This window comes from Acinetobacter minutum, assembly GCF_035916735.1.
In the GTDB taxonomy this organism is placed as follows: domain Bacteria; phylum Pseudomonadota; class Gammaproteobacteria; order Pseudomonadales; family Moraxellaceae; genus Acinetobacter.
Window position 1 is genome coordinate 1 of record NZ_JAQIHG010000015.1, and the last position, 53040, is coordinate 53040.

At 42.9% G+C, this 53040-nt stretch carries 49 protein-coding genes, 1 tRNA gene and 2 pseudogenes; 29 read left to right on the forward strand and 23 right to left on the reverse strand.

What is annotated here, in order from left to right; genetic code table 11:
- The first annotated feature begins 419 nt into the window (after nt 1–419).
- Together PAE54_RS07755 and PAE54_RS07760 are read left to right on the forward strand one after the other, a co-directional pair.
- Entirely contained in the window at nt 420–1607 is a 1188-nt protein-coding gene (locus PAE54_RS07755; RefSeq protein ID WP_273778651.1) for an ammonium transporter, read from the forward strand.
- An 864-nt stretch (nt 1608–2471) separates the two neighbouring features.
- Nucleotides 2472–3155, forward strand: coding sequence for a phosphatase PAP2 family protein (locus PAE54_RS07760; protein ID WP_273778650.1), 684 nt, complete (start codon nt 2472–2474; stop codon nt 3153–3155).
- Here PAE54_RS07760 and PAE54_RS07765 read toward each other — a convergent pair.
- The 5 genes from PAE54_RS07765 to PAE54_RS07785 form a co-directional block, all read right to left on the reverse strand.
- Nucleotides 3099–4460, reverse strand: a complete 1362-nt coding sequence (locus PAE54_RS07765) for a sensor histidine kinase (RefSeq protein WP_273778649.1) — start codon at nt 4458–4460, stop codon at nt 3099–3101. The genes PAE54_RS07760 and PAE54_RS07765 overlap by 57 nt on opposite strands.
- 4 nt (nt 4461–4464) lie before the next feature.
- Entirely contained in the window at nt 4465–5151 is a 687-nt protein-coding gene (locus PAE54_RS07770; RefSeq protein ID WP_326519003.1) for a response regulator transcription factor, read from the reverse strand.
- A 3-nt stretch (nt 5152–5154) separates the two neighbouring features.
- A complete protein-coding gene (locus PAE54_RS07775; RefSeq protein ID WP_326519004.1) occupies nt 5155–6825 on the reverse strand; it encodes a phosphoethanolamine transferase in 1671 nt (556 codons plus the stop codon).
- Nucleotides 6826–6939: 114 nt separating this feature from the next.
- Nucleotides 6940–8097: a porin gene (locus tag PAE54_RS07780; RefSeq protein WP_326519005.1), complete on the reverse strand. Its 1158-nt coding sequence runs from the start codon at nt 8095–8097 to the stop codon at nt 6940–6942.
- A 107-nt stretch (nt 8098–8204) separates the two neighbouring features.
- Nucleotides 8205–9479 (reverse strand): MFS transporter, encoded by a 1275-nt coding sequence (locus PAE54_RS07785; RefSeq protein ID WP_326519006.1) that lies wholly within the window; start codon nt 9477–9479, stop codon nt 8205–8207.
- A 346-nt stretch (nt 9480–9825) separates the two neighbouring features.
- Between PAE54_RS07785 and PAE54_RS07790 the strand changes: the two genes are divergently transcribed.
- From PAE54_RS07790 to PAE54_RS07800, 3 genes are all read left to right on the forward strand, one after another.
- Nucleotides 9826–10740 (forward strand): patatin-like phospholipase family protein, encoded by a 915-nt coding sequence (locus PAE54_RS07790; protein WP_326519007.1) that lies wholly within the window; start codon nt 9826–9828, stop codon nt 10738–10740.
- A 100-nt stretch (nt 10741–10840) separates the two neighbouring features.
- Entirely contained in the window at nt 10841–11311 is a 471-nt protein-coding gene (locus PAE54_RS07795; RefSeq protein ID WP_326519008.1) for an NfeD family protein, read from the forward strand.
- An 18-nt stretch (nt 11312–11329) separates the two neighbouring features.
- Complete coding sequence (locus tag PAE54_RS07800) at nt 11330–12187, forward strand: SPFH domain-containing protein (RefSeq protein WP_326519009.1); 858 nt, start codon at nt 11330–11332, stop codon at nt 12185–12187.
- Between the two features lie 180 nt (nt 12188–12367).
- Here PAE54_RS07800 and PAE54_RS07805 read toward each other — a convergent pair whose 3' ends face one another.
- Both PAE54_RS07805 and PAE54_RS07810 read right to left on the reverse strand, forming a co-directional pair.
- Nucleotides 12368–13279, reverse strand: a complete 912-nt coding sequence (locus PAE54_RS07805) for a polyprenyl synthetase family protein (protein ID WP_273778639.1) — start codon at nt 13277–13279, stop codon at nt 12368–12370.
- A 27-nt stretch (nt 13280–13306) separates the two neighbouring features.
- Entirely contained in the window at nt 13307–13648 is a 342-nt protein-coding gene (locus PAE54_RS07810; RefSeq protein WP_273778638.1) for a zinc ribbon domain-containing protein YjdM, read from the reverse strand.
- 618 nt (nt 13649–14266) lie between these two features.
- On the opposite strand from PAE54_RS07810, the gene PAE54_RS07815 reads away from it, so the two are divergent.
- The 12 genes and pseudogenes from PAE54_RS07815 to PAE54_RS07870 all read left to right on the forward strand — a co-directional run bounded on the left by PAE54_RS07815 (nt 14267) and on the right by PAE54_RS07870 (nt 23633).
- Nucleotides 14267–15628 (forward strand): amino acid permease, encoded by a 1362-nt coding sequence (locus PAE54_RS07815; protein ID WP_326519010.1) that lies wholly within the window; start codon nt 14267–14269, stop codon nt 15626–15628.
- Nucleotides 15629–15714: 86 nt separating this feature from the next.
- Nucleotides 15715–15790, forward strand: a tRNA-Arg gene (locus PAE54_RS07820).
- A 196-nt stretch (nt 15791–15986) separates the two neighbouring features.
- Nucleotides 15987–17111 carry a tyrosine-type recombinase/integrase gene (locus PAE54_RS07825; RefSeq protein WP_326519011.1) on the forward strand — a complete coding sequence of 375 codons (1125 nt, stop codon included), beginning with the start codon at nt 15987–15989 and terminating at the stop codon, nt 17109–17111.
- A 152-nt stretch (nt 17112–17263) separates the two neighbouring features.
- Nucleotides 17264–18514, forward strand: a complete 1251-nt coding sequence (locus PAE54_RS07830) for a hypothetical protein (protein ID WP_326519012.1) — start codon at nt 17264–17266, stop codon at nt 18512–18514.
- Nucleotides 18515–18643: 129 nt separating this feature from the next.
- Entirely contained in the window at nt 18644–18931 is a 288-nt protein-coding gene (locus tag PAE54_RS07835) for a helix-turn-helix transcriptional regulator (protein WP_326519013.1), read from the forward strand.
- A 2-nt stretch (nt 18932–18933) separates the two neighbouring features.
- Complete coding sequence (locus PAE54_RS07840; protein ID WP_326519014.1) at nt 18934–19620, forward strand: KilA-N domain-containing protein; 687 nt, start codon at nt 18934–18936, stop codon at nt 19618–19620.
- Nucleotides 19617–19838 (forward strand): helix-turn-helix domain-containing protein, encoded by a 222-nt coding sequence (locus PAE54_RS07845; RefSeq protein ID WP_326519015.1) that lies wholly within the window; start codon nt 19617–19619, stop codon nt 19836–19838. Before PAE54_RS07840 ends, PAE54_RS07845 begins: the two co-directional genes overlap by 4 nt.
- 92 nt (nt 19839–19930) lie before the next feature.
- Nucleotides 19931–20200: pseudogene (locus PAE54_RS07850) on the forward strand (hypothetical protein).
- A gap of 2 nt (nt 20201–20202) precedes the next feature.
- On the forward strand, nt 20203–20508 hold the full coding sequence (locus tag PAE54_RS07855; protein ID WP_326519016.1) for a hypothetical protein: 306 nt from the start codon (nt 20203–20205) through the stop codon (nt 20506–20508).
- Entirely contained in the window at nt 20505–22640 is a 2136-nt protein-coding gene (locus PAE54_RS07860) for a YfjI family protein (RefSeq protein ID WP_326519017.1), read from the forward strand. Before PAE54_RS07855 ends, PAE54_RS07860 begins: the two co-directional genes overlap by 4 nt.
- 92 nt (nt 22641–22732) lie before the next feature.
- Nucleotides 22733–23056 (forward strand): annotated as a pseudogene (gene ssb, locus PAE54_RS07865) (single-stranded DNA-binding protein); the annotation flags it as partial.
- 109 nt (nt 23057–23165) lie between these two features.
- Nucleotides 23166–23633: a surface-adhesin E family protein gene (locus tag PAE54_RS07870; protein WP_326519018.1), complete on the forward strand. Its 468-nt coding sequence runs from the start codon at nt 23166–23168 to the stop codon at nt 23631–23633.
- Between the two features lie 750 nt (nt 23634–24383).
- On the opposite strand, the gene PAE54_RS07875 is transcribed toward PAE54_RS07870, so the two are convergent.
- Nucleotides 24384–25229, reverse strand: coding sequence for a DUF2971 domain-containing protein (locus tag PAE54_RS07875; RefSeq protein WP_326519019.1), 846 nt, complete (start codon nt 25227–25229; stop codon nt 24384–24386).
- Between the two features lie 445 nt (nt 25230–25674).
- Here PAE54_RS07875 and PAE54_RS07880 point away from each other — a divergent pair, with 445 nt between their 5' ends.
- Nucleotides 25675–26040: a hypothetical protein gene (locus PAE54_RS07880; protein WP_326519020.1), complete on the forward strand. Its 366-nt coding sequence runs from the start codon at nt 25675–25677 to the stop codon at nt 26038–26040.
- Nucleotides 26041–26381: 341 nt separating this feature from the next.
- Here PAE54_RS07880 and PAE54_RS07885 read toward each other — a convergent pair whose 3' ends face one another.
- From PAE54_RS07885 to PAE54_RS07915, 7 genes are all read right to left on the reverse strand, one after another.
- Nucleotides 26382–26816, reverse strand: a complete 435-nt coding sequence (locus PAE54_RS07885) for an IrmA family protein (protein WP_442784390.1) — start codon at nt 26814–26816, stop codon at nt 26382–26384.
- A 64-nt stretch (nt 26817–26880) separates the two neighbouring features.
- Entirely contained in the window at nt 26881–27270 is a 390-nt protein-coding gene (locus PAE54_RS07890) for a hypothetical protein (protein WP_326519021.1), read from the reverse strand.
- A gap of 101 nt (nt 27271–27371) precedes the next feature.
- A complete protein-coding gene (locus PAE54_RS07895) occupies nt 27372–29930 on the reverse strand; it encodes a hypothetical protein (protein ID WP_326519035.1) in 2559 nt (852 codons plus the stop codon).
- Between the two features lie 130 nt (nt 29931–30060).
- Nucleotides 30061–30516 (reverse strand): hypothetical protein, encoded by a 456-nt coding sequence (locus PAE54_RS07900; RefSeq protein ID WP_326519022.1) that lies wholly within the window; start codon nt 30514–30516, stop codon nt 30061–30063.
- Nucleotides 30513–30827, reverse strand: a complete 315-nt coding sequence (locus tag PAE54_RS07905; RefSeq protein WP_326519023.1) for a hypothetical protein — start codon at nt 30825–30827, stop codon at nt 30513–30515. The genes PAE54_RS07900 and PAE54_RS07905 overlap by 4 nt, the downstream gene beginning before the upstream one ends.
- A 22-nt stretch (nt 30828–30849) precedes the next feature.
- On the reverse strand, nt 30850–31353 hold the full coding sequence (locus PAE54_RS07910; protein ID WP_326519024.1) for a hypothetical protein: 504 nt from the start codon (nt 31351–31353) through the stop codon (nt 30850–30852).
- Nucleotides 31341–31853 carry a hypothetical protein gene (locus PAE54_RS07915; protein ID WP_326519025.1) on the reverse strand — a complete coding sequence of 171 codons (513 nt, stop codon included), beginning with the start codon at nt 31851–31853 and terminating at the stop codon, nt 31341–31343. Before PAE54_RS07915 ends, PAE54_RS07910 begins: the two co-directional genes overlap by 13 nt.
- Nucleotides 31854–32043: 190 nt before the next feature.
- Here PAE54_RS07915 and PAE54_RS07920 point away from each other — a divergent pair, with 190 nt between their 5' ends.
- Both PAE54_RS07920 and PAE54_RS07925 read left to right on the forward strand, forming a co-directional pair.
- Nucleotides 32044–32337, forward strand: coding sequence for a hypothetical protein (locus tag PAE54_RS07920; protein WP_326519026.1), 294 nt, complete (start codon nt 32044–32046; stop codon nt 32335–32337).
- A 727-nt stretch (nt 32338–33064) separates the two neighbouring features.
- Nucleotides 33065–34402, forward strand: a complete 1338-nt coding sequence (locus PAE54_RS07925) for an OmpP1/FadL family transporter (RefSeq protein ID WP_326519027.1) — start codon at nt 33065–33067, stop codon at nt 34400–34402.
- Nucleotides 34403–34458: 56 nt separating this feature from the next.
- Here PAE54_RS07925 and thrH read toward each other — a convergent pair whose 3' ends face one another.
- Nucleotides 34459–35076 (reverse strand): bifunctional phosphoserine phosphatase/homoserine phosphotransferase ThrH, encoded by a 618-nt coding sequence (gene thrH / locus PAE54_RS07930; protein ID WP_326519028.1) that lies wholly within the window; start codon nt 35074–35076, stop codon nt 34459–34461.
- A gap of 202 nt (nt 35077–35278) precedes the next feature.
- Between thrH and PAE54_RS07935 the strand changes: the two genes are divergently transcribed.
- Together PAE54_RS07935 and PAE54_RS07940 are read left to right on the forward strand one after the other, a co-directional pair.
- Nucleotides 35279–36013 (forward strand): phosphoadenylyl-sulfate reductase, encoded by a 735-nt coding sequence (locus tag PAE54_RS07935; protein WP_273778634.1) that lies wholly within the window; start codon nt 35279–35281, stop codon nt 36011–36013.
- Between the two features lie 172 nt (nt 36014–36185).
- Nucleotides 36186–37565, forward strand: coding sequence for a WS/DGAT/MGAT family O-acyltransferase (locus PAE54_RS07940; RefSeq protein ID WP_326519029.1), 1380 nt, complete (start codon nt 36186–36188; stop codon nt 37563–37565).
- Nucleotides 37566–37607: 42 nt separating this feature from the next.
- On the opposite strand, the gene PAE54_RS07945 is transcribed toward PAE54_RS07940, so the two are convergent.
- The 6 genes from PAE54_RS07945 to PAE54_RS07970 form a co-directional block, all read right to left on the reverse strand.
- Complete coding sequence (locus tag PAE54_RS07945; protein ID WP_273778632.1) at nt 37608–37781, reverse strand: PA1571 family protein; 174 nt, start codon at nt 37779–37781, stop codon at nt 37608–37610.
- A gap of 144 nt (nt 37782–37925) precedes the next feature.
- A complete protein-coding gene (gene rng / locus PAE54_RS07950) occupies nt 37926–39380 on the reverse strand; it encodes a ribonuclease G (protein ID WP_273778630.1) in 1455 nt (484 codons plus the stop codon).
- Between the two features lie 40 nt (nt 39381–39420).
- Nucleotides 39421–39987, reverse strand: a complete 567-nt coding sequence (locus PAE54_RS07955) for a Maf-like protein (protein WP_326519030.1) — start codon at nt 39985–39987, stop codon at nt 39421–39423.
- Nucleotides 39975–40466 (reverse strand): rod shape-determining protein MreD, encoded by a 492-nt coding sequence (gene mreD, locus PAE54_RS07960; RefSeq protein ID WP_326519031.1) that lies wholly within the window; start codon nt 40464–40466, stop codon nt 39975–39977. The genes PAE54_RS07955 and mreD overlap by 13 nt, the downstream gene beginning before the upstream one ends.
- Nucleotides 40453–41310 carry a rod shape-determining protein MreC gene (mreC, locus tag PAE54_RS07965; protein ID WP_273778627.1) on the reverse strand — a complete coding sequence of 286 codons (858 nt, stop codon included), beginning with the start codon at nt 41308–41310 and terminating at the stop codon, nt 40453–40455. The genes mreD and mreC overlap by 14 nt, the downstream gene beginning before the upstream one ends.
- Before the next feature lie 15 nt (nt 41311–41325).
- The gene (locus tag PAE54_RS07970) at nt 41326–42372 is read right to left on the reverse strand and encodes a rod shape-determining protein (protein ID WP_273778625.1); all 1047 of its coding nucleotides are present in this window, start codon (nt 42370–42372) and stop codon (nt 41326–41328) included.
- 133 nt (nt 42373–42505) lie between these two features.
- On the opposite strand from PAE54_RS07970, the gene gatC reads away from it, so the two are divergent.
- The 4 genes from gatC to PAE54_RS07990 all read left to right on the forward strand — a co-directional run bounded on the left by gatC (nt 42506) and on the right by PAE54_RS07990 (nt 46610).
- Entirely contained in the window at nt 42506–42820 is a 315-nt protein-coding gene (gene gatC, locus PAE54_RS07975; RefSeq protein ID WP_326519032.1) for an Asp-tRNA(Asn)/Glu-tRNA(Gln) amidotransferase subunit GatC, read from the forward strand.
- A 52-nt stretch (nt 42821–42872) separates the two neighbouring features.
- On the forward strand, nt 42873–44351 hold the full coding sequence (gene gatA / locus PAE54_RS07980; RefSeq protein WP_326519033.1) for an Asp-tRNA(Asn)/Glu-tRNA(Gln) amidotransferase subunit GatA: 1479 nt from the start codon (nt 42873–42875) through the stop codon (nt 44349–44351).
- Nucleotides 44351–45829 (forward strand): Asp-tRNA(Asn)/Glu-tRNA(Gln) amidotransferase subunit GatB, encoded by a 1479-nt coding sequence (gatB, locus tag PAE54_RS07985; RefSeq protein WP_273778622.1) that lies wholly within the window; start codon nt 44351–44353, stop codon nt 45827–45829. Before gatA ends, gatB begins: the two co-directional genes overlap by 1 nt.
- A gap of 79 nt (nt 45830–45908) precedes the next feature.
- The gene (locus PAE54_RS07990; protein WP_273778621.1) at nt 45909–46610 is read left to right on the forward strand and encodes a phospholipase D family protein; all 702 of its coding nucleotides are present in this window, start codon (nt 45909–45911) and stop codon (nt 46608–46610) included.
- A gap of 96 nt (nt 46611–46706) precedes the next feature.
- On the opposite strand, the gene PAE54_RS07995 is transcribed toward PAE54_RS07990, so the two are convergent.
- Nucleotides 46707–47747, reverse strand: a complete 1041-nt coding sequence (locus PAE54_RS07995; RefSeq protein ID WP_273778620.1) for a zinc-dependent alcohol dehydrogenase family protein — start codon at nt 47745–47747, stop codon at nt 46707–46709.
- Between the two features lie 561 nt (nt 47748–48308).
- On the opposite strand from PAE54_RS07995, the gene PAE54_RS08000 reads away from it, so the two are divergent.
- From PAE54_RS08000 to PAE54_RS08010, 3 genes are all read left to right on the forward strand, one after another.
- Entirely contained in the window at nt 48309–48752 is a 444-nt protein-coding gene (locus PAE54_RS08000; RefSeq protein WP_273778619.1) for a universal stress protein, read from the forward strand.
- 770 nt (nt 48753–49522) lie between these two features.
- A complete protein-coding gene (locus PAE54_RS08005; RefSeq protein WP_273778618.1) occupies nt 49523–51607 on the forward strand; it encodes a TonB-dependent receptor in 2085 nt (694 codons plus the stop codon).
- 191 nt (nt 51608–51798) lie between these two features.
- Entirely contained in the window at nt 51799–52497 is a 699-nt protein-coding gene (locus tag PAE54_RS08010) for a DUF1826 domain-containing protein (RefSeq protein ID WP_273778617.1), read from the forward strand.
- Nucleotides 52498–53040 lie beyond the last annotated feature (543 nt).

Below are 53040 nucleotides of genomic sequence, written 5' to 3' on the forward strand. Positions count from 1 at the left end.
CTGTTCTTGACTCTTGCAGTTAAAAACAGGACATTTTAAATGGTTTATCGCATAGACATTTTAATTGGTGAATAACAGCCCTCACGCTGTCTTAAAGCCTTTTCTCTGGGAAAGGCTTTATTTTTTGCACGGCAATAGCCCGCTATACAACATAATTTATGGAACAGGATAATTAAAAAAATCTATTCTCGGTACATGACTGATTCAAAACTGTACGATTCAATCCTTCCCCTGTGAAAAACCAGCACCAAAAAAGTCCATATTTTCCATATTGGTGCAGCTATTTGCTTTATATCGAGTCTTGAGGATTATTAAGAATCTTTAATCAATATTTCCCACATCAATTGCATGTATTGGTGCAAATTTCATCGTTATACTGATCACCTCCGTGACAGCAGCACTAAAACTGAACTTTGCATATGCCGAATATTGATCTTCTCTTTTTACTCTTAGGTGCCATTCTGGTTCTGGCCATGCACGCTGGCTTTGCCTTTTTGGAATTGGGAACAGTACGCCATAAAAACCAGGTCAATGCCTTAAGTAAAATTCTGGCCGATTTCTCAATCTCTGCCATCGCTTATTTCTTTATCGGTTATTACATTGCCTACGGTCAGCATTTCTTTCATAGCGGGACGACACTCGCATTAGATCATGGTTATAACCTGATGCGTTGTTTCTTTCTGCTGACTTTTGCTGCTGCAATTCCTGCCATTATCTCGGGCGGGATTGCCGAACGGGCAAAAATGCGCTCGCAGGCCATCGCGACACTATTTTTGGTTGCCTTGGTCTATCCATTCTTTGAAGGCATCATGTGGAATGGCAATTTAGGTCTGCAAAACTGGCTAAAAGACGTATTTGGTGCATCTTTTCATGATTTTGCCGGCTCCGTCGTGGTTCATGCCATGGGAGGCTGGATGGCCTTGGCTGCTGTCCTGTTATTGGGTGCACGTCATGGTCGCTATAAAAAAGATGGCCGTGTCAGTGCTCATCCACCCTCTTCCATTCCATTTTTGGCCTTGGGTTCATGGATTTTGATTGTAGGCTGGTTTGGTTTTAACGTGATGAGTGCGCAACGTCTAGATGCCATTTCTGGTCTCGTTGCGATTAATTCCTTGATGGCCATGGTCGGAGGAACTATTTCAGCCAACCTGATCGGTAAAGAAGACCCAGGCTTCCTGCACAATGGTCCATTGGCCGGCCTAGTGGCGATCTGTGCGGGTTCAGATATTGTACATCCGGTGAGTGCACTGATCATCGGTGCCGCCGCCGGGGCAATTTTCGTTAAACTCTTTACTGTGACACAGAATAAACTCAAAGTGGATGACGTACTCGGGGTTTGGCCATTACATGGTGTTTGTGGTGCCTTTGGTGGCATAGCCGTCGGTATTTTCGGCCAGAGCTGGCTCGGTGGCCTAGGAGGTGTTTCCATGATGGCGCAAATCATCGGGACACTGCTGGCGATTATTGTGGCGTTGGCTGGTGGATTCATCGTTTACGGTATCCTAAAAGCGACTATCGGTATCCGCCTGTCACAAGAAGATGAATATCGCGGTGCGGATCTGGCCATTCACAAGATTTCAGCCAACTCAGAAGAAAATATGTTTTAAATTCTATAGATACCTGGCGGCTCAATAGAGCCGCTTTTTTATTTCAATCAATTATGTAAATACAAGCTATTCCTCACCTGTAAGAATATCCGAATGAAACTACTCAGCAGTGAGCAAGGCCTGTATCCGGTCCGAGTACTTGCTAGATGAATATCATGCACTGGATCATCATCAATAAAATGATATAAATCGAGCGCAACCACAATGATGGGCAGGTATGCCAGAAAATCTCTGAACACAGATTACGGACACTACTCTGTCGTGAGCTGAGGATCAGATCCAATAGCTAAACCCTAAATTCTGCAATTCGATCTATTCAACGTCACTGCCCGTTTTTACTGCACTAGGCAGGTTTACACGATCAATATTACCGCGCTGCAAAATGCAGCAATCGCAATAATCTAAGACCAAGAGATGATCTACTGTTGCTACTTGATTCAGGCATCAGTTACTAAGGCTCTGATATTTTATGTATCAACCGTTTAACTTACGGAGATCCACTCCCCCATCCGTTGAGTAATCTGTTGGAGCTGTTTTAGATTTATTTACCGCAATCAGTAAACAAAATATTGGAACAGATGCTCACTCCAGGTATAAATATTCCACGATCGATGCATCAGCATATGCTTCAAATCAAAAAGTAGCGATTGAACTACAACTATTTAAATTTACCACGTAGTACAGCGCAAATCGCGCAATCTTCAGTCTATGCATCCTCGTGATTCTACCAAGCCAATCGTTTGCATATTCCAATTACCGCCAAGAGAAATGCCTCACAAAATCACCTCCCGTGCTGCGATCTTAAGCTGAATTTAAGTTGCAACTGTTGCAATAGCGCATGTTTTTGCCTCTGGTCGCTGAACAATGTCGCAAACCACCCGATTTTTCCTGACGCATAGCCTATTGTTAATCATCAGCTTGGTGCTGTTGCTGCTGTATGTACCGGTGGGTGGTACACTGGACTTGGCCTTTATTCAGCCCTGGATGGATCAAACGGGACATTTCTTTGCGCGTAATGACTGGTATCTGGCTGAACTGAACCATACCATCGTCAAGGACGTGATTATTGCAGCCTATGTCAGTATTTTTCTGCTTTGGCTAGCTTCCTTTAAAATGAACCGGTTGGCACAACGTCGCTGGCACTATGGTTACTTTTTCTGGCTGGTCATTCTTGGCACCAGCCTAATCGGTTTACTTAAATCACAATCTGCACATGCCTGCCCATGGAATATGACCCAAAGTACTCTGACGGGTTTTGCCTGGAATTTTAATTTGGAAAATGGCCACTGTTTCCCTGGAGGGCATGCCAGTACCGGTTTTGCCCTCATCACCGGTTACTTTGTGTTTCGCCTGCTGCAACCTGCACGTGCCTATTTTTATCTCATCGCAGCCCTGATTTTAGGATTTGCCATGGGCTGGGCGCAAATGATGCGCGGTGCGCATTTCCTGAGTCATAATTTATGGACCGGCTGGATCATTTGGACCTTGAATTTAGCTGCCTATGCGCTGTTTTACCGACGTTTTCTTCTGAACCCAGTGGGTCGGTAAGCGTACCAGCACCCATAATCCACCAAGTTCTGTGCTCCGGTCCATCTGAATACTGCCACCCAAACGCTGAATCGCCTTGTGTACGATGGACATGCCCAAACCGCTGCCCTGCTCCAGATGATGATGAATGCGATAGAAGCGTTTCATCACCTGCTCATACAATTCGGGTGAAATTCCGGGACCGCTGTCTTCAAGTAAAATATAGGCATCATCATCCTGCTGATAAATAGATAAATTAATTACTCCACCAGCCGGTGTATATTTAATTGCATTATCCAGCAGGTTAAAAATAATCGAGTGTACTGCAGTGGGCTGGCTATGCATCCGTACAGTTTCATTGCGCAACAAACCTAAATCCTGTTCCTTTTGCATCGCCAAATGCATCAGTTCTTCCACACAGCTCAACGCCACCTGATTCAGTTCGAAATCTTGAGGCTGTTCCAGTTCGACCAAAAAAGCATCCTGCTTGGCCAGCGTCAAAAGCTGACTGACCAGATGCTGCATGCGCACAAGACCCTTGCTCAGATTTTTAATTTCCGGCTGATCGGGAAACTGTTTTTGTAAAATCTGGGTTTGCAAATTTAATGCGGTAATCGGCGTACGTAATTCGTGTGCAGCGTCAGCAATAAACTGTTTTTGCTCTTGCTGGGCAATCGAAATCCGTTGCAGCAAATGGTTCATTTCTTCAATGGTGGGTAACAGTTCCGCTGGATATTCCAGATCCTGAATAGGGGTCAGATCATCTGAGTTCCGTTGTGCCAGTTCTGCTTTAAAGTCATCCAAGGGTTTTAAACTGCGCTGGATGATGTGAATCAGCCCCCATAAGGCCAATGGAATAATCAGCATATAGGGAATAAACAGGCTGGCGGCCAGCTCCCAGGCCAACATTTCCCGGACACTTTGCTGCTGGCTCACCTGTACCTGGTAATCTTGCAGCGGAATCACATAGGCCAGCCAGGTACCTGAAAAACTCTCATGTTCATAAAATCCCGCTTGAGGGACTTTTACAGGCATTAAGACTTGGTTCGGATGCTGTTGATGGGCCAACTCGCGGTAAGACCAGATATCAACAAAAAGATCTTCTTCTGAATATTTTCGGTTCGGATCAAAATCACTTTGCTGATGACGCAATTCCTCCGCGGCTACACGTTCCGCCTGAAAACGCATCTGCTTGTCCAGGATTTCATTGATTTCCTGTAAAGCGACCTTATAAGAGGACACCATCAGGATACAGCCGAGCACCACACTAAAAATACCTGTGAACCAGATCAGGCGTTTTTTCAGGGAATAGGAGCGCTGCTGCATAGAGTTAATCCGATAAATCGCTATGCCCTAAACGATACCCTAATCCACGAATGGTCCGAATAAAATCTTTGCCCAATTTTGCACGAAGATGATGAATATACACTTCAATGGTATTACTGTTGATTTCACTATCGAAATCATACAGTTTGTCTTCTAGATTGGCTTTGGAGAAAATCTTGTTGGGATAACTCAAAAAAGCCTGCAAAATAGCCCATTCCCGATTAGACAGTTCAAGCTCTTGTCCCTTGAAGGTTGCAATATGCTGCTCTACATTCAAGGTCAAATCACCACTGCGTAACAGCTGCTGCTCTTGTCGCTGTTTACGCACACCACTACGGCGCAACAGCGCTACGATTCGTGCCAATAATTCATCAAATTCATAGGGTTTGACCAGATAATCATCTGCCCCCTGATTCAAACCCTCAACACGGTTCTGTAACTGATCCCGTGCGGAAATGATCAGCACCGGCAAAGCCGGTGCCTGTTGTCTGATCTGTCGAAGTACCTGCATGCCATCCATGGTCGGCAAGCCCAAATCGAGCAAAACCAGATCAAAAGCCTTCTGGCTCAATAGCTGCAGACCCTCACGGCCATTATTCACCCACTCCACCTCAAACTGATGCAATTTCAGCAACGTAATGGTGGATTCTGCAATCATAAAATCATCTTCAATAATCAAGATTTTATTCATGTTTTAGGTTCTCGCTTGGCTAGGCGCATTACACTGCTGTAACAGGTCAAACTTCGGCTGGATTACCTTGGTTTTAATGTCCAACAAGCTTAATAAACTTGGAAACAAATTATCCTGGCTCAACGGTTGGTCTTTTTGACCGGTAATACATTGCAGCTGTGCAGCAGATTGCTGTTTCCAGCGATCCGAGAACCACATCAGCATCGGGACATGCGTCTGTTGACTTGGGGCAATCGAATACGGTGCACCATGCAGATACATGCCACTTTCACCTGTCGATTCACCATGATCCGATAAATACCAGAATCCAGTCTGATAATTGCTGGTGGTTTTTAAGGTGTCAATCACCTGACTCAATACATGATCGGTATAGACAATACTGTTGTCATAGGTATTGATCAATGCTTGCGGACTACAGCCCTGAATCGCATTGGTTTCACACGTTGGTTTAAAGTGTTGATACGCTGCCGTTGCGCGTTTGTAATAGGCTGGCCCATGGCTACCCATTTGGTGCAAAACAATTAAACGAGGAGTTTTGTCATCGGCTGGGATCTTGCCTATATAATCTTTCAGAGCATCAACCAGAATTTCATCATAACAATCCCCTGTCGCACACCATTTCTGTTTTAACTGCTCTGGAATCACATATTTTTCAACCCGATCACACGCACCCTTGCAGCCAGAGTTATTGTCCATCCAGGTCACATGGTAACCGGCACGTTGGGCGATATCGAGCAAACCTTCACGATGGCTGGCCAACTGTTCATCATAGTCTTCACGTGGCATCCCGGAGAACATACATGGGACTGAAACCGCTGTTGCTGTTCCACATGAACTAACTTTGGAGAAATTGATGACTTGCTGCTTTGAAAGTTCAGGATTGGTGTTTTTACTGTAACCATTTAGGGAAAAGCTTTCCGCACGTGCTGTTTCGCCCACGACCAATACCATTAATTTTGGCTTTTGCGCTTGGCTGACTGCGGCAACGACATGCGCATCTTCACCATAACGGACTAATGGCAAATTCTGCTTCGGTGCTTTTTTATGATAATACGACCAGCTTGATGCAAATACATTCTGTGGAGAGATCATCCCTTTCAGATCACGATGCTCACGAAAAATTGAAGCGTAATCTACATAATAAACAAACAGTAATCCCCCCATGACCAATAAGGCTGCTACACTGTTGAGGCCTTTTTTGATCCAGGTCTGGCTCAGTTTTTCCGGTTTAATCTGCACACGAGTAATCAGTACAATCGGTAACAACACAAAGGCCAATGCCCAAAACAGCAAACGCAACGACAGCAGGTCAGATACTTCGCCCGGGTCGGTTTGTAAAGTATTCTGGATTTGATCGGGCGAGATCACGACACCGAGTGTATTGACAAAATAGGCACTAAAACCACCAACAAAGACCAGCAAAATAGCAAAGAATTTGGCGGTTCTTCTCCAGTTGATTAACTGGAACAGAAAACTATGATACGCCACTAAAACGACGGCAGTCGCAGCTAGAAACAGAGTCGCTTTAATCCCCTGATAAGGCGTGAGTTGCTGAACTTGTTGTAAAAATCCAATATTCAACACCAAGGCCAGCCATATGGCCAGAATCAGGTTAAAGGTACTGAGCGAAACTGTTTTCGTTGTTGGAATAAGCCGTTTTATCATTTGAAGCATCACGATCGCAGACAAAGATTGAGAAATACACTATAGAACGGCAAACTTAAAACAGGCTTAAAGTAAAAAGGCGGTCGTTACACCGCCTTTTTTGTCACTTCAAGAAGTACTGGATTAGAATTTGATTTCCAAACCGCTGCCGACAACTGGTTGTTTGGTTTCTTGATCGGCTTGTTCCAGGGTTAAGTAACCTGCATAGCCATAAGCTTTTACCTGTTTATTGAAGGCATAATCGACACCTGCAATGACCTGTTTGGCTTCAAAATCAGCTGTTGCATCTTTGAAGCTGGTAGTGTTCTGACTGTACTGCGCTTTCACAGTCCAAGCTTTGGCATTTGCCAGGTTATATTCCGCACCTACTAACCAGCCTTGGGCATCATCTATACTTTTTACAGATTTCAACCATTTAGTATAATCTCCAAGACCTTTTTCAGTCGTTAAATCATAACTAGCATTTGCTGTTTCTTCTGCTTCTGAAGTTTGATACAAAGCTTTGAGTGCCAAGCCACCATCTAAATTGACACGGCCAATCGCCCGTACAGTATTGGCAGCAGCAAATACGGAACCTTTAGAAGAAATTTCACCATTTTCGGTATTCAAAATACCACGGCCCAAAAAGTTGCTCGGAATGGCTTTATCATAGGCCACACCTGCTACCACAACCGGGCTTTCATACACCAGTGAAGCAGACCAGGCATCTCCTAAACCACGGCCAGCCGTTTTAGCAGATCCGTTACCTTTATCAATGCCTTTATTTTCACCACTGGCCAGCAAAGCATTTAACTTAAGTGCTCCGACAGGAAGTACAATGGCAGGAGACTCATACACTACCGCATTGGAAACGCGGTTTTCACCTGTCATGATCCCGGTCACATCAGCCTTGTTTGCGACATAGTTATTAAAGGTATCAACGGCACTGGAAAGTTGTTTAAGGGGCGTATCATGTGCACCCGCTTTGAGTGTTCCAAGTTTGCTATCTTTTAAACCAACAAAACGGTTACGTGTCGTCCAGTCGGTGCTGTCGCCATCAGCACTGAGTCCCCACTCAATGGCATATACCGCACTTAAACGCGGGCTTAGCTTTTCTTCACCCTTTACACCAATAAATGAACTATTTGAACTCACTTCCCAAACATCACGATCTTTTGTCGTTGCATTATCTTCGGGTAAATAGTCAACACTTGCATCAATTTCACCATACAGCGTTGGTGCTGCAAAACCGGAGCTAGCCGCCAAGCCAAGTGTGATTGCAAGGGCAATTTTAGTTTTCATTTGATTGATCTTGTCATATATTTGCAACAAACATTACAAGATCGCCTTATAGCACAGAACCATTTTATTTCGATTTGTTTATTCGGTTTTTAGCAAAAAGTCTAATTCTATGATGTTAAATCATGCACATTTTTTGACTTTCTAGTTAAATATCGACTCCAATTCCAGACCGGATAGAGTTGCAATGTAGCCAACACAATGATCAGAATAAGTGTGTGGCTATAACTCCACAGCTCCGCCAGTCCTCCTCCCAAGCTGTATAGCAAGCCACTGATGGTCGCCATCAGAGCCACCTGAAAAGTAAAATCTGTCGCAGCCCATTGGGTACGGCAATACTGCATAATCAGGCTAAACATCACCATCAACAACATGGCAGAACATAAATCTTCAAATGCATTGATTGCATAAATCAGTGCATGGGCGACCGGATGTGATTGCTCATACTGCAATGCCAGCCAAAGATAAGCCAACAAACTCAAAACCTTGAACAGTGAAAACAGTATGAATGCCTGTACTCGACTCAACCATCTTAAGCTGTATGCAGCAATTGCAGCTCCGACCAAGGCCGCCACTGCCCCGAGCAGCGTGATATAAAGACCAATCGCAGATAGGGATAGCCCTAGATCAACCACTAGAGGTTTGAGCAAGGGTCCTGCCATGCCATCAGCCACCTTAAAGCTCAGTAATACCCAAAACCAGGCACGTAAAACGGGATCTTGCCAATAACGAAAAAAATGTTGCTTAAGTTCGATCCAGCCGGAGGAAGTCGTATGAGAAACAGAAGGTGCCAACAGTTGTAAATGTGAAGCACTTACACAAGCAATCGGTAAGGTATTGATCAAAACCAAGGTGGCGAGCCAGAAAAAACTGATCTGCCAACCCCAGTGTTCCAGGCTCCAGAGCAGTAGACCACCACCTACGATGAACCCCAAACGCGAACCGATCACCTGCAGCGCATTGCCCCAACGCTGTTGGTCTGAATCTAATAGACGAACCGTCAAACCATCTGTCGCGATATCTTGGGTCGCACCGAACAGATTCATCAGCAGCAAAAGCACAAACAATCCGATCAGATAACCAGGATGTTGCAAAGCTTGTAACGGGAAAAAAGCCAACAGTAACAAGCACAATAAGGTCAATAATTGACTCGGGAGAATCCAGCTACGATAACGGCCGAATGAACCAGAGATACGATCCACCCAAGGTGCCCAGAGAATTTTGACCGACCATGGCAACATCAACAAACCCAAACCACCAATCTGTGCCAGCGAAACCCCTTCAGAACGCAAAATCACCGGTAAAGCATGGGTCATAAAACCGACTGGCAAACCTTGTGCCCAATACAGGGAAAATAACAGCCAGTACAAATGCGATATGTGCATAAAGGTTCCGGTTGAAGTTTACGGTAATCATGCTCTCTATTCAGATGAGTGCTAAGCAAGCTGCCCGCTGAGCGGATTCAGCCCTGTTTAAACAAACTGAGATCTATGCAATCAACATAGTCAAAGTCACCCAGCTGATCCATCGATCCATGCAAGTCGTGCGCGTGATCATAGGAACAATGGTCTTAAGCATTGAAAAAGAGAAGAGGACTTACAGCTCTCCCAATCCTGTCCAGCATTTTCAACCCGACTACTTTTACAAAAAAGTCGGAAAAATTGCTAGAAAACTCAGCAACAATCTGCTGTGATGGACACAATTTATACGCTGTGATTCTCCTTTTTCTCCATGAAATTACTCTCCTTTTCCATTTTAGGCCTATTCAGTTTAACCCTGTTGGGCTGCCAACAAACACCAGAAAAACCGGCAAAACCCAGCGCTAAAGTGCGTGAACCTGTCATTGCCCTAGCGTTAGGAGGTGGCGGTGCCAAAGGTTTTGCCCATATTGGCGTGATTAAAGTGCTGGAATCCCATGGTATTAAAGCCAAAATTGTGACAGGTACCAGTGCCGGCAGCTTTGTTGGAAGTTTATATGCCAGCGGTAAAACACCCTATCAATTACAACAGCTGGCCTTACAATTTAAAGAATCGGATATCCGTGACCTGACCTTGAACCGTCAAGGGTTTGTGCTGGGACAAAAACTGCAAAATTACGTAAACCAACAGGTAGCAAACAGACCGATGGAGCAATTTCCGATTCGCTTTGCAGCCGTTGCGACCCGTCTCGACAATGGTCAAAAGACCGAGTTTATTAAAGGCAATGCGGGGCAAGCGGTTCGTGCCTCTTGCAGTATTCCAAACGTGTTTGTCCCAGCGACGATTGGCAAGCTGAAATATGTGGACGGCGGACTGGTGAGTCCGATTCCGGTGGCTACAGCCAAAGCCATGGGAGCGGATATAGTCATTGCCGTAGATATTTCGGCACGTCCGAGTGCCGACCGTCCGATGAGCATGTGGGGTCTACTCGACCAGACCATTAATATCATGGGACAGCAAAGTATTCAGCAGGAATTGCGTCAGGCCAACGTGGTAATTCAGCCCAAGGTAGGACATCTCGGCGTTATGGATTTGGCTGCAAGCAATGCCTCAATTCTTGAAGGCGAACAGGCAGCACAACTAAAAGTGCGTGAAATCCAGTCGGTAATCCAGCAATTCAAAAAGTCGCCTGCGGCCTTACGTGCACCCAATCCTGCAAAATTCTAAGCTCTGCGACAATTTTCATAGGTTTTGTCATCTGCATCTGTTACATTGATTCAGATAATCCATTGATCTATATGTAAATAACGATATTAAGAGTGGCTTTATGGAATTAATGATTGAACCCTGGCACTGGGTCTTGTTGGGTATTGTGTTGATGCTCTCCGAACTGGTCATACCGGCATTTGCTTCACTATGGTTTGGGATCGCCGCATTGATGGTCGCGGTTCTGTTCTGGCTGTTTCCAATGATGAGCCTGAGCACGCAGCTGATCATGTGGATCATTCTTTCCATCCTCTCCACCCTGCTTTGGTTTAAATTTATCAAACCCTTATCTATTGATAAAACCAAGGCTGGCCTCCCACGTGAAGCCACGATCGGTCAGGTCGGCATGGTGATTGAAACCGGCTTGGCACATGAGCAAATTAAAGTACGCTTTCCAATGCCGGTACTAGGTTCCGATGAATGGATCTGCCGCAGCCTGACTCCAGTACAGGTGGGAGACCGTGTACGTGTCGTAGACATTTTAGGTAATGACTTGGTGGTACAAACGCATACCACTCAATCACATGAATGAAAACTAAGAGGACAGAACATGTCAGCTGGAACCATTATTATTTTTGCATTTTTACTTTTTGTTGGGGTAACCATTTTTAAAGGGGTACGTATCGTTCCCCAAGGCTATAAATGGATCGTGCAACGTTTAGGGAAATACCACACGACCCTCGCGCCGGGCCTGAATTTCGTGATTCCGTATATCGATGAAGTGGCGTACAAAGTGACCACCAAAGATATTGTGCTGGATATTCCATCTCAGGAAGTCATCACCCGTGACAATGCGGTACTACTGATGAATGCCGTGGCTTATATCAATCTCACCACGCCAGAAAAAGCGGTGTATGGTATTGAAAATTATATCTTGGCGATTCAAAACCTAGTACAAACCTCGCTGCGTTCAATTGTGGGCGAAATGGATCTGGATGATGCCTTGTCTTCACGGGATCATATCAAGGCCAAATTAAAACTGGCCATTTCTGATGATATCTCGGATTGGGGCATCACCCTGAAAACTGTGGAAATTCAGGACATTCAACCCTCACAAACCATGCAATCCGCCATGGAGGCTCAAGCCGCCGCAGAACGTCAGCGTCGCGCGACCGTGACCAAAGCGGACGGTGAAAAACACGCAGCGATTCTCGAAGCAGAAGGCCGTCTCGAAGCTTCACGCCGCGATGCCGAAGCTCAAGTGGTCTTGGCAGAAGCCTCTGAAAAAGCCATTAAAATGATTAGCTCAGCCGTCGGCGATAAAGAAATTCCTGTAGCCTATCTGTTGGGTGAACAATATGTCAAAGCCATGCAGGATATGGCGAAATCCAACAATGCCAAAACTGTGGTCTTGCCAGCCGATGTATTAAATACCATCCGCGGTGTGATGGGACGTCATAATCCTTAATTTGGCGTCTTAATCAAAAAAGACAGCTTACCGCTGTCTTTTTTATTTTTTAGAAGATGACAGAAAATCCAACGTTAGCCTAGAGCCTTATTCACAGCATTTTTCTGACCAGAGCACCAAAATAACAACAAAGGGCGGAATAGATCCACCCTTGTCTTATTCAACAAAACTTAACGCTGATTAGTGTTTACGTACCAAGAGGAATTCAGCAATCCGATACAACTCGGCTGCATTTTCTCCAAAATAGCTCAACGCCTGAAAGGCTTGATCATGGAGCTCCAGTGCATACGCCTGTGCCTCTTGCAATCCCATCAAGGCTGGATAAGTGGATTTTTCCACCAACTCATCCTTACCTGCGGTCTTACCGAGCACTTGCGTATCCGAAATGATATCCAAAATATCATCTTGTACCTGAAACGCCAGACCAATCGATTGGCCAAACTGACGCAGTTGCGGAATGGCATGATCGGTACCCGTAAATTGAGTCACAGCCGCCATCATAATTGCTGCTGAAATTAAGGCACCCGTCTTGTTACGGTGAATGTTTTCCAGCTCCTGCTGCGAAATCTGGGTGCCTTCTGCCTGCAAATCAAGCATTTGACCACAGACCATTTTGGAACTGGCCGTGGCCAGAATTTGCATCTGTTTTAGTACAATAGATGCTTCAACAGCGGGGCCTGAATCAAACAATCGACTACCCAATACTTCAAAAGCCATCGACTGTAAAAGATCGCCCGCCAGCAAAGCAGTATTTTCCCCAAATGCCACATGACAGGTCGGTTGCCCACGTCGCAACAAGTCATTGTCCATACAAGGCAGGTCATCATGGGCCAGCGAATAACAGTGAATCAGCTCGACAGCTACTGCCGCACGGCGTACCGCCGCATCATTCTGACGTTGCTCACCCAGTGCTGCAGTCGCATAACACAAGGCGGGCCGAACACGCTTTCCACCGAGCATGACAGCATGATAGACCGCCCCTTTCAAAGGTTCCGGAATGGCAAAGGCATCGAGCGCTGTTAATAAATCTTGCTGAATACGGACTTGCGCCTGTTTCAGTACATCTGCAGGGACGGATGATATAGATGACACACGGGCCTCGATCAACAATCAGGAAGATTAAACTTTTTTCACGAACTCAGATTTGAGCTTCATTGGACCAATACCATCTACTTTACAGTCGATATTATGGTCACCATGATCTAGCAAACGGATATTTTTAACTTTAGTGCCAATTTTAACCACCTGCGAAGACCCTTTGATTTTAAGGTCCTTAATGACGGTCACGGTATCGCCATCCTGCAAAATATTGCCGACAGAATCTTTAATCACCAAATCTTCAGTTTCTGCAGCCGTTTGTGCCTCCCATTCATGTCCACACTCGGGACAGATCAGTAAAGTTCCATCAGTGTAAGTAAATTCTGAACTACATTTTGGGCAAGCGGGTAATTGATCACTCATCAGACGTCTTCTGTGATTTTATGCTGCTGCCATCATACTGCTTTCGCTGGTTTTTCTCCATGCGCGGATCGCTAAAATACCTCCGTTTCCCCGAAAAAATCAGAAATAGTCCTAACATTCAGCTTGCAAACATTCCGCAACACGTCGGTTTCCTACATTTTAAGAACACAGCTGGCATCTATAATAACCCGTGTTCATCAGGAATATATTCGCCCAATGAACCCAATGAACCCAATGATCAATCGAATCTTCTATAAAAAAGGATCGATAGAAAGCCATCCAAAAGGATGATCAATACTTTGATTCATAACTGACTATTAAACAGACAGGAACGATGGGGGTGCTGACATGAAATGACGTTGAACGGCTGTACCTATTAAAAATTTTCCTACCAACAAGGTACCATCTTCATTTCTTAAAGAATGGATTGTCTGATCAACAAACAAAGTTAATCAAAAACTTACCCCACTCTTCTTCTTTTGTACCAAAAGGTTAACTTAACTATTTAAGTTTACTTTTTAATTTAATTAAAAAGTAATGTGACTAATACCGCACCACTAGGCTAAAACTGTTTAAATCTATTACAATAGCCGGCTTATTCATCGTCGAGTGAGCACTTTGAACAACGCGCCTTCTCAACTTCAACGTGGCCTAAAAAACCGTCACATCCAGCTGATTGCCATGGGTGGTGCAATTGGAACGGGGCTATTTTTAGGCTCCGCGCAAGTCATTCAGTCTGCAGGGCCTTCGATCATTTTAGGTTATGCGATTGGTGGTCTGATTGCTTTTCTGATCATGCGTCAATTGGGTGAAATGATTGTCCATGAACCGGTAGCAGGCTCCTTTAGTCATTTTGCCAATAAATATTGGGGCAAATTCCCGGGTTTTCTAGCGGGATGGAATTACTGGATTCTTTACATTCTGGTCGCCATGACCGAACTGACAGCTGTCGCCAAATATATTAATTACTGGTGGCCGCATATTCCGGCGTGGGTTTCTGTGCTGTTTTTCTTTGTGGTGATTACGGCAATTAATCTCGGTAATGTAAAATTCTATGGTGAATCCGAATTCTGGCTGGCCATTATTAAAGTCAGTGCAGTCCTTTCCATGATTGTATTTGGCATCTATTTACTGCTCACCGCAGATGCTAATTCTAGTACCAGTCTGAGCAACTTATGGAATTATGGTGGCTTCTTTCCAAACGGTTTTGAAGGTTTGTTCTATATGCTCGCCTTCCTGATGTTTGCTTTTGGCGGCATTGAGCTGATTGGCATGGCAGCTGCAGAAGCCGACAATCCTGAAAAAACCATTCCCAAAGCCATCAATCAGGTGGTCTTCCGGATCCTAATCTTTTATGTGGGTTCACTCACCATTTTGCTTTCACTGGTTCCGTGGAATCAGCTTGAATTGGGGGGGCTGGATAAAAGCCCATTTGTGATGATTTTCAGCCAAATGGGAATTGGCTGGGCAGCACATCTGTTGAACTTTATTATTTTGACCGCTGCCCTTTCTGTGTATAACAGTGGAATGTATGCTAACAGCCGTATGCTTTTTGGTCTGTCCCAGCAGGGCAATGCACCGAAAATTTTCAGTAAAGTGAATAAGCATGGTGTACCAATTCCTGCAGTTTTATTTTCAGCGTTGCTCATTTTTGGTTGTGTTTTATTGAACTATTTTGTGCCGGAAGATGCGCTCAGTCATTTGATGTATGTGGTAGTCGGTGCGCTTGTACTCAACTGGGCCATGATCAGTCTCACCCACCTAAAATTTAAACAGGCGATGCAGCGGGCCAAAATAACCACTAGCTTCCCGGCACTGTGGGCACCTGTGAGTAATTATCTAGTATTACTATTTATTTTGGCTGTTCTTTACATCATGTGGACGCAAGGTTTTATGGAATCTGTAGTGATGATCCCTCTCTGGATTCTCTTAATGCTGGGTTTATTTCAGCTTTTACATAAAAATCCACATACGTCCTGATGCACACGACATTCAAAAGAGAAAAAAGTTATTGCACTGCAATAACTTTTTTTTCACCCCGATTTACGCTACATTAGCGATGCTTTGCGCCCTTAGCTTAACTGGATAGAGCAGTTGCCTCCTAAGCGACCGACGTGGGTTCGAGTCCCGCAGGGCGCACCAAAGTTTAAATAGATGCAGTTACCTGCAACGACCTAACAGCTTATTCCTAAAGAGAATAGGCTTTTTTATTGTCTATAGCAACGACATTCACTAGAATGGAAATACCCCCACTCAGGGGGTACAAATGGGGGTAGCTGTAAATACCCCCAAAACTGATACCCCCACCAATCAATCCAGATTCTAAGGTATGCCAGCTATGGGCAATTTGACCGACTTGAGAATAAGAAAAATCAAGCCAACAGATAAGAATGCAAAGTATTCCGATGCAGGTGGCCTATATCTCATGGTTACGCCCAAGGGTTCTTACTACTGGCGTTATAAGTACCGATTCGAGAAGAAAGAATATGTGTTGGCACTAGGCATCTATCCTGAAGTGTCATTAGCAGATGCTCGACTCAAGCACCTGGAAGCTAAGAAGCTGCTTCAGAACGGCGTCAATCCAAGTGCTGAAAAGCAAGCCAAGAAACAACTGAAAAAGCAGGAGCAGCCCTTCTCTATGGTTGTTCAAAGTTTTCTTGAGAATGAAGCAATCAAGCACAAGGGCTATAAATGGGAAATGCTTAGATTGAACAAGATCATGCGTGACTTCCCAGAGTTGGCCAATAAGCCTATCAACCTGGTCAACAAGTCTGATCTAATCAACTTCCGTAATAAACGCTGCCTAGAAGTACAAGGCACATCAGTTAAAAGAGAAATGCAACTGCTGGGCAGTGTATTCCGTTATGCCATTCGTGAGCTGCTGATTATCGAACATAGCCCACTGACCAATGTTGATAAGCCCAAAGAGAATCCACATCGAGAAATGCGTATAAGCCAAGATGATGTTGATACCCTGCTGGAAGCTTTTCAGTATTCACCGGATACGCCGTTATTTCTAAAGAAGCATCAAACCGTATGGGCCTTCTTGTTTGCACTTGAAACATCAATGCGATTAAGCGAAATCACTGGGATGCGCTGGGAGCATGTTGCTGATGATTATGTATTGTTACCCAGCACGAAGAACGGCTCATCTCGCAAAGTACCACTGAATAGAAATGCCTTGGCATTGTTAGAGAAAGCCAGAGGATTAGATGGAGAATCAGTCCTTACAATTAGTGCAGATAGTCTGTCTACAACATTCCGTAAGTACCGAGATACCACAGATCTAAAGCATATTAACTTCCATGACACACGCCATGAGGCATGTACCAAGTTTGCTCAAATCATGCCTATTCAAGACCTGGCTAAAGTCACTGGTCATAAAGATATGGCAATGCTGATGCGCTACTACAACCCAACGGCGAGCGAACTGGCCCAGCGCATGAATGAGAGATTGAATTAGAGCGACAAGTTAAGACCTGCATAGGCTATCTATTACATTCAACTACCTGATTATTTGATATATTCAGTTTGCTAAGTCTAGGCTGATCCCCGAAAGTCGGACACCCAATCCGATTGACTTGGCACTTCTTTTTGGGATGCTGTGGGAAGCTTATGAAATCATTTTATTCAATAGAAGAAGTCATTTCGGCTTCAGAAAATACCCTTTCGATTAATGATATAAAACACTACTGCCGAATAGGGAAATTACACCCTTGCATCTATTTTGAGGGAAATCTGGTATGTATTGGTAAAGAAAGGTATCAAGACAGTTCTTGTAAAACCGGACTGGTAGCTCATGCAGAAGAAGTAAAATGGTCTATGATTTTTACAGGATATATTCATTTTTCGGAATTAATAGATCATCTTGATCCCAATCAAGCTTCAGATTCAGGCACTTTTTTTAATGTAGATAAAATTATTGAATTCATCACTCAGCCAACCACATATGCCCCTCTACTTCCTCTTACAAGGAATGAATATCTAAAAGCTTTTCCAAGAATGATTGATGATGATATCAAAGATATCAAGTGGTTACGGGAGGCAACCCATTTTGAGGGAAATACCTTTTACCCAAGGGATATTCTTTTTCATCATTCAGAAGTAGATGCTTTGTTTTCTCCAAATAAAAGCGCCATCGATACCAAATCAGAGACTCCTTTTTTTTATAAGAATGAAGTTTTTACTTTAATTGATGCAGCTTGCCTTATTGCTAATGAGAACCCAGTAGACATAAAAAATGCCTTGGATGAAGGTAATTTTTCAATCAAATTTCCGGAGTTTATTGAAGCTTATAATTTTATACTCTCGATTTACCATACTAATAATTTAAAAGACTCTGAATCACCAGTATTTCCTGCTTCAGAACTTAAACAGCTATTAGCTAATAAAGGTATTTTTATCTCTGGCTTTAATGACAATATTAAGCAAATTAATTTAGAAGCAGAGGTTTATGAGCTAAAAAGAGAAAAAATAAAGTTACTGGAAGAAATGAGAAAATTAGAATCTAAAGTACAAGAACTAGAAAATATAAAAATCAATTTAGAATCTACAATCACAGAAAATTGCTTACCATTTACTACTGGCGATCCAAATTTCCCTATTGAATTGTCGTTAGCTAATTCTATTTGGTCAGAAATATATATTAATAAAAGATTCCCAGAAAAATACTCGCACGAACAAGCGATTACCGAGTTATTTAATACGTTGGATTTTGCGGATATTCCCTTAACTATGAAATTAAAGGATCGTCTAAAATCTGTCACCACTCCACTTCGACTAAAAACAAAAGAATGGAATATTTTTAAAGAAAATTTAAAAAATCATGGTCATGTATTGAGTAAACACCCAGAGGGTACCCCTTAGAGAGCACCCTTAATTTCAAGGGGAAGGGCTTCCCCGCACCCTATATGCGCATGATTACATCTACCTATCAAGCCGATGCAATGAACTGCAAAGGCTATCTATTTCTCGCATTAAATAGGATAGGTGGTTATGTCATCTCTAAATCAAGATCAATTCTTACGAATTAAAGACCTTGCTAATTATCCGGCCAAGCAAGCCACCAAGCACATTTATAAAAGTGGTATCAATAAAGGCCAAACTAAAAACATTCGTGCTCGCCAAGCATCAAAAGGTTTAATCGGCGTGTCGGATAAAACAATCTGGAAGTGGGTTAAAGCAGGCAATTTTCCAGCACCAATAAAATTAACTGGTAGCGTTACTGTATGGCGCTCATCAGAAGTCTATGCCTGGATGCAGTCAAAAGGTATGGAGGCTTAGTCATGAAAGGATTAATCACATCCAAATACGATGGCCAAGAACTCAGTTTTAATGAACACGGTTGGTTTAATGCTACTCAAGCAGCAAAGCATTTCAACAAGCGCCCGAATGATTGGCTAAGCCTTGATGACACCAAGAATTATTCAAAGGCACTTTGCGAACACTTGGGAATAAGTGAGCCTAAATCACTTATCAAAACCAAACGAGGCGGCAATACCGTTACCAGCCAAAATGGTAACGCCCAGGGTACTTGGCTGCACCCAAAATTAGCTGTGGCTTTTGCGCGTTGGTTAGATGTCCGTTTTGGTGTCTGGTGTGACATGCAAATAGATCAGCTACTACGAGGCACTCATCCAATCTTCGACCATCGCCGTTTACGTCATCAAGCCGCTTCCACATACAAAGCTGTATCAACTATCTTAAAACTCTCCAGGGAGCAGCAAGGTAAAGACACGAAACCTCACCACTATATGAATGAATCCAAGCTTATCAACTGGGCTATCACGGGGGAGTTTACCGGCTTGGATCGTGACAGTCTTTCCCTTGATGAGTTGGACTTACTGGCAGAGCTAGAAGCACAAGATCTAATCTTAATCGGCTCTCAATGCACCTATGAACAGCGTAAGACGGCGTTAAATCTATTTGCCAATAACTACAAAGCTAAGCAGCTTTTGGAGAGTGCAGCATGAAGAGCAACCAGCACCAGTACCAGCAAGTACTCACTCACCTTAAGCAAGGTCAAACCATCTCACAGGCAGAAGCAATAGAGCTGTTTGGATGCTACCGACTAAGCGCAATCATCAATCGCTTGCGTAACCTAGGCTATTACATCGTCACTCACCATGAGCCCAACAAAACAAATAAAGGCAACCATGCTCGTTATGAATATATCGGCGGTGAAAAATGAAATATTCACCAAAACCGACACGACAAAACCGACAGAACTACCTTTTTAACATAAATACTTTTTCAAAACTCCTAAAAAGTGGGGTGACAAAACTGACAAAACTAGATTATGATTGTTTTACTTTGTGCAAAATCACAAAGTCAGTTCTAGCAGGCTGTAAAGATTACATAGGCGTACATAGTCCGCATCGGGCTTTTTTTGTGCGTAATATCTCTATGCGTTCGCATCTCAATGGTGAAGCTGGAGAGGGACACCTTTGGGTGTGCTGGTTACCTATGTCGCCAGTCTGCTACCTTCTTCAGCTTTGCCACCAATTAGCAGTTAATGGCAAAGCTTCTATCAAGCACATAGGAGCGCATTAGTCATGTCTATTCAAATCAAAAATCAAATCCAGAGAACCTATGATGCTGGCGACATGCTAGACCTAAGCGAATTAGCCGTTAATGATGTGAAGTGGCTAAACATGGGCATTAGTCACTTAAAGGTAGAGTTTTACAAAGCTAAGGATTTAATCCAAGAACAATACAAGGTGCATGACTGCTATTTTGATAAATTGGCAGAGTTTTTCGATATGTACCAATACTTAGCTGATGATCGTTTAGGTGAACAAGAGCGAATTGTTGAAAAGTACAGAGAGCAATTTGCAGAAGCTAAAGGGGTACATAAATGAATATAACCCCCTCTTGGGACAACACCATAAGTATTGCGGATTATTTCGAATCCGATGCTGGCCCAATCCTGCCACACTCTGAAACAGCCAAGGCGATGCAACAGACCTTTGGCGCTCTGCCAAAAGAATTTCGAAAGGCTCTGCGGAATCTTGAGAACTATCCAGACGTTGAAGGACTGCCAGTTGCACCACTAACAGCCCTTAACGGTGGTTTTGGTGGACTAAGATTTATTAATTTAGGTCAAGGTAACGACATCATCATAGGCCACGGCGGACTCATGTTCAATGAATCTCAGATCAAAAAACACACCGTTTTACTGACTGAGGATAGCCAGGCTGCTTTCAAGCTATCGGCATCCAAATACCCGGTCTTTCTTCTTAATCGAATCAGTAAAGAGCAAGTTGTAGAGTTAAAACGGTCTTTTTCTGATTGCTGTGCGGTCACCACATGCGACTATGCTGGAGACTTAAAGCGCCGTCTGAGTGGATCCGGAATCAAGGTTATTGGCCTATCAGAGCCGGTAACTCAATTTACCGATGCTGTTGAATTGGAACATGAAGTTAATCACCTTCTCATTAATACTCAATCGATTAACTGGAAAGCACCAAAGCAGATCAAGGCTGAGTTGCTGCCGGTAAAGCCATTGAACAAGGCCATGTTGCCTCTTGATCTGGCTGAGTATGTTTATGATGAGGCCAACCGGGCAGACAATATGCCGCCTGATTTTGTGGCAGTGTGTACGCTTGTTGCAATGTGTTCCGTAGTTGGTGCCCGGGTAGGTATCAAGCCAAAACGTAGAGATGACTGGACTGTAATCCCAAATTTATGGGGTGGCATTGTTGCTCCGCCGTCTGCCAAGAAGTCCCCTGCCTTCAACGCTGGTACCTACCCTCTGGATCGTCTTGTAAAAGAAGCACGAGAAGAGCATGAGGAAGCACTAAAGCAATATGAAGTGTCTTCACTGGTACGTGATTCAAGCGAAAAGGCTTTGAAAGACAAGCTCAAGGATGCAGGCAAGAAAGGTGATGAGGACAAGCAGAATCAAATTGCCAATCAGTTGCTAGAACTTCAGGAAGCTGATTCAGGTGCACCAATCTTGAAGCGGTACAAGACCAATGATGCTTCACCAGAAGCACTGGCAGAGCTGGAGAAACACAATCCTAATGGCATCCTGGTATGTCGTGATGAGCTGGTAGGACTTCTATCTTCACTGGATAAGAACGATAGCGACTCAGGTCGAGCGTTTTATCTTGAAGGGTGGAACGGCAATAAACCGTATGAGTTTGACCGGATTATGCGCGGTGCTGGATTTATCGAAAACCATTGCTTATCGATTCTTGGTGGTATTCAGCCTGACAAGTTGATTGCCTATCTTGAACCAAGCATTAAAGGCCTAGGCAATGATGGCTTGCTACAGCGCTTCCAGTTGCTCGTCTACCCTGATGTAAATAATTGGGACTACAGAGATGAGTTCCCAAATAAAGACGCAAGAAACGCAGCTTTTGAGCTATTCAGAGCATTGGATAAATTGACACCTAACGAGCTGGTGCGGATCGGTGCACACCCTGCCGATGAATACAACCCACGGCCTTATTTTCGTTTCTCAGATGAGGCTCAAGAGTGTTTCATCCAATGGACCAAGCACTTGCATGGTGAAATCATCGCAAACGAAGAGCACGCTATTATCGGTCAGCACCTGGATAAATATGGGAAGCTAATGCCTGCACTGGCATTGGTGTTTCATCTCATTGATGGCATTCAAATTGGCTCAGTTGGACCAGTAAGCAAACGATGTGCAGAGATGGCGATTGAGTGGTGCGACTACCTAGAAAGCCATGCACGGCGCATCTATGGCCTTGTTCTTGAAAGTGCCACCATGAAAGCCGGAACGCTCTGTCAAAAGCTCAAAAACCTCAAAGAAGATGATGAATGGCGTATTAAAGGATTCACCTCTAGAGATGTGCAGCGCAAGAACTGGAAAGGTCTCACCAACCATGAAGGCGTGACAGATGCTCTAGACATCCTGGTTGATAGTGATTGGATCGTACTGCAGGAAATAGAGTCAACCATCCGTGGTGGACGACCATCAAAACGCTATCTTATTAATCCTAGAATTTATGAAAAGCACTAAAACAGCACTGACATAACTGACAGAACCTAGTTTAGTCAGTTTTGTCACCCCACCTTTAGAGATATTTTAAAAAATCAATCGAGATTCAGAGCATGACAAATGTAAATAAAGTAATCCTGATGGGGGTATTGGGTCGTGACCCTGAAACTAAGACTTTTCCCAATGGTGGCAGCATTACCGCATTTAGTGTGGCCACTACTGAACAATGGAAAGACAAGACCACTGGCGAGCGAAAAGAACAAACTGAATGGCACAGAATCGCCGTTAATAACAAGCTAGGCGAGATTGCCCAGAAGTACCTCAAAAAAGGTGGCAAGGTGTATGTAGAGGGCAGCTTGCGTACAAGGAAGTGGAAAGACCAAAGCGGCAATGAAAAGGAAGTGACAGAGATTAAGGGCGATGTTCTGCAATTGCTATAATGTTAAATAGCCTCCTTAACCGGGGGCTTTTTATGGTTACCACATAATAAATCAATCAACCTTATGTGCTATAAATTTGGTTATTTTAATAAGGGGGGGGGTAATTATGAAAAAAATATTATTAATATGCGGTTTACTTACGTCAGGTTTTAGCTTTGGTGCTGATTGGGTTTTTATTACTGAGAGTGCTGACGCTGATGCTGATTACTATATAGATAAATCTCATTATAAGTACAACAGTAAGACTGGAGAGGTAGAGGTCTGGTACAAGAGAAATCAGTTTGAGGGATTAAATGAATACACAGAATCAAAAACTCTAAATATTTTTGATTGCATCAACAAGAGAGAGAAAACTATTGCTTTAGTTTCTTATACTTATACTGGCCAGAGTAATCAAATAATCACAAAGCCTACACCCTATAGCGTAGTATTTCCCGATACTATCGGAGAAGATTTGTGGATAGCCGCATGCAAAACAAAAGGGAAAGGCTTGTATTTGCCATATAAACCTAATTTCATTAGTGAAAAAAGAATGAAATTATTAGGAATTGAAGACGGCAAGAAAGCACCATGACGATTATTATTGATTCATAAAAACAGCCACCTTCGGGTGGTTTTTTAATACTCACGAGATGTGCTCAAAACTGAGCGCATTTTTACGCTGAGTAACGAACGCAATTTTGCGCTGGCTAGATGTCACCAAATTTGGGGATATCTATTTTACGAGAAAGTCATAAAACAATACCCCTGCTCAATTTTGAGCAAGCTCATTTGCGCGTGACTGCACGCGAATATCATTTACGCTCCAAAATTTCTCGAAACGCAGAGTGAATACCCTTGTCCAAATCTGGACACCCTCCCCAACTTTGGGGAAGCATAACCCCAAATGGGGGATATGGAAAAGTTAATTCAGGATTTTAAATCCTAAATTTTTAGGAACTAGTTTTTATACAAATTAAGCATCTCCTCAAATTGAGGACATCGAAGTTTTACGGATACCCAAAATCTGGGTTTCAGTAGTTTCTGAAAAGCATGTTCACACTGTGTGGATCTACGAAAGTTTCGTAGTTAAGACTTTTACCCCAGTGGGGTAGAACGAAGTTTTTCGCTGAAGTAGTCCTATCCACCATTGGTGGTTGGATCGTGCGAATTACTTATCCTCAAATTGAGGAGAACTACATTTTTTGTGTAGTGAACAGTTTAAAGATAGTCAGTCAAATATAACTAATGTTATTAGGTATCCCATGAATAATCATTTTCACCATGCAGTGATATTGCAATGAGTGAATTTTTCAATAAGTTTTAGCCACTGCAAGAAAATTTTTTATTTTTGGGAGAGTCGAGGATGTTTGGGGACAACAATTCTGAACTCTTTTTTAGCCAGCTCTGCTTTATATATTTTCACTTGTGAAGTGTGCTTTTTATTAAAATCGTCCACAGCATTCGCTATTTGCTGGTATTCAGATTCACACATTTTTGCACCGATAATTACACTCGATAAAATTTTTGGGTCATATTCTTTAAGAATAAGAGCATCATTTGGAGCTAACTGGCTGTCGTGTATAAGTCTGTATTCTTTCTCATAAGACCAGCATTCTGCTTTTGAAAGCACCATTTTTTTTATTAAATCTATTTGATTGTTTTCATTTTTAAGAAAATTAACAATATCCCAATGGAGTTTCATAACAGGGTATTCATCACTATATATAACAGGGATTGGAAGATTACCTTTATTTGACCATATAGGTATTTTGAACTCTAACAAGAAACCTGTGTGGTTACATGCGTAATGAGACCACATGAGCATGTTTAAAGGACTAGAACTAAAACAAGTGACAGAAATACGTTTTCTAAAATCTTCCACAAAACCTGCACGCGCTCTATTTTTTATACCTACTTTCAATTTTTCTCGATTACGGAACCATTCCTTAGCACTTCCTTGAATCCCTATCATTTCTTCATAATTAGATTTATTAAAGTTTTTAAAATCTATTTCTACAGAGAAAAGACAATCAAATGGATCGTTAAAATCTACTGGGTTGGTATATTTCAATTCATTATTAATTAAAATCCCTAATGCCCCTGTATTAAAAGCAACATATTTATAAAAGTAAAAATGCTCATCATCACGATCCACATCATGATATTTTTCATAAAGAGCTATAGGCATTTCTTTTCCCAATGTTTTTAGAGAGATTGCCAGAGTATGTAAGTAACTTCGGCAAATCATAAAAATACACCGACCACCTTAAAGATGGCTAGTCCAACTGCACTATAGATTCATCATCTTCAAACTGAGTACAGCGCAATTTACGCAGTCAGTCCAACTAATGAAAGCTTGGCAGCCCATCATAGAAAAACCCATCACACCGCCGTTGAGATGCTTAATGATTCATAAAACGCGCGCGCGCGCGAGGCAGAGAGGAAAACTACCAATTTACGCACTCTCCAGCTGCAAACTCTTAATTCAATCACAGCCCTTACCCACTCTAACCAGGTGGGCTTTTTTATATTTTTGGCCAGTGAAATTACCTAAAACTCACCCTAATTAATCAGTTAAAATCAAATCAATAATCCCTCACCTTGATAATAAAACCCATACAAGGATTCCAAGCATGCCCAATTCAGTTGATGATTTAACTTTCTGCTCGGACCGTAGAACTAACCAACGATTTCAGGATATTAGTAAAAGAGCGAGAGCCTTTATTAATGCTCAACGTAAATATAAAAAGCCGGACTTTAACCGGATGATATTAGACCTACAAAAACTTGGCTGGACGCATGAGAAGATTGCTTTTGTCCTACCTGTAGCCAACGCTTCTACAGTATCGGAGTGGGCTCGCGGTGGAGCTTTTCCAAACTTTGAGAACGGTGAAGCATTCATCATGCTATGGAGAGATGAAACCGGCATTGAGCGTGAACCACGTGAGGGTGAATGGCAGACATATCAGTATGAGATTGGGCAATTAGACCTACTGTAATTTAGCCATATTGCTTTGACATTTTTTCAGACAAATATTTAGTGAAATTGGCAAAATGTTCCATTTCCGTTATGTAACGCTGAGCATTTCGCCGTGTAACGCTAAGCATTTTGCTGTGTAACACCCCCAAAAAAAGTATGAAACGAACAGTATTTTTGCTGTGTAACGCAGGTTAAAAAGTGCTGAAACGGACATAAAAAAAGCTGTGTAACAGTAGATATGAATATAATTTAATCAATATTTTAAGGTTTTCTATTCAACTTATCTTTACTGCCAACCTAGCCAGTTTTTAAATATTTCTGACTTGCAAAATAAATCACATTGATCTAGTACGCATAATCTTAATTAACTTTAAATTTCATCGGTTGAAAGTCATCTATATGCACTTTTTTTGCTTTCAATAAATCCTCCCTTTTGCCATCTACAACCAATACGGCGCGCTTAACCTGAACAGTCCAGGTACGATCTGCTGCACACATAGTTTCTGATTCAAGAAAGACATTACCAAAAGCTTTGCCCTGGAGATTTTGTATATCGCCGTAGGTTATTACATTCTCAGAAGTGCCCTGCACTCTACCGGCTTTGTCCTTTGCCACCAAGTCTAAATACAGTTTGTCATAGGCCCCAAGAAAATCATGGATCGTCACATCCACTACGGCAGAACAGATCCCAGAATTCACATAGCTAGTTTTTGAATGCTGCAGGGTAATTGAAGTTGCACTTACAACATTAGAGAATAAAAATATCCCTGCTAAGAGCATCATTTTTTTAAACATTTCATATCTGCCTTTATTTTAATGAACTTCTTAATTTTTCTATATCTACGCCGTTTTAATTAGTTTACTTTGCAAGCTCATGGATGGATCTACAATTATTATTTACAACAGATTGCATCGATTCTATGTAATTCATGTGAGCTCCATTCTCTAGATATTTTTTTGGAGCTAAATCCTTATTCAATTCAACAAAATCCACAACAGTAAACAACCTACCTAACTCATTACATTTACTTTTTAGGACATCCAGCTTTTCATATGTTTTCGGAGCTCTTGCCTGCAAATAGTAATTGGTCAGAAAATAATATACATATATAAACTCTTCTTCATTATGAACTTTTACTGGCTTCATATACTCGCCATACATCAATTTTTCTAAGAACGTAACTTGCTTGGCCTGAGCAATACTAGAGCTAGCTATTATTATGAGGCATAGCATCAATAGTTTTTTCATTCTCTCCCCCTCCAAATTTCATATCAATCTTCAAATTATTTTAAAGAAATATGGGTATAGCATAATTTCAAAATTAAAAAAGGAGCCGAAGCTCCTATTTTCTATTGTCCAACTGCTTTTCCTACATCTGGTACATCAATTTCTTCAAAACCTGAATCCCACGCCCAATCACCAAGCCATCGTGTACGATCTTGCTCAGCCTCTGCCTTTCTAATTAGCTTTTCACGGTAGCCGGGTGCAATCGTGTCTTGGATGCCATCGAATATCATCCGGTTCGCTACAGCCTTGGTGTACCACAGGTTTTGTGCAGGGATTTTATTCTTTGCAAAACGGAAGGCTTCATTAGCTACATTGGTGTCCTTGCCTTCAAACCACTGGTTAGCATTACCCACAGTTAAACTAAGAACAGCTTTAGCATCGGAGCCAAATGGACCAGTCATAAATTCAGAAGTATCTCGACCTGTTGGATCCATTCCTGCAACTAGAATATCTCCCAAAATTGGTAATCCTCCACCTGCTACAAAGGCACGAGTAAAGAACTTACCTTCTGTCTTGAAGTTCCCATCATCATCAAACATGGTGGCAGGGTCATTACCGTTGGCCAACTCTTTCAACTGAACAACCAAAGCGCCCATAAGCGTAGTGAGACCAAGCAAAGTTCCGGCATACCAAGCCCGGCTAGACCAAGTTGTCTTACTCATCGCACGGCTGCCATGGCGCATAAGGAATGCCATAGGGAATGACTTAAACTGTGTCACACAGCGCCAAATCTCACCCATCTCGGTACCAGGACGCCCAAGCTGCAGCTTAGTACGTTCACGCAATCCAGCCTCGATGACGGCCATACCTTGCTCATCCATAAGATGGGTATGCAATCGAGTGGCTACAGCATCCTTGATCTGTTTAGGGTCATCACCAAAACCTTTCAATAAATCATCTGGGATGCTGTATATAGAGCGTGCAGCCAATAACTGATTACCGTTTAAATCTTCAACTGGTTTTGCTAACTGCCATACTTTCCAGTCAAGCTCAGAGAGACCAGCACCTTGTAAAAGCTCCCTATCTACGGCGTTCAAATCAGACCATGCTTTACTGCGGCTCAAATCAGCATATTTGTTCATCATCATTTTGGTGAAAGCTATCTTGCTGGCTTCAGTTAAAGCATTCAGGCCTGATAAACGCATCACTTGGGTAGCCAATCCATTCGATAAGCGAGCTAACTTTTCACTCTTGCCATGCACGGAAACAAGGCCATCATCTGACCAGCGATTAATGGAGCCTAGCATTTCTTGCGTAGCTAATCCCAAGCTATGGGCAAAGTCCCGATCCGCCTTGTTAGCTGGATTAAGCGTCTTGATGAGTTCACCAAAGGTTTTCCAATACGACACCCCATGAACCCATGCAGTCTTAGCAATCATTGCCTGATCGGTTGCAGATGAAAGCACAGTACCGCCCAGCATAGAAGCCACGTTCATTGAACGATATGCCAGCCCCACATTGGCCAAAACTCTATTCTCTGGCTGATTAGCTCCCATGAATTCATCAAACATAGCTTGAGCACGGATTAAAGATTTCTCCGCCTTATTTACCGGGATACCACGCTCAACTGTATCGATCTGTTTGGCCGTATTCATCAGAATATCCATATTCCCTTTTGGATTACTTCCGAAGGTTTCCACCAAAGCAATCTCTTTAGCCATGCCGCTAATGTGGGATTCCAGAACATCTACCAATGGCTTACCACCATACACAGACTGATACTCTAACCAGGCGTCAGCGTCCTTAAAATTAAGTACACGCGCTTCCTGGTGGCGATTGGTTACTTTACTGCTAACACCAACTCCCCCACCTTTACCGGCTTCATACTTGTTAGCGCCGTTGGTCACAATGGTGGTGTATATATCCGACATAACGTCTTTTAACTCTTGGCCACCTATTGGGTATCCATCCTTGTCCAGGAAGTTATCTTGCTTTAATAATGGCGCCGTGTCTTGAAACCACTTATCAAAACCAGCAGATGCAATCTGTTGTACGCCATGATGCTGAGGTAAACCGTAATCTTTACGCTTTTTAATGTTGCCACCAGCACGATTGAACCGTTCCAGGATATCGTCAAATGTTTTGGCTATCCCGTCAGCAGCTTTCAAGGCAACGGCATCACCAGTGCTCTCCTTAAATAGCTCCTTAACAATATTGTGTGCAAGCACCTTGTCGGTATAAATGCCTAGAGCTCCATTAATATTGGTATAGAAGTCTACTAACTGCCCCCGGTAAATATCTGCAATTGCGCGTGCTTTAGAGTCCACAGACTGAATACCAGACATATCTCCATATGCGGCCACCATTCGATCCACACGCTCACTGGCAGAGATACGAAGACTTGGATCTTTTAATGTTTCCAGGTTACGAGACTGAATTAAAATATCTTGTACGGCGACACGCTTTTTGCGAGCCATATCACTTTGAATATCTATAGCGACCTGTTTTCCAGCCTCAGAGAGCTTTTCAATATCGGTTAAATTGCGCCAACGCTGAATATCTTGCCGAGCTAGATTAACCATGGTTTGGTTAATACGGTTCTCAATATCCATAGCCTCTTGCACCGTCAATGCTGGCTTACCCAATGCCTGCGCCACCGCCTGCTTACATCTGTCTTTCATTTTCATATTCTTGATCCTGTTCTCATATGGCAGCACTGGCCATCACTCTGATACATCTAATTTAGAGCAGGGTTAGTACGTATAAAATGGGTGTATTCAGGCACTAAAAAGGAGGCTTTCACCCCCCAATTTAAAATGTTTTCAATACCAATCTCTTAACCTCCTCACCTTTAAACATATGCTCAAGGATGGCTTTCACGAATCTAATTTTTCTTTCTATGGAAGTGAGCTCAAGTGTAAAAATATGCTTATTCAATAATCGTTTATTTACTCTGTTCCGGTCCAGGTGATAGGCGGCAACAATTAAAGAATTAGGTGTGGCGGTCAATGTCTTCAATATTTTATTGATGCTGTGCAGGTAGACAGCCTTGGGATGGGAAAAAGCAGCAACAATCGATATTAACTCTTCAATACTTTCAATGATGACTATCAGATTATCCCGGTACTCATCCTGGAACAATTGGTTTGAATCCTTGTAGTGAATAGCATCCAGAAAGGATTGTATCAGCACAGGGATAGACGAGCACAGATCCAATGCTCTAACCATCTTATTGCAATTGATTGGCTCAAATACGCTCTGATTCACAGTTGCTCCTCAATGGCCCAACGATTAATGCGAGGAATCTCGGCATCTGTTTTCCCTGTCATATACTTCCAAAACATTACAAATGTTTCGCCGCTCTCATAATTCGGTTTTCCACCACGTGTCCAGTCGGACACAGTGGAGGCATTCGCTACAGGTAAAACAAACGCAATCTTTTCGTGTGTCAGAGCATGCCCTTCTATCAGCTCATCAATCATTTTCTTAAAGTCAGGTGATGCATACGGCGCAGGTCGCTTAGCAAAAACTAAGCTCTGCCATGTGTCAAAACAATCAAGTGCTACACAGCTGGTCATTAGAAGAACCCCTAATACATCCCTATTTCCATCCACCGTTTTGTGTGGTTTTTGGCGGTGCTGCGGCAATAATTGCAGCCTCCTTTTTAGCTGCTACTTCTTTTGCCTTGGCAGCTGCTCCGGTTGCACCTGCAGCAAGCATGTTAATTGGCGTAGTAATCGCTGCCATCGTTGCATTATTCCCATACTGGCTCGCCTCTGCCTGCAGGCGCTGTGATGAATTGAATCCAGTAATCTCGGCCATGTTTGCATCATAGTTAGCTGCCTGCTCGATGTTGTCGTTGATGACTAGTGCTATGCCCTCATTGACCGCTAAACCATTCCCTGCCGCTGCTGCACGCGCTGCCGATTGCACCTTTTCTTTTTGCTTGCGAATACGCTCAGCTTCTAATCGCCCTTGTGCCGCTGCTGCATTGGCATCGGCTTTGGCTTGTTTCTCCGCAGTCTTGTTTGCCGTATAAGCTGAATAACCTGTTAATGCTGTACTTGCGACTGCTGCAGCCGCTGCTACTGCTACCCATGACATGATATAAGCTCCTCAACGCTGCGACCGATAGAAGTTAAGAAGGCTTGCTCTTCACCAGTAGGAACAATGATTTCCTTTTCAATCTCATCAACATCACTTAATTCAGTCGGATGAACCGTTACGCAAACTGAGTCCTCATGGAAGTAAGCGACTCGCTTTGTTCCTGGTGTGGTTTTGGCAATGCATGGGGCCTTAATCAGTTCAATGCCTTCATCAGTGGCAATGCTTACAGATCCAGATAGGAAAATGATGTAGTGCTCTGTCCGGTGCATTTTGCTTACCGCCAAAGTTCCGGCCTTGGCTCGGAATTCACGGAGGTAAAGCCCCTTTGAAAAGTGATCGAGCACTGATACATCGGCTGGTTTCACATCTCCATTATCAATCCCATCCTCTAATACATCCTGTAGCGTTAAGGCTGCGGAAAGATAAGATTGGCGGTGGATATCTGTTAGGAACTCAGTTAAAAGCCCTGCGTCTTCAGGTGGGATTACATCACTCATGCTTGGCCCTTTTAAATTGGATAATTCTTATTTTTAAGATAGGCCAATACATATATGGGAAAAATGGGTGAATACAGCACCCTCAAGGAATGGATAAGAGCGCATAGACTTATGCAGAAGAAATAGAGGTTTTGTCAGTTTTGTCAGTGCACAAATCAGGTATTTAAAAAAATAATGGAGATCGAATAGTATGTTTAAACACAAATACATCATCACTGTAGAAAGCGACACCCCTCCTCGTATCTGTTTGGGTGATAAGATTCACGGCGCTACAGTTGTTGCTTTAGAGGTTGAGCAATATCCTGACCTTGTGGATCTAGCCTGGCTCACAAAGCGTTTTTCCCTCTCCAGACAGGCGCTTTCACAGAAACTTGAGCTATTTAATGTGGGCGGGAGCGGCAAAAATTTATATGACCCTAATATTGTTATTCCTTTTCTAAAACTAGACATTAAGAACAGACGAGGCAGACCAAGAAAGAACTGATCTTTTATCTACTGGGGAATCAACAATGAATACATGGGAATACTTCTACGTCCGGCACTGCGTACAAATTGCCGAGAAGTGGGAGAAAAAACTGGGATGGTCTGTGTGGGATAGTTGCTTTGATTATCTGCATGGTTGTGAGCAGATTGATTATGTTGTTTTAAGCTTAGTTAATAGTTAATGAGCACCAAACAGAGTTCTACTCTCAAACAGGGAATAGAACTCTAAAATTATCAATTCACATGGATTTTTATAAATTTGGGGTATTTTTGGGGGTATCAATTCTACGAAACTAAAAATAATTAAATATATACAATAAGTTATTAAAATAGTTTATGTCACGCAGGGCGCACAACCCCACCCCATTACCTCTCCCCTATTTGTGTTATTTTGATTGTTTTAAAACTACGCTATTATTTTGAACTCATGGTTCATTTTTATTCATAAAAATCGAAAAGCCAGATTGTGAACCACATCACAATAATAAATATAATTAAAAACAATAGATTAAGTGGATTTTTAGTTATTCAATCTAGTATAAATTAACCGATCAGACATTTTTTAGGTATTCCATCTCTGATCATCTCCAATCTAGAGCATTTACTCTTATTTCAATTATGTTATTTTTGAACCATGTAACGGCTTCATGGTAGTGATCTCAAGCACATTAATGAGCATTCATGAAATCCATATGTTTAACGCTCTGGCAGTTCAAGGAAGATATAAAATGAAATTAAAAGCCCTCACTTCAGCCATCATTTTAGCTGCATTTCCCGCAGCAGGTGCTTTCGCGGCAGCCCTAGATCGATCCGGACAATCTATTTCCAATTTTTTACAACCAGGTAATTATTTCGAGGCTGGTATCTCAATTCTAGACCCAGATGTTTCAGGTCAAGAAGCGGGCCTAAGTACAACGCGGCGCAATATTGAAGATATGGCTGGAGATTATTATTTCCCTCATGCCGCATTAAAATTGCAAGTAAATGATCAATTTTCCTTTGGTCTACTTTATGATCAACCTTTTGGTGCAGATGCAGAATATCAAGGAAACAACGTTTTCGTTTCTAGCCCTACAGATCCAGTTCTAGGGACTTTACCTATTACAGTTTCTACACTAGGTGGGGTATCTGGCAGCACAAAAGTAGAAGTAAAAAGTCAAAACCTTTCAATGATTCTAGGTTACCAACCCAATAAACACTGGAATATCTACGGCGGACCAGTTTATCAGACGGTTAAGGGTGATGTAAGTTTACGAGGTCGTGCTTATAGTCTTTATAATGGTTACGATGCACATATTAAAGAAACTGAAGGTTATGGTTGGCTCGCAGGTGTTTCCTATCAAATTCCTGAAATTGCCTTAAAGACGTCATTAACTTATCGTTCTGAAATTGATCATAAAGTAAATATTGATGAATCATTAGCACTGATGGACACTTTAAGCGGTTTGTCCCCTTTGCAATTAAATGGTTTGATAGGAAGTTTAGGGCCTACAGGTACAGTTATCGGTCCGAGACTTCAACAAGCTTTAGTTGCAAATGCTCAAGAAGGCAAAACAACCATTACCACACCACAATCCGTCAATCTTGACTTGCAAACGGGTATTATGGCCAATACCGTTGCATTTGCGAATGTACGTTGGATTAACTGGAAAGATTTTGCTATTCGCCCATACAAATTTGGTAAAGTTTCAGAAGCGATTGGTCCATTAGTTAGCCGTCCAGATGGTTTTAACTTGGTTGAATATTCTGATGACCAATGGTCTGTCACTACCGGTGTAGGACGTAAATTTAATGATAAGTGGGCGGGTAATGTTTCAGTCGGTTGGGACTCTGGTGCAGGTGACCCGATCACGACATTAGGACCAACAGAAGGCTACTGGAATGTCGGCCTCGGTGCACAATATAGCCCAACTCCACAAACCTTTATTGGCGGGGGTATAAAATATTTTTGGTTAGGTGATGCCAAGGCACAAACAGGGGCTCAAGCAGGTACAGAGAATTATGTCGCTGAGTTCAAAAATAACAATGCCATCGCCTATGGTTTGAAAATCGGCTACAAATTCTAATCAATCCTGTATAAAAAATGGCGCCTTAAAGGCGCCATTTTCTTTGGTGACATACCTTAAGCCGGAATGTCACGTTGTGAAACAGCACGGATCGCTTCTTTCAACGCATCATAACCATGAATTGCAGGGAATTGCGGGAATTCAGCAATCACGTTTTCTGGCGCATCAAACAGGAAGCCGTGGTTGGCTTCACCCAACATGGTGGTGTCATTGTAAGAGTCACCAGCTGCGATCACACGGAAATTCAACGCATGTAAGGCTTTCACAGCTTGACGTTTCTGGTCTGGTTGACGCAATTTGTAGGCTGAGATCATGCCTGCTTCGTCTGTCTCTAATTTATGACAGAAAATGGTTGGCCAGCCTAATTGCTGCATTAACGGATGTGCAAATTCATAGAAGGTATCGGACAAAATGACCAATTGAAAATGAGTACGCACCCATTCAACGAACTCTTTTGCACCCGGTAATGGGCCCATATCTGCGATGACGTCCTGAATATCATTTAAGCCCAAACCATGTTGCTTCAAAATATTCAAACGTTGTGTCATCAATACATCGTAGTCTGGAATATCACGCGTAGTTGCTTCCAACTCTTTAATCCCGGTTTTTTTAGCGAAATTGATCCAGATTTCCGGAACCAATACACCTTCAAGATCTAGACATACGATTTCCATGGGCTCTCCCAAATGTGCCTGAAAAAAATTTGGCCTATCATACCACTAAGCAACACAATTTTGCGCTGCTGCTGTTTAAATCGATTTTATTCATAAGCATTCTATTTAAAGTGCTAAGGAAGTGATTTCATTTCTACTAAAATTCTTTTTTATTTCTATTGGACTCATTGTTGAGTATCCAAGCCTGTCGCCAGGAGCACACATGTCCATCATTCCTACCCTTGATCTCGTGGATGCTTTGGCATCTGAATATACTGATAAATCTCCAAGTGAAATTCTTGACCTTGCACTCAATCAGGAAGGCGAAATTGCGATTTCTTTCTCCGGTGCAGAAGATGTAGTACTGATTGACATGGCATCACGTTTAGGCAAACCATTCCGTGTGTTTAGCTTGGACACAGGTCGTTTGCATGCGGAAACCTATCAGTTTATTGAAGCTGTCCGCAATCATTATAAAATCAATATCGAAATCTGTTGCCCTGACGCTGAAGCGCTACAACAACTGGTCACTGAAAAAGGTTTATTCAGTTTTTATCAGGATGGACATAAAGAGTGTTGCGGTATCCGTAAGGTACAACCGTTACGCAAAAAACTAGCCACGCTGGATGGCTGGATTACCGGACAACGCCGTGACCAGAGCCCAGGCACACGTACAGAAATTCCAGTCATTCAGGCTGATCCGGGTTTTTCTGGTCCGGGTAAACAGTTAATCAAATATAATCCACTAGCCAACTGGAGTAGTGCAGATGTCTGGAACTACATCCGCATGATGGAAATTCCTTACAATCCATTACATGAACGTGGTTTTATTTCAATTGGTTGTGAACCTTGCACCAAGCCTGTGTTACCGAATCAGCATGAGCGTGAAGGCCGTTGGTGGTGGGAAGAAGAAACCCACAAAGAGTGTGGTTTGCATGCAGGCAACTTAAAAAAATAATGTTGTATAGCCATCCTCCAGGGTGGCTTTTTTATTTTTGGATACGTTGCGCAATAAATCCCTTACGCACAACCCCATAAAAAAATATATACTTCACAAGATTAGATAATTCTAACAAGCAGCAACTCAAAAAAGAGCTGCCAAGATATGTTGCAGTGAGGCAATTAGCGCTATGCGTCCATTACACCCAATTGACTTTATTTTCCTTTCGCTCGAAAAACGCCAACAACCAATGCATGTGGGTGGTTTGTTTATTTTTGAAATTCCAGAACATGCCCCTGAAACCTTTATTCAAGACCTAGTCGCAGACATTCGAAAAAACAAATGTATCCCTGTTCCACCCTTTAATAACAAATTGCATGGCCTTTTCTGGGAAGAAGATGAAGAATTTGATCTCGACCATCATTTCCGTCACATTGCCCTGCCTCATCCTGGACGTATCCGTGAATTATTGACTTATATTTCACAGGAACACAGTACGCTGATTGACCGCGCTAAACCCCTCTGGACTTGCAACATTATTGAAGGAATTGAAGGCAACCGTTTTGCCATGTATTTTAAGATCCATCACGCCATGGTGGATGGTATTGCGGGGATGCGGCTACTCGAAAAATCTTTCTCCAAAGATCCAAATGCCAAACACATTGTGCCACCTTGGTGTGTTGAAGGTGAGCGTGCCAAACGCCTGAAAGCCCCGGCGTCTAGCCGGATCAGCAAGATTATTACAAAAATGAAAGGTCAGTTTGAAGTCGTTCCCACGGTCTTTTCGGAACTCTCCCACACCATCATGCAGGACAAACGCTACAATCCGGATTATGTCTCGAGCTTTCAGGCCCCGAGCAGTATTCTTAATCAACGCGTCAGTTCTTCACGTCGTTTTGCCGCACAGTCATTTGAGCTGGAACGTTTCCGCCGTATTGCCCAAGCGTTAGGTGGTACCCTGAATGATGTGATTTTAGCTGTGTGCTCAGGGGCCTTACGCGAATACTTGCTCAGCCAAAACAGCTTACCTAAGAAACCATTAATTGCAATGGTACCCGCATCTTTACGCGAAGATGATTCCGATGTCAGCAACCGGATTACCATGATTCTAGCGAATTTAGGCACTCACAAAGCCGATCCGGTTGAACGCCTGCGGATTGTGCAACGTAGTGTACAAAATGCCAAACAGCGTTTTAAACGTATGAATGCCAATCAAGCACTCAGCTATAGTGCCTTGGTCTACAGCGCAGCAGGATTGAATATCTTATCAGGCATGATGCCGAAACGGCAGGCTTTTAACTTGGTGATTTCGAATGTACCCGGCCCGCGTGAACCCTTGTACTGGAATGGCGCCAAACTGGATGCCCTCTATCCCGCTTCGATTGTGCTTGATGGTCAAGCCTTAAACATCACCATGACCAGCTACCTGGGAAAACTCGAAGTCGGCTTGACAGCCTGTCGCAATGCCTTACCGAAGATGCAAAATCTGCTGACCTACCTCGAAGAAGAAATTCAACGTTTTGAGGCAATCATTACTGCATCAGCGACTAATGAGATCCTAAACGGATAAAGTTTAAAAGAGGAAAAAATTAAGGGGCGAATCATTTGCCCCTTAATTTTTAATTGTACGACACTGCTTTAATAACTGATGGCAAACTGTGCGCACCATGGCGGTGGTAATGGGTACTTCTTTACCTTTTTCATCGAGCATATAGCAGGTATTGGCGGCTTTACTTTCGATCACTTGTTTGAGGCTTTGTTGAATAATTTTATCTCGTACGTTCATCTCAGGACTCTCATTTGCTCAGACTTTTTTGCAAAAACGCATCGAAAAAAGTCTTTGGCTATTTAGTGTGCCTAGTATTGAAAATTCAGGTTCGAAAGTAAAATTTCAGTTGTAACAAGGATTAAGCGAAATCCTGTTACAATTTCAGCTCAAGATGATGTCATATTGCTCTTGCGTATACAGGTTTTCCACCTGGAATTTAATCACACGATTGATAAAGTGTTCCAAATCGGCCACGGCCGGTGCTTCGGCTGTTAACAATCGGTCAATCACTGAAGGATGTGCCACAACGGTAAAGCCACTTTGTGATTCAAAAGCACGCGCATAACGTAAAATTTCACGAAAAATTTCGTAACATACGGTCTCGGCAGTTTTGACATAGCCCCGCCCTTGACAGGTCGGGCACGACTCACACAGCAGATGTTCTAACGACTCGCGGGTACGCTTACGTGTCATTTCCACCAATCCCAGTTCAGACACCTGAGTGATCTTGGTTTTGGCATGATCACGTTCCAGCATTTTTTCAAACTGGCGCATGACCTCTTCACGATGCACGGCTTCCTGCATATCAATGAAGTCAATAATGATAATGCCGCCTAGATTGCGTAGACGTAATTGACGTGCAATTACCTGCGTGGCTTCCATATTGGTTTTAAAAACCGTATCTTCCAGCGTTCGCCCACCCACGTATGAACCCGTATTGACGTCAATCGTGGTCATGGCTTCAGTCTGGTCAATCATCAGATAACCACCCGACTTCAAGGCAACACGGGTCTGCAAGGCTTTCTGGATATCTTCTTCGACATTATATAAATCAAATAATGGACGCTCACCTGGATAGTGAATCAGGCGGTTGGTCATCGTCGGTACGAATTCGTCGATAAATTCGATTAGCTTGGCATGTATTTCACGGGAATCGACATAAATTTTAGCGGTATCTTCACTCGCCAAATCACGAATCACCCGTTGCGGCAAAGGCAACTCTTCAAAGATCAGTGAAGGTACAGCGACATTTTTCTGCTTGCGCTGAATATATTCCCACAACTTGGCCAGATAGCACATATCCTGCATGATGGCGGCTTCATCCACTCCCTCAGCTGCGGTACGCACAATCACGCTACCCGGCAACTGGTGCTGGCTTTGAATACGTTCAATCATACTGCGCAAACGATCACGCTCTTCTTCGGACTCGATGCGCTGAGATACCCCAATATGATTACCATAGGGCATTAAGACCAAATAACGCGATGGGATAGAAAGATCCGTCGACAGCCGTGCACCCTTGGTACCCAGCATGTCTTTCATCACCTGAACCGTAAGGATTTGCCCCGGTTGTAAGAGTTCAAACACGTTTGGCGTCGCCTGGTGACGTGGCCAGACCATATCATTGATATGTAAAAAGGCAGTTCGTGACAGGCCAATGTCTACAAAGGCTGCCTGCATACCCGGCAGAACACGCACCACCTTGCCTTTATAGATATTGCCGACCAGACCACGCTTCACCGTACGTTCGACGAATAACTCGTTCACGGTGCCGTTCTGAATTAATGCCACGCGACATTCCATAGGCGTGACATTAATGAGTAATTCTTCAGACATAGGAAAACTCAAAACATTATGAAAATTCTTGTTGCAACGGTTAATTTAGTGCCTTAACCGCTTTTAATAACTGTAGTGTTTCATACAAAGGTAAACCTACCACATTAGTGTAGCTGCCCTCGATCCGCGGGATATATTGAGCGGCAATCCCTTGAATCGCATAGGCACCGGCTTTCCCTAAAGGCTCTCCTGTCGCCCAGTAATTTTCCATATCGTCTGGACTCAGCGACTGGAACTCAACGTGTGTTGTTACCACTATACTTGAAATTTGTTGTGAAGTGGCGACGCAAACTCCTGATAATACATCATGTTGACGACCAGAGAGTTGTGACCAGATGGCAAAGGCATGTTGTTTAGATTCGGGCTTGCCAATAATCTGACCATCGACACTCAAGCTGGTATCCGCAGCAATCACCACTGCGTCCGGAAACTGTGCGAGTACGGCTTGTGCTTTAGCTCGCGCCAGACGTTCAACGTAGGCTTGCACGGTTTCGTCAGGTCGTACGGTTTCGTCAATATCTGGGCTGTAGACGGTAAAATCGAGTCCAATCTGTTGGAGTAATTCTTGGCGTCGGGGGGAACTCGATGCGAGGATTAAATGCGCCATTTACGTAACAAAAAATACAGAAGTGGCCAGGCGAGGATACTGGTCAGTAAAGGCTGCCAATGCTGGGTTAACGAGAATTGCACGCCACCCATAATCCGGCTCAGCCAGATAAAGAACAAATGTGCCAGAATGGCCATCGCCGCGATCAGCCATAAATTGGCAAAAGTGAGAATACGCCGTTCACGGGTAAAAAAGCGAACGATGAAGGTAATCAGCACAAAGCTCAGCGCATTCAGTCCGAGCGGTGCATCCAGTAATAAATCAGTAAAAATTCCGGTCGCAAAAGCAAACCACACCCCACACCAAGTCGGCTGACAAAGCACCCAAAACAGCATGATCATCATCATCCACAGTGGACGCCAACCAGACAGCGTATAGGATAAAGGATAGACCAGCAGCACTGAGGCGACAATCACCGACAAGATAATCGGAATGAGCGGATCTTGTGGTTTTTGACTGCGCATTTTAGCGATTAGCATAAGGTTGCTCCATCGCAAGTGAGTCAGAGAACAGAATGACGACGTGATGACCACCAGCCAGTTGCGCTGCAGGCTTCACATCGATCTGGGCAAATTCACCTGAATTGTGCCGCATCACTTTAGATACAGTACCCACCAGATAGCCGGCTGGGAAATGTTGCCCTAAACCAGAACTGAACACCCGATCGCCCACCTGGATATTGGCACTGGTTGGTACATATTCCATTTTCAGACGGCCCAGATCTCCTGTACCCGAGACAATGGCTCGCATCCCGGTACGTTCGAGACGTACCGACAAGGAATGTTCTTTATCCGAAAGCAGCATGATGCGTGCACTATGCGGATAGACATCAATAATCTGTCCAATGATACCTTTATCATCAAGAACGGTCTGACCCACTTTCAACTGATTACTGGCACCCCGGTTAATAATAATGATATGCCGTAAAGGATCTGCGTCGGTTCCAATCACCTCAGCAATTTCCATGCGACCATCAATAATCAGCGGAGTATCCAAGAGACCACGTAAGCGGGTATTTTCCGCAGAAAGTTCAGATAATTTCTGTAGGCGAACCTGTGCCTGTAGCAGTTCAGCCTGAAGTGCCGTATTTTCACGGCGCAGCTGTGCTTCAGATTTGGTTTGTTGATTCAGCCATTCTCGCGATAACACTGGATAGCTTGCCAGCGCATAAATCGGATTATACGCTGCATACAAGACATCTCTTGCCGGTTGCACCACATACGGCATGCGCCAGTCAAAAAACAGCACAATCAGGCAGGTGATAACCGCAATGATAAAAGAGCGAAAAGATGGCGGTTGTCTTGAAAACAGATTCGGTTGCACCGCCTGATCCTTAAATTAGCCGACAAAAAGCATGTCATGGTTCGGGTTGTCGAAGAATTCCAGCACCTTACCGCCACCACGCGTCACACAGGTCAATGGATCTTCAGCCACCACCACAGGCAGACCTGTTTCTTGGGCTAAAAGTTTGTCTAAATTACGTAACAAGGCACCACCACCGGTCAACACAATACCGCGCTCAGCAATATCGGAAGAAAGTTCTGGTGGGGTTTGTTCTAGTGCTGATTTCACTGCTGATACGATACTTTGCAACGGATCAGCAATCGCTTGGGTAATTTCATTGGAAGTCACAGTAATCGAACGTGGCACACCTTCAGCCAGATTACGGCCACGAACTTCGATTTCTAATGGTTTTGCGTCGCCATCCGGTAAAGCCATTCCCACTTCTTTCTTGATGGTTTCTGCAGTGGTTTCACCGATCACACAGCCATGTGCCTTACGCACATAATTGATGATCTGTTCATCAAACACATCACCACCAATACGCAAGGAATCTGCATAAACACAGCCCTGCAAGGAGATGATTGCAATTTCTGTCGTACCGCCACCCACGTCTACGACCATTGAACCACAAGCTTGCTCAACCGGCAGACCAGCACCAATGGCAGCGGCCATTGGTTCTTCGATCAAACGCACATCACGTGCACCGGCATTGAATACCGCTTCGCGAATCGCACGACGTTCAACCAACGTTGACTTGCAAGGAACACAGACCACGACACGTGGTGCAGGTGGAAACAGACGTTTCTCATGCACTTTGCCAATAAACTGATTCAGCATGGTTTCAGTCACTTCGAAGTCGGCAATCACACCGTCTTTCATTGGACGAATCGCTGAAATATTGGCAGGTGTACGACCTAGCATTTGTTTAGCATCAAGGCCTACAGCGGCAACAATTTTTTGAGAACCACTGTGACGGATTGCCACAACCGTTGGTTCATTTAATATAATGCCTCGTCCAGGTGCATAAATAAGTGTATTTGCTGTACCTAAATCAATGGCTAGATCTGGCGAAAACAAGCCAATTAGTCGTTTTAGAATCACGGGTCGTTCTCAATTAAACTTTGTGGTGGACGCAAGTCGGCAACTTTAACTAAATGTGATGCTTTGAACAAGTCAATCGCTTATTATAACGCACGATATTTTGAAAAATTTTAATACTGACTTAGGTGATGTTATGTCTACATCGGATGCTCAGCATTCTGCGGATTTAAATGCACAAACAGTTTCAGCGATTGCCAATCTCGCTAGATTATCACTCAATGATACGCAATCTGCTGAATATGCTCAAAGCCTAAATAAAATTTTAGGCATGATGGAAAGCTTAAAAGGCATCGACACCGACGGTGTAGAACCGCTGAAAAGCCCATTTGACCATCCTCAGCCATTACGTCCAGACGTGGTGACCGAAAGCAATCATCGTGATGAATATCAAGCAGTTGCCCCAGCAACGCAAGACGGTTTATACCTCGTTCCTCGCGTGATTGAATAAGTCCGCTTACTCATCTGTCTGCTCTCATAAATGAACGTAAAGAATTTAACTCATGACTGATTTACATCGCTTATCCATTCGCGAGCTTTCCGCAGGCTTAAGCCAGGGCCAATTTTCTTCCCGCGAACTGACTCAACACTATTTAAACCGTATTGCCAAGATCGACACACAGGTCAACAGTTATGTGACTGTCACCGCAGAACAGGCACTTGCGGCAGCCGATGCGGCTGATGCTGCGATCAAAGCAGGTAACGCGACAGCATTAACCGGTATTCCACTTGCACACAAAGATATTTTTTGTACTCAAGGCATCAAAACCACCGCCGGCTCAAAAATGCTGGACAACTTTATCTCACCTTACGATGCGACTGTGGTGGCCAAAGGTAAATCTGCTGGTCTAGTAACACTGGGTAAAGTGAACATGGACGAGTTCGCCATGGGCTCCACCTCAGAAAGCTCGTACTACGGTGCGACCAAAAACCCGTGGGCACTGGATCGCGTACCAGGCGGTTCTTCAGGGGGTTCAGCAGCCTGCGTAGCAGCTGATCTTGCACCATTTGCAACCGGAACCGATACCGGTGGTTCAATCCGTCAACCGGCTTCTTTCTGTGGTTTGACCGGTTTAAAACCGAGTTATGGCCGGGTTTCTCGTTTCGGTATGATTGCCTATGCATCCTCATTGGATCAGGGTGGCCCGATGGCACGTTCAGCTGAAGACTGTGCTTATCTGATGAATGTGATGGCAGGTCATGATGAACGTGACTCCACCTCTGTGAATCAGGAGGTTGAAGATTACGTAGCAAATCTGAATGCAACGGCGGTAAAAGGCTTGCGCATCGGGATTCCAAAACAATATTTCAATGTGGCTGGCTTGGCTGCTGATGTCAAAGCACGTGTTGAAGAATCGCTGAAAAAACTTGAAGAAATGGGCGCAGTGCTGGTTGAAATCGACCTGAACATGACTGAAGCCTATGTGCCAACATACTACCTGATCGCACCCGCAGAAGCATCTTCCAACCTGTCACGTTATGACGGTGTACGTTATGGCTATCGCTGTGAAAATCCGGCTGACTTGCTTGATCTTTACAAACGTTCGCGTTCTGAAGGTTTTGGTGCCGAAGTGCAGCGCCGTATCCTGATCGGAACTTATGCCCTGTCTGCCGGTTATTATGATGCCTACTATGTGAAAGCACAAAAAGTCCGTCGTTTAATCCAGCAAGATTTCCTCAAAGCCTTTGAACAGGTTGATGTGATTGCAGCTCCAACGGCTCCAACCACTGCCTACAAAATTGGCGCGTCATTAGATCCGGTTGAAATGTACCTCGGTGATATCTATACCATCGCCGTGAACCTTGCAGGCTTACCTGCAATTAACGCACCGGTTGGTTTTGATTCAGAACAGTTACCAGTGGGCTTGCAGCTGATTGGTAACTACTGGTCAGAATCTCAATTGTTATCGATTGTGCATCAATATCAACAAGCGACCGATTGGCATACTAAACGCGCGGCTATTGCTGAGGAGAACGCATAATGGCTAAAAACAATGCTAAACCGAAGTCAAACTTGATTGACGGTTGGGAAGTCGTTATTGGGATCGAAATCCACACGCAACTTGCTACCAAATCTAAAATCTTCTCAGGTTCATCCACGGAGTTTGGTCAAGATCCAAACACGCAAGCCAGCCTGGTGGATTTGGCCATGCCGGGCGTATTGCCAGTCCTTAACCAGGCAGTGGTGGATTTAGCCATCCGTTTTGGTTTGGGTATCGATGCTTATATTGATCAGGCATCGGTCTTTGCACGTAAAAACTATTTCTACCCGGATTCGCCTAAAGGCTACCAGATCAGCCAGATGGACAATCCGATTGTCGGTAAAGGTCATATCGACATTCAGCTCGAAGACGGCACCACTAAACGTATTGGCGTGACCCGTGCGCATCTGGAAGAAGATGCCGGTAAATCGATTCATGACCAGTTTGAGGGTATGTCAGGCATCGACCTTAACCGTGCCGGTACACCGCTGCTTGAAATCGTCTCTGAACCGGATATGCGTTCGGTAGAAGAAGCCGTTGCTTACATTAAAGCGATTCACACATTGGTGCGCTGGTTGGGTATTTCGGATGGCAACATGGCAGAAGGTTCGTTCCGTGCCGACTGTAACGTGTCTTTACGTCGTCCGGGTCAACCTTTCGGTACCCGTTGTGAGCTGAAAAACCTCAACTCATTCCGTTTCATTGAACAAGCGATCAATGTTGAAATTGAACGTCAAATGGAGATTCTGGAATGGGATGGCACCATTGACCAGGAAACCCGTCTGTTCGATCCGGTGAAAATGGAAACGCGCTCAATGCGTTCGAAAGAAGAAGCCAACGATTACCGTTACTTCCCAGATCCAGACTTATTGCCAGTGATCATTGCTGACGAGCAAATCGAAGCGATTAAAGCCACCATGCCTGAGTTACCTGCTGCACGTCGTGAGCGCTTTGTCGCTGACTTTGGCGTGACAGAGTACGATGCGCACGTGTTGACCTTAACGCGTGAAATGTCGGAGTTTTATGAAGCTGTGGTGGCTGCTGCCGGCGGTGCTGCGCAAGGTAAAGTTGCAGCTAACTGGGTGATGGGTGAATTCTCCGGTGCTTTAAACAAAGCCGGTTTGGACCTTACTGACTCCCCTATTTCAGCTGAACAGTTAGGTGGCATGATCGCGCGTATCGTGGATAACACCATTAGCGGCAAGATCGCGAAACAAGTGTTTAGTTTAATGTGGGATTCGCAAGGTAAATCCGCCGATGACATTATTGCTGAGCATGGCTTAAAGCAGGAAACTGATACTGGTGCGATTGAAGCCATCATCAAAGACGTACTTGCAGCCAATGAAAAAATGGTTGAGGAATACAAGTCTGGTAAAGAGAAAGCATTTAACGGTTTGGTCGGTCAGGTAATGAAAGCCTCTAAGGGTAAAGCCAACCCAGCACAAGTAAATGAGTTAATGAAGCAATTGCTTGGTTAATAATTTGAATGTGTGATATAAAAACCTCGCTGAATGCGGGGTTTTTTTATTTAAATTCAATACATAAGGATGAGGGGAAATGGCAAAATTTTTAAATACCAGCGCTACTAATTACTATTTAGAAGAACTGATTAAATCAGCAAAAGAGCGCGTCATTCTTATTAGTCCATTTTTAAAATTAAATGATCGTATTAAAGAATTGCTAGAAGACAAAAATCGTTTAAAAATTGATATCCGTATTATTTACGGCAAGAGTGAATTACAGCCTGAAGAGATCAATTGGCTTAAAGAACAAGACTATATACGTACCAGTTTTTGCAAAAACCTACATGCAAAATGCTATTTAAATGAAGATCGTGGCATTATTACCAGTCTAAATCTTTATGAATTCAGTCAAATCAATAACAATGAAATGGGAATTTTAATCGAACGTGAAGAGGATTCAGCACTCTATAAAGATACCTATGAGGAAGCTCAACGTATTATTCGTATCAGTGATGAAGTAAGAATTTCATTAGAAAAAATTGATCAACAAAAGAGCTCAACTCCAACCACTGAAGATGAAGATGATAACAACTTTGAAAAACTGACTAGCTCTAAATTGGCCAATAAACTTGGACTTTCAACTACCGATTTATTAGAGCAATTAACACAAAATGGCTATCTCTCTAAAAAGGACAATAACTTCTATTTGACTGATAAAGCAAAAACGATTGGGGCAGAATTTAAAAAAGGGAAATTTGGATTTTACTTTTTATGGCCTGAAAACATAGCGGTATAAAAAATCAAAGCATATAAAACTGAAAAAAGTGGATTCAGCAATTAAAAAAAAGACATTCCACCTGGAATGTCTTTTTGAAACTTCAAGAAGTCGATATTAAGAATTCGACAACACCACTTTCATTGCTTTTTCTTCAGCAGCATGACCAAATACTTTATATGCCTGTTCAATATCATTTAAAGCAAAATGGTGGGTGACCAGTTTATTTGGCTCAATAGTTTTGGCACAGCAGCTCTTGAGCAGCATTGGTGTACTCGAAGTATTCACCAATCCTGTGGTGATGGTGATGTTTTTAATCCACAAATCCTCAAGATGCAGCTCTACTGATTTGCCATGCACACCCACGTTGGCAATATGTCCACCTGGTGCAATAATTTGCTGACAGATCGCAAAGGTTGGTTCCACACCGACACATTCAATTGCAACATCTACACCCACACCATCGGTCAATTGATCAATCACCGATTTCACATCCTGCTTGGTTGGGTTAATGGTATCGGTCGCCCCAAAACGTTTTGCAGTTTCCAGACGGCTTTCATCAGTATCTACCATAATAATACGGCCTGGAGAATAGAACTGTGCCGTGAGCAATGCAGCCATCCCGATTGGGCCTGCACCGACAATCGCTACCGTTTGACCCGGTTGTACCTGACCATTTAACACGCCAATTTCAAAACCCGTCGGCAAGATATCGCTGAGCATCAAAGCCGATTCTTCATCCAGACCTTCTGGCAAATGGTACAGGCTGTTATCGGCATGCGGGATGCGCACATATTCCGCCTGCGTACCATCGATTTTATGACCTAAAATCCAGCCGCCATCCTTGCAGTGCGCATACAAACTTTTCTTGCAATAACTGCATGAACCACAGGCAGTAATACAGGAAATAATGACTTTATCGCCTTTTTTGAATTGCTGAACAGAAGGGCCCACTTCTTCAATAATCCCAATGCCTTCATGTCCCAAAGTACGGCCATCGGTCACGGCCGGTACATCGCCTTTTAAAATATGTAAGTCTGTCCCACAAATCGTTGTTTTAACAATACGGACAATTGCATCACTCGGTTTGAGCAGTTTTGGTGCTTCTTTTTCTTCCCATTTAGCATTACTTGGACCGTGATAAACCAATGCTTTCATTGTGCTAAACTCCAATCAAAATTTTAAAATAATCAATTTTTATAAATCAGTTTTTTAACTTTGTATTTCGTGGTCAGACCACATCTACCACTGTAGCGCTAATTTTCAACAGCCACAATAACTAAAGATATCTGGAGCAAAGATCCCTCAACCTCAAAAGCTGCAGGGCTTTTTTAACAACTTGCTCCAAATGTCTGGTACAAAGCCAATGAGCTGCCGCTCCAACACAAAACAGCTTTGTTCGGGATGTCAAGATCAAGTGAGTCCCGAGTGACTTTTCAGCTTAACTATAAAAGTAAAAGGACTTCTCAATGGAAATCTGTTCAAACTTTAGTTTGAGAAATGCTTGATCAGGCGTGTAAATATGCTAATTTGATACTATGTCTTATGCTTAAAATCGCCAGTATTTTAAACACTTATTCTCATTGAAGTATGCTGGATTGATACCCCAATGAAACAAGCAGACTGGTCATCAAACTGATATGACACTTGTGTAAATATAATGATCGAATAATCAATGGACTTGATCCATTTAGTAATGACAATAAGGAGTAGTATTACATGGCTTATCAACATATTTTAGTGCCTGTCGATGGTTCATCAACTTCACTTGCAGCAGTAAAACAAGCTGCTGAAATTGCAAAAAAATTTGGCAGCAAAGTTACTGCCCTTTGCGTACTTGCAGTAGACCCGTTCATTGGGGTTGAGTTTATTGATACTTCTGAAATCACCAAGGATTATTTTGCAAAAGCAAAAGCTGGCGCTCAAGAAACCCTAAACAATGCAAAAGCATTGTTTGCACAAGAAGGCGTTGAAATTGAGACTAAAATTTCTGAAGGACAAGTTATCCATAAAGAAATCATTGCTGCCGCTGAGGAAATCAAAGCTGACTTAGTCGTGATCGGTTCTCATGGTCGTAAAGGCATCAAAAAACTCATCTTGGGTAGCGTTGCACAAGGTGTCTTGGGTGAAAGCCATTTCCCAGTTTTGATCATCAAACAATAATTAAGCTTGGGACTCGTTACTTATTGTAAGAACGAGTCATGAAAAACCCACTTCAGTGGGTTTTTTATTTTAAGAATCTTATTGAAATCACTAACCTATTCTTTGATCTGTATTAGTTTGGATTAAAAATCCCGCTTCTAATGTGATTTATCTCTCCAATAGTTAATATTTAAAATTATAAACTCAGATAGATAATGAATGAATCATTCTATTTAACACCAATCTATTATTTTAAAATCTATTTATATTTAAGCTCTATCTTCTCATCCTTATATTTTTGTATCACAGTGCCTCAAGCTATCCTAAAAACCAATAGAAACGATTAAAATAGGTTTAATCTGGTATAGGGCCGATGATGTAGAATTTTCAACGCAGAAGTCTATCGATTTTGAATTTATAAGTTTATTTCTCTGTCTCTTTCCCAAAGTAGGGTTGCTTCAACAACGCATAAGAATCTGCTCCATCCTTTCGCTTAACAGACGAATTCTCTAGATTGCATTTAATCGAAGGCAAGCTTCTTCAGATTATTTATTACAAAATTAATTTAAGCCTTTGTTTAATATATTTTTTACATCCGTATTTTTTACTCTTCATCTCATTTTTTACGGAAAAATTTAAATTTTTTCCTGTCACAACCATTCAGATAACTTCTCAAATATAAAATAATGATTACTATTATCAATAGTAAATGATATTCATTATTATTTACTTCGGTAGTTTTCTTGCTCAAACTGCACACAATTTTTTGGAGGATGGAGTCAGTAAAATTCATGAAAAAGTCGATGTTGTTAGTTTCTTCTATGGGGTTGCTTGCTGTTCAGGCATATGCAAATGAAATACCAAATAGCGTTGTTCTACCTACACTCAGTTCCTCTGCTGAGGCAGATCAAAGCCTTAAAAACCAGGTCGGCCAAGCTTCTACAGCAACGAAGGGCTTGGCAGAACTCAAAGATATTCCACAAATTGTGAACGTGGTTCCTCAAGAAATCTTACGAGATCAAACCGTCACATCCATGCAAGGCGCTTTACAAAATGTTGCCGGCCTGAGTTTTAGTGTGGGCGATGGCCAGCGTGATCAGGTCATGATCCGTGGATTTTCTGCCATTACAGATAATTATGTAGACGGCGTACGTGATGATGCACTGTATTATCGTGATATGTCGAATGTTGAGCGTATAGAGGTGTTGAAAGGACCGGGGTCTGTCTTGTATGGAAGAGGCTCAGCGGGTGGTTTGGTCAACCGGATTAATAAAAAACCGCTGGATGAAAAATTACATGAAGTTAGCCTGATTGGTAGCAGTTTAGGACAAAAACGTGCTGAATTGGATCTTGCAGAGATCATCAGTGACCAAGTGAAAGTCCGCTTAACTGGAGCTATTGAAGATTCAGACGGCTATCGCCATCAGAGCTTCCTGAAGCGCGAGGCCATTGCCCCTTCTCTCCAATGGAATGTTTCGGATCAAACCTCCATATTATTACAAGCTGATTATTTGCATGACGACCGTTTAGCCGATCAAGGCTTTCCCATGGATCCTTTGACTGGAAAGCCGGTACGGACAAATACGAAAACCTTCTATGGTGCTTTAAACGGTGAAGAAGTGGGAAATGTCGATACTGAAGTTTCTAGCCAAACCATTACCTTAGAGCATAAATTTAATGACCTGTTGAAATATCGAGGAGTAGCTCGACACTATAATTACTCCTTAGACCGTGAATATAGTACGGATTCACATCCTAGTGATCCGTCTCAAATTGTATTAATCCAGAACAAGCGTTTACGCAATGAAGATGGCATATTTCTGCAAAATGAAATCAGTGCCAAGATGAAAACCCCTGGCTTACAGCATGAAGTGTTGATTGGAGTCGAATACAGCAAACAACATAAAGACGAAATTTTATGGCAAGGTGCTAAAACGACAACCAACCTCTATCATCCCGTACTGGACTATTGGATACCTATTAATACGGCCACGACTGCCAGAAACAATAACAGTAATGAATTTGAGAATTATGCCCTTTATCTGCAAGATCTGATCACTTTGAATGACAAGTTCAAGCTACTTGCCGGACTGCGCTATGATGATTTATCTCAATACAGGAATGATAAAACCGGAAAGACAGGTATCTTAGACCGGACAGATCACAGCCTTTCCCCTCGCATTGGGATCGTTTATCAACCAGTTTCCAATTTATCGTTGTACGCTTCCTACAATCGGTCTTTTCAACCTCTGGCTGATGCTTTTGTCCTATATAAAAATAGTGCCGATCTGAAACCGACCAAAACTGAAAATCTAGAAATCGGAACCAAATGGGATCTGAGTGGTCGACTGAATATGACCTTGGCCGTATTTGAAATGAATCAGACCAATATTCAAAATCAGAGTCCAAATGACAATACGCTGGCAATTTTGGCTGGTGAACAGAAAACCCGCGGTGCTGAAGTGGCACTGACAGGCCAACTCACTGATCAGCTTTCAGTTTTAGCGGGATATTCTTATCTTGATGGCAAGATTGAAAAATCTACTACAGGCTTTAGCGGCCATCATGCGGCTTTAACACCGAATCATGCAGCCAATCTCTGGTTAAAATATCAGCTAAATGACCAATGGTTTGCCGCACTTGGTGGACGTGCTGAGTCATCACGCTTTAGTGCTCCAGACAACAAAAACTTGTTACCCGGTTATACTGTGTTCAATGCCGCTCTTGGCTATCAAACAGCACAGTATGATGTCACTTTGAATCTCAACAATTTATTGAATCGTGAATTTTTTGTGTCTGGCCATAGCGGTGCAAATGACTCAAATATGCTGGGTGATCCAATTAATGCTCAACTTGCACTACGTTATCGTTTCTAGTGCATCGTAATTAATAAACCAGTATCAAATAAACATAGGTGCCACCAAGGTGCCTATGTTTAAATTGCTCTACAAAATCAGCGGCTATTTAATCACCGCTAAAGCTATGCGATCTTTTCCCACTAACCATAGCTATTATAAAAGCTGCATGTATATTATCAGGTAGTATTTATTATGTATTTAATTCTAATATGAAAAATATACTTTCTGACAACGATCAGATTAAAGTGGTTTCTACTTTTGCTGAATTGGTCAATACAAATTTCAAAGAAAAGATGAACGCCATTTGCTGGCATAGAAATTTGATTGGCGACTTTCAAGAGATCGTAGCTAAACTGGAATTAAAAGAGAATATTACAGAAGTTTCTGTTGAAAACCTTTTGGCGCTGCACCTCTCAGAACAAGGAAATTTAGCAAGAGAAATTATCTTAAGAGATATGCAGCTGTTAACTGATTTTGGTGCCTCCCCTTCACTGAATCTACTTCAAAGTTATGAACGTGATGAAGAGTTAGATTTCATTTCAACAGACGTCTATTCGTATCATGTTGATCGCTCACCCATTGCAATGGATACTTTTTTATGTACCTACCATGGTCCTGCGAGTGATATCCTGCCCAATGACCAGGTTGAACAAAAGATTTTGATTGCAGAAATCAGGGCAAAACTCAAAAAATTACATGACGGCCCAGAATCTGAATTTGAAACGTTCTTAGAAGAGAATTTCTTCGATCTCCATTATCAGCCTAAACCCGAGGCAAAACCCGTGAATTTGGGCTCAGGACATCTTTGGCGCTTGGCGGTAGATCATCCAATGCAACAAGCTTTACCCTGTGTTCATAGAGCTCCGGCTGAAAAAGAGGGTGAATATAGACTGCTGTTAATTTGTTAAATCTTAAGTCGATATAACGTGGATGAGCAGAATCCCTATAAAATTTAGGTGTCTCGTTTTCCCCTTTCTTCAATGCCCGAGAGAAAAGGGGAAAAATCGACATACTCGGACTGATGTGTAATTTTTTCAAGAGCCATATTTTTCGCTATTTCAATCAATATTCTGTTTTTGCTTGCTTTACTCAACTCACCGGCACAGCAAATGACCAATAAACATTCGCTGGCTCTTGAAACCTTCTAAATGTTTTGGTAAATGCCCATTGAAGCGATGTACTGAATAAACGATCAACGCGGAAAATGTGTCAGATTGAAGAATTGCTGCTACACCGATGGAAACCCGCTGGAGTCCAGCAGGTTTCACCGATGCTTGCTCATTGGAGGTCTCCAATGAGCGCTTTTTTATTCTGCCAAAACCCAAACATGTCAATCAGCGTTGAAAATTGATCAGGTATCAGCGTCCAAAATTGACCCTAGACCACTAATTTTTTTCTTTTCTTAAATCGATAGGAATCATTGCCAGATTCTAAGATGTCACAGTGATGTG

Bases quoted from the DNA above. Each gene is read 5' to 3' on its own strand.
- PAE54_RS07780 (WP_326519005.1), bottom strand. From the start codon at position 8,097: ATGAAAACTAAAATTGCCCTTGCAATCACACTTGGCTTGGCGGCTAGC.
- thrH (WP_326519028.1), bottom strand. From the start codon at position 35,076: ATGGAAATCGTATGTCTAGATCTTGAAGGTGTATTGGTTCCGGAAATC.
- gatA (WP_326519033.1), top strand. From the start codon at position 42,873: ATGACTGATTTACATCGCTTATCCATTCGCGAGCTTTCCGCAGGCTTA.
- PAE54_RS07790 (WP_326519007.1), top strand. From the start codon at position 9,826: ATGAAATTACTCTCCTTTTCCATTTTAGGCCTATTCAGTTTAACCCTG.
- PAE54_RS07880 (WP_326519020.1), top strand. From the start codon at position 25,675: ATGCCCAATTCAGTTGATGATTTAACTTTCTGCTCGGACCGTAGAACT.
- PAE54_RS07800 (WP_326519009.1), top strand. From the start codon at position 11,330: ATGTCAGCTGGAACCATTATTATTTTTGCATTTTTACTTTTTGTTGGG.
- PAE54_RS07940 (WP_326519029.1), top strand. From the start codon at position 36,186: ATGCGTCCATTACACCCAATTGACTTTATTTTCCTTTCGCTCGAAAAA.
- PAE54_RS07990 (WP_273778621.1), top strand. From the start codon at position 45,909: ATGGCAAAATTTTTAAATACCAGCGCTACTAATTACTATTTAGAAGAA.
- PAE54_RS07875 (WP_326519019.1), bottom strand. From the start codon at position 25,229: ATGCCTATAGCTCTTTATGAAAAATATCATGATGTGGATCGTGATGAT.
- PAE54_RS07765 (WP_273778649.1), bottom strand. From the start codon at position 4,460: ATGCAGCAGCGCTCCTATTCCCTGAAAAAACGCCTGATCTGGTTCACA.
- PAE54_RS07860 (WP_326519017.1), top strand. From the start codon at position 20,505: ATGAATATAACCCCCTCTTGGGACAACACCATAAGTATTGCGGATTAT.
- PAE54_RS07910 (WP_326519024.1), bottom strand. From the start codon at position 31,353: ATGTCATGGGTAGCAGTAGCAGCGGCTGCAGCAGTCGCAAGTACAGCA.
- PAE54_RS07755 (WP_273778651.1), top strand. From the start codon at position 420: ATGCCGAATATTGATCTTCTCTTTTTACTCTTAGGTGCCATTCTGGTT.
- PAE54_RS07895 (WP_326519035.1), bottom strand. From the start codon at position 29,930: ATGAAAGACAGATGTAAGCAGGCGGTGGCGCAGGCATTGGGTAAGCCA.
- PAE54_RS08005 (WP_273778618.1), top strand. From the start codon at position 49,523: ATGAAAAAGTCGATGTTGTTAGTTTCTTCTATGGGGTTGCTTGCTGTT.
- PAE54_RS07810 (WP_273778638.1), bottom strand. From the start codon at position 13,648: ATGAGTGATCAATTACCCGCTTGCCCAAAATGTAGTTCAGAATTTACT.
- PAE54_RS07830 (WP_326519012.1), top strand. From the start codon at position 17,264: ATGAAATCATTTTATTCAATAGAAGAAGTCATTTCGGCTTCAGAAAAT.
- gatC (WP_326519032.1), top strand. From the start codon at position 42,506: ATGTCTACATCGGATGCTCAGCATTCTGCGGATTTAAATGCACAAACA.
- PAE54_RS07995 (WP_273778620.1), bottom strand. From the start codon at position 47,747: ATGAAAGCATTGGTTTATCACGGTCCAAGTAATGCTAAATGGGAAGAA.
- PAE54_RS07835 (WP_326519013.1), top strand. From the start codon at position 18,644: ATGTCATCTCTAAATCAAGATCAATTCTTACGAATTAAAGACCTTGCT.
- PAE54_RS07770 (WP_326519003.1), bottom strand. From the start codon at position 5,151: ATGAATAAAATCTTGATTATTGAAGATGATTTTATGATTGCAGAATCC.
- PAE54_RS07885 (WP_442784390.1), bottom strand. From the start codon at position 26,816: ATGTTTAAAAAAATGATGCTCTTAGCAGGGATATTTTTATTCTCTAAT.
- PAE54_RS07840 (WP_326519014.1), top strand. From the start codon at position 18,934: ATGAAAGGATTAATCACATCCAAATACGATGGCCAAGAACTCAGTTTT.
- PAE54_RS07825 (WP_326519011.1), top strand. From the start codon at position 15,987: ATGGGCAATTTGACCGACTTGAGAATAAGAAAAATCAAGCCAACAGAT.
- gatB (WP_273778622.1), top strand. From the start codon at position 44,351: ATGGCTAAAAACAATGCTAAACCGAAGTCAAACTTGATTGACGGTTGG.
- mreD (WP_326519031.1), bottom strand. From the start codon at position 40,466: ATGCTAATCGCTAAAATGCGCAGTCAAAAACCACAAGATCCGCTCATT.
- PAE54_RS07955 (WP_326519030.1), bottom strand. From the start codon at position 39,987: ATGGCGCATTTAATCCTCGCATCGAGTTCCCCCCGACGCCAAGAATTA.
- PAE54_RS07915 (WP_326519025.1), bottom strand. From the start codon at position 31,853: ATGAGTGATGTAATCCCACCTGAAGACGCAGGGCTTTTAACTGAGTTC.
- PAE54_RS07935 (WP_273778634.1), top strand. From the start codon at position 35,279: ATGTCCATCATTCCTACCCTTGATCTCGTGGATGCTTTGGCATCTGAA.
- PAE54_RS07855 (WP_326519016.1), top strand. From the start codon at position 20,203: ATGTCTATTCAAATCAAAAATCAAATCCAGAGAACCTATGATGCTGGC.
- PAE54_RS07905 (WP_326519023.1), bottom strand. From the start codon at position 30,827: ATGACCAGCTGTGTAGCACTTGATTGTTTTGACACATGGCAGAGCTTA.
- PAE54_RS07795 (WP_326519008.1), top strand. From the start codon at position 10,841: ATGGAATTAATGATTGAACCCTGGCACTGGGTCTTGTTGGGTATTGTG.
- PAE54_RS07775 (WP_326519004.1), bottom strand. From the start codon at position 6,825: ATGCTTCAAATGATAAAACGGCTTATTCCAACAACGAAAACAGTTTCG.
- PAE54_RS08000 (WP_273778619.1), top strand. From the start codon at position 48,309: ATGGCTTATCAACATATTTTAGTGCCTGTCGATGGTTCATCAACTTCA.
- PAE54_RS07945 (WP_273778632.1), bottom strand. From the start codon at position 37,781: ATGAACGTACGAGATAAAATTATTCAACAAAGCCTCAAACAAGTGATC.
- PAE54_RS07920 (WP_326519026.1), top strand. From the start codon at position 32,044: ATGTTTAAACACAAATACATCATCACTGTAGAAAGCGACACCCCTCCT.
- PAE54_RS07785 (WP_326519006.1), bottom strand. From the start codon at position 9,479: ATGCACATATCGCATTTGTACTGGCTGTTATTTTCCCTGTATTGGGCA.
- PAE54_RS07870 (WP_326519018.1), top strand. From the start codon at position 23,166: ATGAAAAAAATATTATTAATATGCGGTTTACTTACGTCAGGTTTTAGC.
- rng (WP_273778630.1), bottom strand. From the start codon at position 39,380: ATGTCTGAAGAATTACTCATTAATGTCACGCCTATGGAATGTCGCGTG.
- PAE54_RS07925 (WP_326519027.1), top strand. From the start codon at position 33,065: ATGAAATTAAAAGCCCTCACTTCAGCCATCATTTTAGCTGCATTTCCC.
- PAE54_RS07890 (WP_326519021.1), bottom strand. From the start codon at position 27,270: ATGAAAAAACTATTGATGCTATGCCTCATAATAATAGCTAGCTCTAGT.
- PAE54_RS07760 (WP_273778650.1), top strand. From the start codon at position 2,472: ATGTCGCAAACCACCCGATTTTTCCTGACGCATAGCCTATTGTTAATC.
- PAE54_RS08010 (WP_273778617.1), top strand. From the start codon at position 51,799: ATGAAAAATATACTTTCTGACAACGATCAGATTAAAGTGGTTTCTACT.
- PAE54_RS07845 (WP_326519015.1), top strand. From the start codon at position 19,617: ATGAAGAGCAACCAGCACCAGTACCAGCAAGTACTCACTCACCTTAAG.